This is a genomic window from Paractinoplanes toevensis (assembly GCF_018332695.1).
GTDB lineage: Bacteria > Actinomycetota > Actinomycetes > Mycobacteriales > Micromonosporaceae > Actinoplanes > Actinoplanes toevensis.
Map to the genome: position 1 here is coordinate 1 of NZ_BOQN01000145.1, position 57,544 is coordinate 57,544.

48 protein-coding genes and 1 pseudogene (1 of these 49 cut by a window edge) are annotated in these 57,544 nt (G+C 71.4%); 23 read left to right on the forward strand and 26 right to left on the reverse strand.

The genetic code is table 11. The features are described 5' to 3' along the window. A pseudogene (locus Ato02nite_RS46020) lies at positions 1–531 on the reverse strand (hypothetical protein); the annotation flags it as partial. Between the two features lies 1 nt (position 532). Between Ato02nite_RS46020 and Ato02nite_RS46025 the strand changes: the two are divergent. Continuing rightward, on the forward strand, positions 533–1,225 hold the full coding sequence (locus Ato02nite_RS46025; protein WP_213013060.1) for a histone: 693 nt from the start codon (positions 533–535) through the stop codon (positions 1,223–1,225). A 121-nt stretch (positions 1,226–1,346) separates the two neighbouring features. After that, complete coding sequence (locus tag Ato02nite_RS46030; protein WP_213013061.1) at positions 1,347–2,768, forward strand: RNB domain-containing ribonuclease; 1,422 nt, start codon at positions 1,347–1,349, stop codon at positions 2,766–2,768. Positions 2,769–2,959: 191 nt separating this feature from the next. On the opposite strand, the gene Ato02nite_RS46035 is transcribed toward Ato02nite_RS46030, so the two are convergent. Then, a complete protein-coding gene (locus Ato02nite_RS46035; protein WP_203807211.1) occupies positions 2,960–3,385 on the reverse strand; it encodes a DUF350 domain-containing protein in 426 nt (141 codons plus the stop codon). A 53-nt stretch (positions 3,386–3,438) separates the two neighbouring features. Next, complete coding sequence (locus Ato02nite_RS46040; RefSeq protein WP_203807213.1) at positions 3,439–4,791, reverse strand: glutamine synthetase family protein; 1,353 nt, start codon at positions 4,789–4,791, stop codon at positions 3,439–3,441. Between the two features lie 121 nt (positions 4,792–4,912). Between Ato02nite_RS46040 and Ato02nite_RS46045 the strand changes: the two genes are divergently transcribed. Both Ato02nite_RS46045 and panB read left to right on the forward strand, forming a co-directional pair. Beyond that, positions 4,913–6,697 carry an NAD+ synthase gene (locus Ato02nite_RS46045; RefSeq protein WP_213013062.1) on the forward strand — a complete coding sequence of 595 codons (1,785 nt, stop codon included), beginning with the start codon at positions 4,913–4,915 and terminating at the stop codon, positions 6,695–6,697. A gap of 138 nt (positions 6,698–6,835) precedes the next feature. Then, positions 6,836–7,666, forward strand: a complete 831-nt coding sequence (gene panB / locus Ato02nite_RS46050) for a 3-methyl-2-oxobutanoate hydroxymethyltransferase (RefSeq protein WP_213013063.1) — start codon at positions 6,836–6,838, stop codon at positions 7,664–7,666. Positions 7,667–8,271: 605 nt separating this feature from the next. Here the strand turns inward: panB and Ato02nite_RS46055 are convergent. Beyond that, positions 8,272–9,423, reverse strand: a complete 1,152-nt coding sequence (locus Ato02nite_RS46055; protein WP_213013064.1) for a low temperature requirement protein A — start codon at positions 9,421–9,423, stop codon at positions 8,272–8,274. Between the two features lie 38 nt (positions 9,424–9,461). Here Ato02nite_RS46055 and Ato02nite_RS46060 point away from each other — a divergent pair, with 38 nt between their 5' ends. Next, a complete protein-coding gene (locus Ato02nite_RS46060; protein WP_213013065.1) occupies positions 9,462–10,157 on the forward strand; it encodes a helix-turn-helix transcriptional regulator in 696 nt (231 codons plus the stop codon). On the opposite strand, the gene Ato02nite_RS46065 is transcribed toward Ato02nite_RS46060, so the two are convergent. After that, positions 10,154–10,525 carry a VOC family protein gene (locus Ato02nite_RS46065; protein WP_213013066.1) on the reverse strand — a complete coding sequence of 124 codons (372 nt, stop codon included), beginning with the start codon at positions 10,523–10,525 and terminating at the stop codon, positions 10,154–10,156. The genes Ato02nite_RS46060 and Ato02nite_RS46065 overlap by 4 nt on opposite strands. A 104-nt stretch (positions 10,526–10,629) precedes the next feature. Between Ato02nite_RS46065 and Ato02nite_RS46070 the strand changes: the two genes are divergently transcribed. Together Ato02nite_RS46070 and Ato02nite_RS46075 are read left to right on the forward strand one after the other, a co-directional pair. Continuing rightward, on the forward strand, positions 10,630–11,415 hold the full coding sequence (locus Ato02nite_RS46070) for a type 1 glutamine amidotransferase (protein ID WP_213013067.1): 786 nt from the start codon (positions 10,630–10,632) through the stop codon (positions 11,413–11,415). A 1-nt stretch (position 11,416) separates the two neighbouring features. Beyond that, the gene (locus Ato02nite_RS46075) at positions 11,417–14,422 is read left to right on the forward strand and encodes a bifunctional [glutamine synthetase] adenylyltransferase/[glutamine synthetase]-adenylyl-L-tyrosine phosphorylase (protein WP_213013068.1); all 3,006 of its coding nucleotides are present in this window, start codon (positions 11,417–11,419) and stop codon (positions 14,420–14,422) included. Here the strand turns inward: Ato02nite_RS46075 and Ato02nite_RS46080 are convergent. Beyond that, positions 14,365–16,419 (reverse strand): HEAT repeat domain-containing protein, encoded by a 2,055-nt coding sequence (locus tag Ato02nite_RS46080; RefSeq protein ID WP_213013069.1) that lies wholly within the window; start codon positions 16,417–16,419, stop codon positions 14,365–14,367. The two genes, Ato02nite_RS46075 and Ato02nite_RS46080, sit on opposite strands and share 58 nt — an antisense overlap. A gap of 86 nt (positions 16,420–16,505) precedes the next feature. Next, positions 16,506–17,597, reverse strand: coding sequence for a Glu/Leu/Phe/Val dehydrogenase dimerization domain-containing protein (locus tag Ato02nite_RS46085; protein ID WP_213013070.1), 1,092 nt, complete (start codon positions 17,595–17,597; stop codon positions 16,506–16,508). 109 nt (positions 17,598–17,706) lie between these two features. Here Ato02nite_RS46085 and Ato02nite_RS46090 point away from each other — a divergent pair, with 109 nt between their 5' ends. Next, entirely contained in the window at positions 17,707–18,162 is a 456-nt protein-coding gene (locus Ato02nite_RS46090) for an Lrp/AsnC family transcriptional regulator (protein ID WP_213013071.1), read from the forward strand. Here Ato02nite_RS46090 and Ato02nite_RS46095 read toward each other — a convergent pair. Beyond that, positions 18,159–19,724 (reverse strand): hypothetical protein, encoded by a 1,566-nt coding sequence (locus Ato02nite_RS46095; RefSeq protein WP_213013072.1) that lies wholly within the window; start codon positions 19,722–19,724, stop codon positions 18,159–18,161. The genes Ato02nite_RS46090 and Ato02nite_RS46095 overlap by 4 nt on opposite strands. 58 nt (positions 19,725–19,782) lie before the next feature. Here Ato02nite_RS46095 and mptB point away from each other — a divergent pair, with 58 nt between their 5' ends. The 5 genes from mptB to Ato02nite_RS46120 all read left to right on the forward strand — a co-directional run bounded on the left by mptB (position 19,783) and on the right by Ato02nite_RS46120 (position 26,191). Continuing rightward, positions 19,783–21,183 carry a polyprenol phosphomannose-dependent alpha 1,6 mannosyltransferase MptB gene (gene mptB / locus Ato02nite_RS46100; RefSeq protein ID WP_213013073.1) on the forward strand — a complete coding sequence of 467 codons (1,401 nt, stop codon included), beginning with the start codon at positions 19,783–19,785 and terminating at the stop codon, positions 21,181–21,183. Continuing rightward, complete coding sequence (locus Ato02nite_RS46105; RefSeq protein WP_213013074.1) at positions 21,107–22,276, forward strand: glycosyltransferase 87 family protein; 1,170 nt, start codon at positions 21,107–21,109, stop codon at positions 22,274–22,276. Before mptB ends, Ato02nite_RS46105 begins: the two co-directional genes overlap by 77 nt. Before the next feature lie 9 nt (positions 22,277–22,285). Beyond that, complete coding sequence (locus Ato02nite_RS46110; RefSeq protein WP_213013075.1) at positions 22,286–24,400, forward strand: esterase-like activity of phytase family protein; 2,115 nt, start codon at positions 22,286–22,288, stop codon at positions 24,398–24,400. Positions 24,401–24,467: 67 nt separating this feature from the next. Next, positions 24,468–25,406 (forward strand): ATP-binding cassette domain-containing protein, encoded by a 939-nt coding sequence (locus tag Ato02nite_RS46115; protein WP_213013076.1) that lies wholly within the window; start codon positions 24,468–24,470, stop codon positions 25,404–25,406. Then, a complete protein-coding gene (locus Ato02nite_RS46120; protein ID WP_213013077.1) occupies positions 25,403–26,191 on the forward strand; it encodes an ABC transporter permease in 789 nt (262 codons plus the stop codon). The genes Ato02nite_RS46115 and Ato02nite_RS46120 overlap by 4 nt, the downstream gene beginning before the upstream one ends. Here Ato02nite_RS46120 and Ato02nite_RS46125 read toward each other — a convergent pair. Genes Ato02nite_RS46125 through Ato02nite_RS46140 form a run of 4 tightly spaced genes read right to left on the reverse strand, consistent with a single transcriptional unit; the run spans position 26,117 to position 32,214 of the window. Then, positions 26,117–29,203, reverse strand: coding sequence for an AfsR/SARP family transcriptional regulator (locus tag Ato02nite_RS46125; protein ID WP_213013078.1), 3,087 nt, complete (start codon positions 29,201–29,203; stop codon positions 26,117–26,119). The genes Ato02nite_RS46120 and Ato02nite_RS46125 overlap by 75 nt on opposite strands. Positions 29,204–29,254: 51 nt before the next feature. Next, positions 29,255–30,052: a hypothetical protein gene (locus Ato02nite_RS46130; RefSeq protein ID WP_213013079.1), complete on the reverse strand. Its 798-nt coding sequence runs from the start codon at positions 30,050–30,052 to the stop codon at positions 29,255–29,257. 3 nt (positions 30,053–30,055) lie between these two features. After that, positions 30,056–31,369 (reverse strand): hypothetical protein, encoded by a 1,314-nt coding sequence (locus Ato02nite_RS46135; protein WP_213013080.1) that lies wholly within the window; start codon positions 31,367–31,369, stop codon positions 30,056–30,058. A 23-nt stretch (positions 31,370–31,392) separates the two neighbouring features. Beyond that, positions 31,393–32,214, reverse strand: coding sequence for an SDR family NAD(P)-dependent oxidoreductase (locus Ato02nite_RS46140; protein ID WP_213013081.1), 822 nt, complete (start codon positions 32,212–32,214; stop codon positions 31,393–31,395). A gap of 144 nt (positions 32,215–32,358) precedes the next feature. Between Ato02nite_RS46140 and Ato02nite_RS46145 the strand changes: the two genes are divergently transcribed. Then, complete coding sequence (locus Ato02nite_RS46145) at positions 32,359–33,240, forward strand: helix-turn-helix transcriptional regulator (RefSeq protein WP_213013082.1); 882 nt, start codon at positions 32,359–32,361, stop codon at positions 33,238–33,240. Here Ato02nite_RS46145 and Ato02nite_RS46150 read toward each other — a convergent pair. Next, positions 33,170–34,330: an MFS transporter gene (locus Ato02nite_RS46150; protein WP_213013083.1), complete on the reverse strand. Its 1,161-nt coding sequence runs from the start codon at positions 34,328–34,330 to the stop codon at positions 33,170–33,172. The two genes, Ato02nite_RS46145 and Ato02nite_RS46150, sit on opposite strands and share 71 nt — an antisense overlap. 69 nt (positions 34,331–34,399) lie before the next feature. Here Ato02nite_RS46150 and Ato02nite_RS46155 point away from each other — a divergent pair, with 69 nt between their 5' ends. Beyond that, positions 34,400–34,603, forward strand: coding sequence for a hypothetical protein (locus Ato02nite_RS46155; protein ID WP_213013084.1), 204 nt, complete (start codon positions 34,400–34,402; stop codon positions 34,601–34,603). 73 nt (positions 34,604–34,676) lie between these two features. Here Ato02nite_RS46155 and Ato02nite_RS46160 read toward each other — a convergent pair whose 3' ends face one another. Further along, positions 34,677–34,862, reverse strand: coding sequence for a hypothetical protein (locus Ato02nite_RS46160; protein ID WP_213013085.1), 186 nt, complete (start codon positions 34,860–34,862; stop codon positions 34,677–34,679). Positions 34,863–35,366: 504 nt separating this feature from the next. Further along, positions 35,367–36,791 (reverse strand): type I glutamate--ammonia ligase, encoded by a 1,425-nt coding sequence (gene glnA / locus Ato02nite_RS46165; protein ID WP_213013126.1) that lies wholly within the window; start codon positions 36,789–36,791, stop codon positions 35,367–35,369. Positions 36,792–37,009: 218 nt separating this feature from the next. Here glnA and Ato02nite_RS46170 point away from each other — a divergent pair, with 218 nt between their 5' ends. Beyond that, complete coding sequence (locus tag Ato02nite_RS46170) at positions 37,010–37,411, forward strand: RDD family protein (RefSeq protein ID WP_213013086.1); 402 nt, start codon at positions 37,010–37,012, stop codon at positions 37,409–37,411. A 78-nt stretch (positions 37,412–37,489) separates the two neighbouring features. Here Ato02nite_RS46170 and Ato02nite_RS46175 read toward each other — a convergent pair whose 3' ends face one another. Further along, positions 37,490–38,182 carry a DUF4191 domain-containing protein gene (locus Ato02nite_RS46175; protein ID WP_213013087.1) on the reverse strand — a complete coding sequence of 231 codons (693 nt, stop codon included), beginning with the start codon at positions 38,180–38,182 and terminating at the stop codon, positions 37,490–37,492. Positions 38,183–38,334: 152 nt separating this feature from the next. Here Ato02nite_RS46175 and Ato02nite_RS46180 point away from each other — a divergent pair, with 152 nt between their 5' ends. Next, positions 38,335–38,490 (forward strand): hypothetical protein, encoded by a 156-nt coding sequence (locus Ato02nite_RS46180; protein WP_213013088.1) that lies wholly within the window; start codon positions 38,335–38,337, stop codon positions 38,488–38,490. A gap of 44 nt (positions 38,491–38,534) precedes the next feature. Then, the gene (locus Ato02nite_RS46185) at positions 38,535–41,378 is read left to right on the forward strand and encodes a helix-turn-helix transcriptional regulator (RefSeq protein WP_246608144.1); all 2,844 of its coding nucleotides are present in this window, start codon (positions 38,535–38,537) and stop codon (positions 41,376–41,378) included. 201 nt (positions 41,379–41,579) lie between these two features. Here Ato02nite_RS46185 and Ato02nite_RS52765 read toward each other — a convergent pair whose 3' ends face one another. Together Ato02nite_RS52765 and lipA are read right to left on the reverse strand one after the other, a co-directional pair. Further along, the gene (locus Ato02nite_RS52765) at positions 41,580–42,710 is read right to left on the reverse strand and encodes a hypothetical protein (protein WP_281419902.1); all 1,131 of its coding nucleotides are present in this window, start codon (positions 42,708–42,710) and stop codon (positions 41,580–41,582) included. Between the two features lie 397 nt (positions 42,711–43,107). Beyond that, positions 43,108–44,004: a lipoyl synthase gene (gene lipA / locus Ato02nite_RS46195; RefSeq protein ID WP_213013127.1), complete on the reverse strand. Its 897-nt coding sequence runs from the start codon at positions 44,002–44,004 to the stop codon at positions 43,108–43,110. A 380-nt stretch (positions 44,005–44,384) separates the two neighbouring features. On the opposite strand from lipA, the gene aspS reads away from it, so the two are divergent. Further along, the gene (gene aspS, locus Ato02nite_RS46200) at positions 44,385–45,641 is read left to right on the forward strand and encodes an aspartate--tRNA(Asn) ligase (RefSeq protein WP_213013090.1); all 1,257 of its coding nucleotides are present in this window, start codon (positions 44,385–44,387) and stop codon (positions 45,639–45,641) included. 35 nt (positions 45,642–45,676) lie between these two features. Beyond that, complete coding sequence (locus Ato02nite_RS46205) at positions 45,677–46,897, forward strand: outer membrane protein assembly factor BamB family protein (protein ID WP_213013091.1); 1,221 nt, start codon at positions 45,677–45,679, stop codon at positions 46,895–46,897. Here the strand turns inward: Ato02nite_RS46205 and Ato02nite_RS46210 are convergent. The 6 genes from Ato02nite_RS46210 to lpdA form a co-directional block, all read right to left on the reverse strand. Continuing rightward, positions 46,887–47,051: a peptide ABC transporter substrate-binding protein gene (locus Ato02nite_RS46210; RefSeq protein WP_213013092.1), complete on the reverse strand. Its 165-nt coding sequence runs from the start codon at positions 47,049–47,051 to the stop codon at positions 46,887–46,889. The genes Ato02nite_RS46205 and Ato02nite_RS46210 overlap by 11 nt on opposite strands. Continuing rightward, a complete protein-coding gene (lipB, locus tag Ato02nite_RS46215) occupies positions 47,051–47,686 on the reverse strand; it encodes a lipoyl(octanoyl) transferase LipB (protein ID WP_213013093.1) in 636 nt (211 codons plus the stop codon). Before lipB ends, Ato02nite_RS46210 begins: the two co-directional genes overlap by 1 nt. A 22-nt stretch (positions 47,687–47,708) precedes the next feature. Beyond that, positions 47,709–49,577, reverse strand: a complete 1,869-nt coding sequence (locus Ato02nite_RS46220) for a DUF6311 domain-containing protein (RefSeq protein WP_213013094.1) — start codon at positions 49,575–49,577, stop codon at positions 47,709–47,711. A 19-nt stretch (positions 49,578–49,596) separates the two neighbouring features. Next, positions 49,597–50,514, reverse strand: a complete 918-nt coding sequence (locus Ato02nite_RS46225) for a TIGR01777 family oxidoreductase (RefSeq protein WP_213013095.1) — start codon at positions 50,512–50,514, stop codon at positions 49,597–49,599. A 78-nt stretch (positions 50,515–50,592) separates the two neighbouring features. After that, entirely contained in the window at positions 50,593–52,416 is a 1,824-nt protein-coding gene (gene sucB, locus Ato02nite_RS46230) for a 2-oxoglutarate dehydrogenase, E2 component, dihydrolipoamide succinyltransferase (RefSeq protein ID WP_213013096.1), read from the reverse strand. A gap of 36 nt (positions 52,417–52,452) precedes the next feature. After that, on the reverse strand, positions 52,453–53,844 hold the full coding sequence (gene lpdA / locus Ato02nite_RS46235; RefSeq protein ID WP_213013097.1) for a dihydrolipoyl dehydrogenase: 1,392 nt from the start codon (positions 53,842–53,844) through the stop codon (positions 52,453–52,455). 164 nt (positions 53,845–54,008) lie between these two features. On the opposite strand from lpdA, the gene Ato02nite_RS46240 reads away from it, so the two are divergent. Next, the gene (locus Ato02nite_RS46240) at positions 54,009–54,329 is read left to right on the forward strand and encodes a hypothetical protein (RefSeq protein ID WP_213013098.1); all 321 of its coding nucleotides are present in this window, start codon (positions 54,009–54,011) and stop codon (positions 54,327–54,329) included. Between the two features lie 10 nt (positions 54,330–54,339). On the opposite strand, the gene Ato02nite_RS46245 is transcribed toward Ato02nite_RS46240, so the two are convergent. Next, positions 54,340–55,875 (reverse strand): leucyl aminopeptidase, encoded by a 1,536-nt coding sequence (locus tag Ato02nite_RS46245; protein ID WP_213013099.1) that lies wholly within the window; start codon positions 55,873–55,875, stop codon positions 54,340–54,342. A 137-nt stretch (positions 55,876–56,012) separates the two neighbouring features. Between Ato02nite_RS46245 and gcvT the strand changes: the two genes are divergently transcribed. Then, complete coding sequence (gene gcvT / locus Ato02nite_RS46250) at positions 56,013–57,116, forward strand: glycine cleavage system aminomethyltransferase GcvT (RefSeq protein ID WP_213013100.1); 1,104 nt, start codon at positions 56,013–56,015, stop codon at positions 57,114–57,116. 5 nt (positions 57,117–57,121) lie between these two features. Next, positions 57,122–57,490 carry an MmcQ/YjbR family DNA-binding protein gene (locus Ato02nite_RS46255; RefSeq protein WP_213013101.1) on the forward strand — a complete coding sequence of 123 codons (369 nt, stop codon included), beginning with the start codon at positions 57,122–57,124 and terminating at the stop codon, positions 57,488–57,490. Here Ato02nite_RS46255 and cobS read toward each other — a convergent pair. Beyond that, positions 57,461–57,544: the 3' portion of an adenosylcobinamide-GDP ribazoletransferase gene (gene cobS / locus Ato02nite_RS46260; protein ID WP_213013102.1), read on the reverse strand. 657 nt of this gene lie beyond the right edge of the window; the window shows 84 of its 741 coding nt (coding positions 658–741); its start codon lies off the right edge, out of view; the stop codon is at positions 57,461–57,463. The genes Ato02nite_RS46255 and cobS overlap by 30 nt on opposite strands.

Consider the following 57,544-nt stretch of genomic DNA (forward strand, 5'->3'; position numbering starts at 1 on the left):
GGCAGCGAAGAGCGCGACGAAAGCCACCGCAGCGAAGAGCGCGGCCAGGACGGCGGCGGTGAAGAGCGCGGCGACGAAGTCGACGGCGACACGGGCGGCGGCGGCGAAGACGGCGGCCAAGAAGGCGCCGGCCACCAAGGCCGTTGCGAAGAAGGCGCCGGCCACGAAGTCGGCTGCCAAGAAAGCTCCGGCGACGGCCGCCACCGCCCGGTCCGCGGCGGCGAAGACGGCCGGCCGGGCCGCGAAGGCGAGCGCCGGCGCGGCCACCTCGGCGACCGCGGCCCGCTCGGCGGCGAACCGGGCCGAGGCCAAGACGGCGACGGCCAACCGGGGCGCCGCGAAGGCGGCCGGCGGCCGGTCCGCGACGGCTTCGGCGAACCGCGGCGCGGCCCGCTCGGCCGGCGCGGCATCCTCGAAGACGGCGTCCGCGAACCGGGCGGCGGCTCGCGCGGCGGCCGGTTCGAACTCGTCCAAGACGGCGTCGGCCAACCGGGCGGCGGCTCGCGCGGCCTCCGGTACGAACTCGTCCAAGATGGCGTCCGCGAACCGGGCCGCCGCGAAGTCGGCGAACTCGTCCGCCTCCAAGCTGGCCGCGGCCAACCGGGGCGCGGCCAAGTCGGCGAACTCGTCCGCCTCGAAGATGGCGGCCGCCAACCGCAGCGCCGCGAAGTCGGCCGCCAACCGGGCCGCCACCGAGGCGGCCACGAAGGTCGCCACGCCGAAGGCGGCCCGGACGGCCGCGTCGCGGACCACCAAGGCCACCGCGGCCAAGACCGCGACCAAGGCCGCGACCACCGCGGCGAAGGCGGCCAAGACCGCAGCCAAGGCCGCGGCGACCAAGTCGGCGGCGACGAAGGCCGCGGCGACGACGACGGCGGCCACCAAGGCGGCGGCCGCGAAGAAGGCGGTGGCCAAGAAGGCTCCGGCCGCGAAGACGGCCGGCACCAGGGCGTCGGCGGTCAAGTCGGCGTCGGCGAAGGCCGCGGCGGCCGGTTCGATGGCGGCCAAGGCGGCCAACACGGCAACCCGGGCGGCCAAGACGACCGCCCGCGCCAAGGCGACCAACGCCGGCCGGGCGGCGGCAACGCCCAAGAACTCGGCCACCAACGCCGCCAAGGTCGCGAAGGCCACCACGGCGGCCGCGGCCCGCACGGCCGCAGCCGGGAACACTCCGGCCGCAGCCCGCAAGACCGCGTCCCGCAAGGTGGCAGCAAAGCGAGCCTGACCCGCAGCTCCTCTCCGATGGCCACGCCGACCGGCGTGGCCATCGGCGTTTGAGTCACCCGTTGATCGGCCCGGCTGTGTGGATGGCGGGCGGTCGGGGTGGGAGCTGGTAGGAATGGGGCGTGCCGATCAAACGGGTTTGGGCTCCGCAGATTGACTTCTCGGTTTTGCGGCGGGAGCTGCGACTGCCGGGGGATTTCTCGGCGGAGGTGGTTGCCGAGGCGGACGCCGCGGCTCGGGAGGTCCGGGTGGCGGCGGTCGATCGGACCGACGTGCCGTTCGTGACGGTGGATCCGGCCTCCTCGCGGGACCTTGACCAGGCCATGTGCCTCGAGCGGCGCGGTGGTGGTGGCTACCGGGTTCGGTATGCCATTGCCGATGTCGCCGCGTTCGTCCGGGCCGACGGTGTGCTGGCCGCGGAGACCTGGGTTCGGGGGCAGACCGTCTATCTGCCGGACGGGCGGATTCCCCTGCATCCCGCGGTGCTCAGCGAAGGGGCGGCCAGTCTGCTGCCGGACGTGGAGCGGCCCGCCGTCCTCTGGACGATCGACCTCGACTCGGACGGCGCGATCGTGGCCGTCGAGTTGGAGCGGGCGCGGGTTCGCAGCCGGGCCAAGCTGGACTACGTGGGGGTGCAGCAGCAGGTCGACGCCGGGAACGCGCCGGAGTCGCTCGCGCTGCTGCCGGAACTCGGGGCGCTGCTGGCGGCGCGGGCCGCGGCCCGCGGCGCGGTCAACCTTCCGCTGCCGGAGCAGGAGGTCGAGCGGGACGGTGCCGGTTGGCGACTGGTGCTGCGGGCGCCACTTCCGGTCGAGGAGCACAACGCGCAGATCTCGCTGCTCACCGGGATGGCCGCGGCCGAGCTGATGCTGCGGGGCGGTGTCGGGCTGCTGCGCACCATGCCGTCGCCCAAGCCGGAGGCGGTGGACAAGCTACGGGCCGCGGCCGGGTCGCTCGGAGTGGCCTGGCCGGGCGGCGCCTCGGTGGGGGCCGTGGTCGCGGCCGTGGACCCGGGTTCGCCGCGCGGGGCGGCCTTCCTCGACCAGGCCGCCGAGCTGTTACGGGGTGCGGCCTACACGCCGTTCGACGGAGCGGCGCCGGCCGAGACCGGGCACGGCGGGGTGGGAGCGCCGTACGCGCACGTCACGGCGCCGCTGCGGCGACTGGCCGACCGTTTCGCCACCGAGGTGTGCCTGGCGCTCACGGCCGGCACGGCGGTGCCGGAGTGGGCTCGGGAGGCACTGCCGAAACTGCCCAAGGCGATGGCGGACACCGACCGGCTGGCGGGGGCGGCGAACCGCGGGGCCATCGACCTGGCCGAGGCGGTGCTGCTGCACGGGCGGGTCGGCGAGACCTTCGAGGCAGGCGTGGTCGACTGCGACGGTCCGGGACGCAACCGGCCGGCGGGCGGCACGGTGGCCCTCGACGATCCGGCGGTGCGGGCCCGCTGCCTGGGCGACCTGCCGCTGGGCGAGCGCATCCAGGTGCGCCTCACGATCGCCGACCCCGCAACCCGCAAGGTCGAGTTCGAGCACGCCGGCTGAGGTCACCCCCGCTCACCGCGCCGCCGACGCTGAGCGCGGTGCCGCGCACCGTCTGCCGGCACTGCCCGGCCGGCGGGCTGGGGCAGGTTGGGTGGGCCGCCGGGACGGCCCGGATGGGGCGGCACGGAGGGTGAGTGGGCACTGCCCGGCCCGTGGACCACGGGACCGGGCATCGCCGTATTTATATGATTTTAGGAAATGCAGGCGCAGATGATCAGCGCGGCGCCGAAATGGGACGCGGCTGACACCATGGCGCCGCCGTGGCGGTCGGGGGTGCAGATGACTTCGCCCAGTTTTCCGGGGGTCATCCAATCGAGCACCAGGAACGCCAGGCCCATTACCACGATGCCGACCAGGCCGAAGATTACCGTTGAGGCCAGGCCTCGGCCGAATGAGTCGTAGCTGGTGAAGATCGCGGTGAAGACGATCAGGGCGATTCCCAGCTGGTTGGCGGCCAGCAGCAGGGAAGCGTTGGGGTTGCGATCGGTCCAGATCAGGTCCCGGAGTTTGCCGGGCGTGAGCAGGTCGATCAGGACATATCCGACGGCCATCAGGCCGATGCCTACGAGTCCGAAAACGATGCTGCGGCCAGCACCCTCGAGCAGATCTTGCAGCACGGTCTCTCCTTAACAGAGGTCAGGAGAGACCGTACAAGAACAACTCGACCCGTTTACAGAGCGCCCAGATAACGCTGCCGCTCGTATGGCGTTACCTCGCGCCGGTATTGCTCCCATTCGGCCTGCTTGTTACGCAGGAAGAAGTCGAAGACGTGCTCGCCGAGGACCTCGGCGACCAGCTCGGACTTGCTCATCACGTCGATCGCCTCGGAGAGGTTTTCCGGGAGCGCCTCGTAGCCCATCGCCTTGCGCTCGGCCGGGGACATCGACCAGACGTCGTCCTCGGCGCCGGGCGGCAGCTCGTAGCCCTCCTCGATGCCCTTCAGGCCGGCCCCGAGCATGACCGCGAAGGCCAGGTAGGGGTTGGTCGCGGAGTCGATCGAGCGGACCTCGACGCGGGCCGAGTTGGGCTTGCCGAACGCGGGGACCCGGACCAGGGCGCTGCGGTTGAGGTGGCCCCAGCTGACGAACGCGGGGGACTCGGTGATCGCGTTGGGCAGCTGGAGCGGGAAGAGGCGCTTGTAGGAGTTGACCCACTGGTTGGTGACCGCGGTGTATTCCCGCGCGTGCACCAGCAGGCCGGCGATGAACGCGCGGGCCGTCTTGGACAGTTTCTGCGGGTCGTCGTTGTCGTAGAACGCGTTGCGCTCGCCCTCGAACAGCGACAGGTGGGTGTGCATGCCGCTGCCGGGCTGGTCGGTGTAGGGCTTCGGCATGAAGGTGGCCCGCACCCCCTGGGAGAGCGCCACCTCCTTGACCACGTGCCGGAACGTCATGATGTTGTCGGCGGTGCTCAGCGCGTCGGCGTAGCGCAGGTCGATCTCCTGCTGGCCGGGGGCGACCTCGTGGTGACTGAACTCGACCGAGATGCCGATCCGCTCCAGCGCGAGCACGGCTTGCCGGCGGAAGTCGCGGGCCACCGAGTGGGTGGTGTGGTCGAAGTAGCCGCCGGTGTCGACCGGGACCGGCAGGCTGCCGTCCAGCGGGCCGTCCTGGATCAGGAAGAACTCGACCTCGGGGTGGGTGTAGAAGGTGAAGCCCTTCTCGGCCGCCTTGGCCAGCGCGCGGCGCAGCACGTGCCGCGGGTCGGCCCAGGCGGCGCTGCCGTCGGGCAGCAGGATGTCGCAGAACATCCGGGCGCTCTCGCCGGAGACGCCGCCCTCGAACGGGAAGACCTGGAACGTGGTGGGGTCGGGCATGGCGACCATGTCCGACTCGTAGACCCGGGCGAAGCCCTCGATCGCCGAGCCGTCGATGCCCATGCCCTCCTCGAAGGCGGACTCGAGCTCGGCCGGCGCCACCGAGACGCTCTTCAGGGTGCCCAGCACATCGGTGAACCAGAGCCGGACAAAACGGATATCGCGCTCCTCGAGAGTGCGAAGCACGAACTCCTGCTGTCGGTCCACGTTCACTCCTGGTAGTGGGGCCTTGACAAGCCAGTCTTCCCCGGCGTCATTACGCCGAGATTACGCTGCGCGGGGGCTGCCGCGGGGTGCCGGGGTCGCTCTCTGGGGAAGAATAAGCGGCATGCCCACGCTTCGGATCGCCCTGGCTCAGGTGAACTCGACGGTCGGCGACATCGCCGGCAACTCGGCTGCGGTGCGCCGCTGGTCGCGGGAGGCCGCTGAGGCGGGGGCGCAGCTCGTTGCCTTTCCCGAGATGATGCTGACCGGTTATCCGATCGAGGATCTGGTGTTCCGGGACTCGTTCGTGGCCGCTTCCCGGGCCGGCGTCGATCAGCTCGCCGCCGACCTCGCCGCCGACGGTCTGGGTGATCTGGCGGTCGTGGTCGGTTATGTGGATGCCGACGGGCCGGCGGCCACCAGCGCCGAGGCCACCCCCGGGCGCGGGCGGCGGGACGCGTCGGCGCTGCTCTTCGGGGGCAAGGTGGCGGCTCGCTACTTCAAGCACCACCTGCCCAACTACGGAGTCTTCGACGAGGATCGGTACTTCGAGCCGGGCGACTCACTGACCGTGGTGCGGTTCGGCGGAGTCGATGTCGCCCTCACCGTATGCGAGGACATCTGGCAGGCCGGTGGGCCGTTCACGGCGGCCCGGCGGGCCGGGGCGGGGCTGGTGCTCAACATCAACGCCTCGCCGTACGAGCTGAACAAGGACGACGTCCGGCTGCCGCTGGTGATGCGGCGGGCCGCCGAGGCCGGGGCGACCGTGGCCTACGTCAACGCCGTCGGCGCCCAGGACGAGTTGGTCTTCGACGGCGACTCGATGATCGTGACGGCGCACGGTGAGCTGCTCACCCGGGCCGGGCAGTTCACCGAGGAACTGCTGATCCACGACCTGCCGCTGCCGGCCGCCGATGCTCAGCCCAACAAAGCGGAAAAAACCGACGCGGCGCCGTTGCCGATCGTGGAGCAGTGGATCTCGCATGACATGGAGATCGAACGGGTTTCGCTGGCCGCCGAGCCGCATCCGAGTCGCCGGGACAAAAGGGACGGAGGTGTCGCCGATCGGATCGCCGACGAAGCCGAGGTCTGGTCGGCGCTGGTGCTCGGCCTGCGTGACTATGTCAACAAAAATGGATTCAGATCGGTAATTTTCGGGCTATCGGGCGGCATCGACTCGGCGGTAGTCGCGGCGATCGCGGTGGACGCGCTGGGCCCCTCCCGAGTGTTCGCCGTCTCGATGCCCAGTGGCTACTCCTCTGCACACTCCCGCGACGACGCAGCCGAGCTCGCGAAACGGACCGGCATCGACTACCGGACCGAACCGATCCAGCCGATGGTCGACGGCTTCCTCGCCAACATGGCCCTCTCCGGGCTCGCGGTGGAGAACCTCCAGGCCCGGGTCCGCGGCGTCATCCTGATGGCGCTGTCGAACCAGGAGGGCCACCTCGTGCTCACCACCGGTAACAAGAGTGAGCTCGCGGTGGGTTACTCCACGCTGTACGGCGACTCGGTGGGCGGCTTCAACCCGCTCAAGGACGTGCCCAAGACGATGGTGTGGCAGCTGGCCCGCTGGCGGAACACCCAGGGCGACCCGCCGATCCCGGAGAACTCGATCACCAAGGCGCCGAGCGCCGAGCTGCGGCCCGACCAGAAGGACTCCGACTCGCTGCCCGACTACGCGGTGCTTGATCCGATCATCAAAGGGTATGTGGATGACGATCTGGGCCGGGACGCGCTGATCGAGGCGGGCAACGATCCGGCCCTGGTAGACCGCGTGCTGAGGCTGGTTGACCTGGCCGAATACAAGCGCCGCCAGTCCGCCCCCGGGCCCAAGATCTCCGGCAAGGCGTTCGGGCGGGACCGCCGCCTGCCCATTACGAACAGGTTTCGGGAAGGTGGCCTTTAGGCGCGTTTTGGGCGGTGGGTGGGGCGGCGGACGTGTGTGAAAACCTCCACACACCCCTGACTTTCGGCCCTTTCCCGGTGCGACCATTGGCCACACCCGGGGACCGCAGCCGAGCGGCCTCGAGGGAAGGAGAAGGCAATGCAGGAGATTCCCACCCTGTATGGCGGGCCGGCCACGCGACGCGTGCGCACCCGTGATCTCATCGCCGCCAAGTCCCGCGGCGACCGCTGGCCGATGCTGACCGCCTACGACCAGTACACCGCGTCGATCTTCGACCAGAACGGCGTACCGGTCCTGCTGGTCGGTGACTCCGCCGCCAACAACGTGTTCGGCCACGAGACCACCCTGCCGATCACCGTCGACGAGCTGCTTCCGCTGGTCCGGGCGGTGGTGCGGGCCACCAAGACCGCGCTGGTCGTCGCCGATCTGCCGTTCGGCAGCTACGAGGAGGGCCCCACCCAGGCCCTGCGCACCGCCGTCCGGTTCATGAAGGAGGGCGGCGCGCACGCGGTCAAGCTCGAGGGCGGCCGCCGGGTGGCCCCGCAGATCGAGGCGCTCACCGGCGCCGGCATCCCGGTCATGGCGCACATCGGCTTCACCCCGCAGAGCGAGCACACGCTGGGCGGATACCGCGTGCAGGGCCGCGAGAACGACGGCGCCGAGATCCTCGCCGACGCCCACGCGGTGACCGAGGCGGGCGCGTTCGCGGTGGTCCTCGAGATGGTCCCCGGCGAGGTAGCCAAGACCGTCACCAAGGAACTGCCGATCCCCACCGTGGGCATCGGCGCCGGCCCCGACACCGACGCCCAGGTGCTGGTCTGGCAGGACATGGCCGGCCTGCGCACCGGCCGCATGCCCCGCTTCGTGAAGCAGTACGCCGACTTGGCCGGCGCACTGGGCGAGGCGACGCGCCAATTCGCCGCCGAGGTCCGCGGCGGCGAGTTCCCCACCGCGGAACACACTTTCTGAGCAAGGTCACGCTGGGTGGTTTGGTCGCGCTGGGCGGTCGGGTCGCGCTGGGAGGTTTGGTCGCGCTGGGCCGCCCGGTCACGCTCAGCGATCGGGACACGCTGAGCGGTTCGGTCGGGCTGGGCTTTAGGTTGGGCTGAGCGGTTCGGTCGCGCTGGCGGCCAAATCCTTGTAAGTACGGCATTGCCCGGTCCCGTGGTCGACGGGCCGGGCGGTGCCCGCGGCTCGCGATGTATGGGTCCGCAGCCCTCGGCCAGATCTTGTGGATCTGCTGCGCGGCCCGAACAGGAAGTCTCCAAGGTCGAACCGAGCCGCGTTCCCGGCGCCCGACATATACATCATGTCAGTTCATTCTGTCAGGCGGCGACTCAGAATGCGGAAGCGCTGCCCACGAGACGGACAAGCGCCACCATGCGGGACGTGGGCTCAGGATCCGAGACCGGCGATCACTATCTGGGAGCCTTGCCCGGGAGATCGCCGCCGCCCGCGAGGCCCTCGCCCACGAGCATCCGGTGCCGGTGCCGGTGCCGGTGCCGGTGCCGGTGCGAGGCGTGCAGGCGGGGCGTGTGGGGGCGCCGGGCGTGCGGGGCGCCGGGCGTGTGGGGTTACTCCTGGGTGGTGGTGCGGCCGAAATCGCTGATTGCGGTGCGGCCGGTTCGGCGTACCTCTGGGAGGTCCTCGATTATTGCGGCGCCTACCAGGATGGCTAGGACCGTGGCCAGTTGGGCTATTGCCAGCATGTGGCCGATCGGGATGGCGGCCAGGATCACCGCGGCCGCGGCCAGTCGGTGGTAGACGCCGCGCAGGCGCAGTAGCGCCAGGAAACCGGCGTGCCCGAGCAAGTAGATCGCCACCCCGCCGCTGAGCGCGATGGCCTGCTCCCAGTGCAGGGCCTCGAACGCGTGCCCGACGGTCTTCTTGATGCCGACCGCGGTGATCAGGATGCCCAGCAGGATCGGGTAGTGGGCGTAACCCCACGCGTTCAGGGCCAGCCGGGCGCGGCGGGCCGGCTCGGTCACGGCGGCCAGCGCGTGGGCGGCTCGGGCGTCGTCCCCGGCGAAGTAGAACCACCACAGGTAGTAGGCCACGCAGAGGGCCAGCACCGCGGTGAGGGCCGCGCCGCCGTCCAGGTGGACGCCGTGGAAGCCGGCGCCGATGGAGAGGATCGACTCGCCGATCGCGATGATCACGACCAGGCCGTGCCGCTCGGCGAAGTGGCCGGCCGCGATCGTGTGCATCTCGGCTCGGTGCAGGTAGCCGCCGGCGATCTGCAGGATCGGGGCGAGCAGCCAGAGCAGGTGCCGCCACGGCTCGTCGACCAGGCTGCCGGCCAGCACGAGCAGGGCGGCCACGATGTTCAGCGGGGTGAGCACCTTCATCGCGTCGCGCGCGCCCGGGCCGGCGGTGCGGAACAGCGCCGAGTGCACCACGTTGACCACGAGATAGCTGACGCCGAACAGCCAGCCGTACTCGCCGAAGGCCTCCGGGGCGGCCAGCGCCATGACCAGGAACCCGGCCATGCCGGTGAGCAGCAGGGTGCGCCGGGTCGTCGAGTTGGGCGCGACGGCGTTGGTCAGCCAGGCGTAGCCCGAGTACATCCACCAGACCAGGGCCAGGATCAGCAGCACGTTGCCGAGCGTGCCGAGGTTCATCTCCTCGCCGAGCGTCTCGGACAGCTGGGTGATGGTGAACACGAAGACGAGGTCGAAGAACAATTCCAACGTCGACACCCGTACGGCGGCCGTGGGCTCGGACATGGCGGCATTTTGTCGTACGGCCGCCGTACGGTGCCAGCGTGAATCGGACCGATCGTCTCTACGCCCTCGTCGAGGAGCTTCGTGCGGTCGCGCCGCGGCCGCGCAGCGCGCGCTGGCTGGCCGCGCGGTTCGAGGTGAGCGTGCGCACCGTCGAGCGGGACATCTCGGCGTTGCAGCAGTCCGGCACGCCGGTCTACGCCGAGCCGGGCCGCACCGGCGGTTACTGCCTCGACAAGCAGCACACCCTGCCGCCGGTCAACTTCACCCCGAGCGAGGCGGTGGCGATGGCGGTGGGGCTGCACGGGCTGGCCGGTTCGCCGTTCCACGGGGCCGCGGCGGCCGCGCTGCGCAAGCTCGTCGCCGCGATGCACGCCGATGACGTGGCCCGGGCCCGGCAGATCGCCGACCGGGTGCGCCTGGTCGACGGCCCGGTCACGGCCGAGATGCCGCGCCTGGTGGCCGACGCGCTCTCGGTGCGGCGGGTGCTGCGCATCCGCTACGCCGACAAGACCGGCGCGGGCTCGGTGCGCGAGATCGAGCCGCTCGCGTTCGTCGGCATGCCCACGTATTGGTACCTGGTGGCCTACTGCCGCCTGCGCCGGTCGATGCGGGTCTTCCGCACCGACCGGATCACCTCGGTCGCGGTGACCGCCGAGGTCCCGCCCCCGCGCGAGCTCCGGCCCGGCGATCTGGACGTGCCGGGCGACAAGATGAGCGCGCTCAGCCTCGTCTAGTCGTGCTGGGGGGTGTAGACGCCGATGTGGTTGCCGCTCGGGTCGAGCAGGTGGGCGAAGACCAGGCCGCCGCCACCGTCGCGCGGCGCGACCAGGATCTTGCCGCCGGCCGCCTCGGCCTTCCGGCAGGTCTCGGCGGTGTCGGCCACGTTGACGAAGAAGATGGCGTGGCTTCCCGGCCCGTCGCCCGACGTGTCGGCGAGGCCGCCGCCCGGGCGGTCCGCTCCCGGCGTGCTGATCAGGCGGTAACCGGGTGTGTCGTCGTCGTTGCCGAAGCTCCAGCCGAAGACGTCGCCGTAGAAACGCTCGGCCGCGGCGGGCTGGTCGGTGCCGATCTGGAACCAGTCGACCTGGTTGGTTGCGGGCATCGTGGTGCTCCTTCTCGGTGGAAAGCTGATGGGTCCACCCTCGGGGGCGGTAGCGACAGCCTCCTGTCGGTGTTTCCGGGCGAACGTGGGACTAGCCTCGGGGCGTGGGAACCGCACTTGTCATCGAGAACGACCCGTCCGACGACGCGCGCCGGCTGGGGGACTGGCTGACCGAGGCCGGCCTCGAGCTGACCGTGTTGCGACCGCACGCCGGGGACGCCCTGCCCGAGACGCTCGACGACTACCTGGCCCTGGTGGTGCTGGGTGGCGATCAGAACGCCTACGCGGCGCCGGACGGCACCCCGGGAGCGCCGTGGTTCGCCGAGCTGGAGGGTCTGCTGCGCAAGGCGGTCCGCAACCGGGTGCCCACCCTCGCGATCTGCCTCGGCGCCCACCTGCTGGCCCAGGCGCACGGCGGCCTCGTCGAGCGCAGCACGTCCGGCCCCGAGATCGGGCCCGGCCTGGTCGGCAAGCGCGACGCCACCGACAACGACCCGCTGTTCAAGTGGGTGCCGCTGATCCCCGACGTGATCCAGTGGCACCGTGACGAGATCACCGAGCTGCCGCTGCGGGCGGTGCTGCTCGCCGCGTCGAGCCGCTACCCCAACCAGGCGTTCCGGATCGGCGACCGGGCCTGGGCGGTGCAGTTCCACATCGAGTGCGACATCCCGATGATCGAGGCGTGGGCGGCGAGCGACGCGGCCACCCTCGACGAGCTCGGCTACGACGCCGAGGCGGTGATCTACGCGGTGGCCGAGATCCTGCCCGACGTCGAGGAGGTGTGGCAGCCGTTCGCGGCCCGGTTCGCCGCGCTCGCGCTGGGCACGCTGCCCGACGCCGACATACCCAACCCCGGCAACACCCGCACCTTGCCGCTGCTGGGGCAGTGAGGTGACCCGGCCCAGTCGGCTCGCCCGGTACGGCTTCGCCGACAACGGTGCCCGCGCCGCCGACCTGCTCGGGCCGACCGGCCTGCGACTGTGGGACGCCGAGGCGCAGAACCCGACCGGCACCGACGCGGCCGAGTTGATCCACTCGCTGTCCCGGGCCGCCGACCCCAATCTCGCGCTGCGCCAGCTGCACCGGCTCGTCGACGCGGCCGGCCGGGCCGCCGACCGGGCCAACGGCGGGCCGGCCACCGGCCCGGGCGGCGAGATCAGCACCAACACGGCGACCGACGCGCTGTTCGAGGCGGTCTACCGCGACCACGGCCTGCGGCGGCGGCTCGTGGCCGTGCTCGGCGCGTCCTCGGCGCTGGGCGATCACCTGGTCGCCAACCCGGACGACTGGCAGGTCCTCGCGACCGGCAAGACCGGGCTGCCACCCAGTGCCGAGGGGCACCTGGAACTCGAGAGCGACGCGACCGTGCCGGCCCTGCGGCGGGCGTACCGGATCTCGCTGTTGCGCATCGCCGCGGCCGACCTGACCGGCGGTCGGGGACTCGAGCCGACCATGGCGGCGCTGTCCCGGCTGGCCGACGAGACGCTTTCCACGGCGTACGAAATCGCGGTGGCCGGCCTCCCGGAAAGCGCGACCGAACCGCGTCTGGCCGTTGTCGCGATGGGCAAATGCGGCGGCAACGAACTCAACTACGTCTCCGACGTGGATGTCATCTTCGTCGCCGCCGGCGACGAAGATCTGAGCGCCGGCACCACCGTGGCGGCCCGGCTCATCGAGATCTGCGGGCAGGTGGCCTGGCCGGTCGACGCGGCGCTGCGCCCCGAGGGCAGCCGCGGCCCGCTGGTCCGCACGCTCGCCAGCCACCAGGCCTACTACCGGCGGTGGGCCCGCACCTGGGAGTTCCAGGCGCTGCTCAAGGCCCGGCCGGCGGCCGGCGACCTGGCCCTCGCGCAGGAGTGGATCGACGATCTCGCGCCGCTGGTGTGGCACGCGGCCGAGCGGCCCGAGGCGGTCGCCGACGTCCGCGACATGCGTCGCAAGATCATCGACAACCTGCCGCCCGGGCAGCAGGACCGGGAGATCAAGCGCGGGCCGGGTGGTCTGCGCGACATCGAGTTCGCGGTGCAGCTGCTTCAGCTCGTGCACGGCCGGATCGACGAGACGCTGCGCAGCGGCGGCACCCTGCCCGCGCTGCGCGCCCTGGTCGCCGGCGGCTACGTGGGCCGGGAGGACGGCGAGACGCTGCTGCGCGGCTACCGCTTCCTGCGCGGCGTCGAACACCGGCTGCAACTTCAGCAGCTGCGGCGGACCCACACCGTGCCGGACGATCCGGCCGGGCTGCGCTGGCTCGCCGCCTCGCTCGGCTACACCGCACTGCCCGGCCGGGACGCGGTCGAGGCGTTCCGCTCCGACTGGGTCGGGCACGCCGCGCAGGTCCGCCGGCTGCACGTGAAGCTGCTCTACCGGCCGCTGCTGGAAGCGGTGGCCCGGGTGCCGGCCGAGGCGCTGCGGATGACCTCCGAGTCGGCCGCCAAGCGGCTGACCATCCTCGGGTTCGCCGACCCGGCCGCCGCCATCCGCCACCTGCAGGCCCTCACCGGCGGGGTGACCCGCACCGCGGCGATCCAGCGGACCCTGCTGCCGATGCTGCTGCAGGAATTCGCCGACGCCCCCGAACCCGACCGTGGCCTGCTCAACTATCGGCACGTGTCCGACAAACTGGGCAGCACGCCGTGGTACCTGCGGCTGCTGCGCGACGGCGGCCCGGTCGCCCGGCGGCTGGCCCGGGTGCTCAGCCTCTCCCGGTACGCGACCGACCTGCTCACCCGCGACCCGGAGGCGTTGCGGCTGCTTGCCGACGACGCCGAACTACTGCCCCGCAGCCGCGAGTCGCTCATCGTCGGCTTCGCGTCGGCCGCCGAACGGCACTACGACGACCCGGTCAAGGCCACCGTGGCGGTGCGGGCGCTGCGCCGGCGCGAACTGTTCCGGCTGGCCTGCGCCGACATCCTCAGCAAGGCCGGCGAGCTGGCTCCGGCCCAGCCGATCGACGTCGGCAAGCTCGGCATCGCCCTCTCCGACGTCACCGACGCCACCCTCGGTGCCGCGCTGAAGGTGGCCCGGCAGGCCAAGCCCGGCCCGTACGGCATGCGTTTCGCGGTCATCGGGATGGGCCGGCTCGGCGGGTACGAGATGAGCTACCCCTCCGACGCCGACGTGCTATTCGTCTACGACTGTGTGAACTGCCCGGACAGCGAGGCCAGCTCGGCCGCGCACGCCGTCGCCGAGGAACTGCGCCGGATGCTCGCCGCCCCGGCCCCCGACCCGCCGCTCGGCATCGACGCCGACCTGCGCCCTGAGGGCCGGCAGGGGCCGCTGGTCCGCAGCCTCAACGCCTACCAGCAGTACTACGCTCGCTGGTCGAAGGTGTGGGAGGCGCAGGCCCTGATCCGGGCCCGGTTCGTCTGCGGCGACGAAACGCTGGGCCGCGAGTTCGAGCAGCTCGCCGACACCATGCGTTACCCGGCCGGTGGGCTGAGCCGGGAGCAGGTCACCGAGATCCGGCGGATCAAGGCCCGGGTCGAGACCGAGCGGATGCCGCGTGGCGCCGACCCGAACACGCACACCAAGCTGGGCCGGGGCGGGCTGTCCGACGTGGAGTGGGCGGTGCAGCTGCTGCAGTTGCGGCACGCGTACGCGCTGCCCGGCCTGCGCAAGACACAGACCCTCGACGCGCTCGACGCCGCCGTGAAGGCGAAGCTGGTCGACAAGGTGGACGCGGCCGCGATGACGGCCGGCTGGACCCTGGCCGCCCAGGTGCGCAACGCGCTGACCCTGGTGCGCGGCCGTCCCACCGACCAGCTGCCCCGGCACGGCGTCGAACTGGCCGGCACCGTGCAGCTGCTCGGCGGTGGCGATCCGGGCGAGTTCGTCGACCGCTATCTGCGGCTGACCCGCCGCTCCCGGGCCGCGATGGAACGCGTGATGGAGTCCTGAAGTTTCTCGTCGTCGGCCACCTGCGACGACGAGAAGCTGTACTCGTCGGTGCCGGCCCGCCGGACCTCGGCCAGCTCGGCCTCGAACAGCGGGAGAAGGGCGGGGACGCCGCCCGCCTGCTCGGCGATCCGCCGGCGGGCATGCTCGTTGCCGTTCCAGCCCGCCACCAGCGCCGGGGTGGCCGCCTCGGCGTCGCCGGCGATCCGCCAGACGGCGAGCGCCGCGTTGGTCGAGACCCAGCCGGCCTTGCCGGAGGACTCGAGCAACGGCCGGATCTTCTTCAGCAGGCCCCCCGCCGCCGGGCCGATCGCCGCGATCTTCGGCAGGGCGCCCGGTTCCGTCAGGTGGGCACCCAGCACCTCGATCGCCTCCGAACTGGACTCCAGTCGCCACAGCGCCTCGGCCGCGGCCAGCGCGACCGACACGTCATTGCCACGCAGGGCCGCCCGGAGCGCGTCGATCGCCTGATCGCCGCCGATCCGGCCGAGGGCGTCCGCCGTCCAGCTCTTCACCGGCACCGAAAGAATGCGCGGCACCGCCGGCCGGGCCGCGGCACCGCAGAGGGCCAGGGCGGTCGCCAGATCGTCCGGTTCGGCGTCCGACGCGAGGAGCAGGTCCAGGATGCGGTCGGCGTGCTGGGGGAACCCCCGCAACCGCTGGACCGCGTCGCGGGGGTGCTCGGGCCGTTCGACGATCGCGACCAGCGGCTCGAACGCCCGCTCGTCGCCCAGGTCGATCAGCGCGGACAGGGCCGGCGACAGGCTGGGCAGTCCGATCTCGTGATGGACCAGACCATCGCCGCGCGCCACCTGGGCGGCCAGCGCGTCGGCCGCCGGTGCGGAGAGCGGAACCCAGTGGTTGAGTCCTCGCTCCGCCCCCGGGTTCGGCAGCTGGGCAGCGACCAGGTCGACCAGTTCCCGGTAGTCACCCCGCCACCGCTCGATCAGGTGGCCGGCGCCGAAGAGTGCGTCCTGCACGATGTCCGGGTGCGGATCGCGCAGCAACTCGGTGAGGATCGCGGTCCGCTCGGCCACCCGCGGCCCGAGCAGCCGGGCGAAACTGTCGATCGAGCGCGCCACCGCCGGGTTCCGCCGGCCCTGATCGGCCCGCTCCCGGTGGACGCGGATCGCGCCGATCAGGGTGTCGGTCTCGAAGCCGGCCGGCTCGGCGGGTTCGGCCTCCTCCGCGTAGGCGCGCTGCAACAGCTCGGTGATGCCGTCGGTGGGGACCCGCTCCGGCGTGATGTGAGCGGCCGCGATCAGGGCAGCCACCGATGCCGACGCCCGCGGGGCCTCGGCCGCCACACTGATCAGGTGCTCGGCCACGGCCGGGTCGGCGCTGCGCCCGAGCCCCTCGATCATGCCGGTGCGGGCCTCCGGGTCGGATTCGGCGGCGGCCCGGGTGATCAGTACGGCGACACCGTCGCGGTGCAGCGCCAGCAGCTGGGACACGGCCGCCCGCACCTTCGGATCGGGGTCGTCGGCCAGCCCGATGAGCCCCGGCACCGCTTCTTCGATCAGCCGCAGCGAGGCCCGCGCCATCCCGGCCGCGGCGGCTTCGTGCGCTTCGGCTATGCCGGAAATTTCGGCCCTTGTCGGACCGGGCTCGCCGGCCTTGGCCGGGTTGGGGTTGTCCGCCTCGGACTGGCTGGGGTTGTCCGCTTTGGCCGGGCCGAAGTTGTCCGCCCCGGCCGGGGTGGGGTTGCTCACTACCACCGCGCTGCAGTTTTCCGCCACGCTGGCCAGGAATTCCGCGATGCCGGCCCGGCCCGGCAGGGCCGGCGTCCGCAGCGCTTCCAGCAGGAACGGCACCGCGGCCACCGTGGAGTCGTAGACGGAGCCTTGGTGGTGCACGGCGCCGTACATCGCGTCGAGCGCTACCTCCCGCGTGGCCGGATCCGGATCGAGCAGACCGCGCAGCAGCTCGGGCACCCCCTCGGCGGTGCCGTAGGCATGCCGCAGCGCGGCCCAGTCGAGATCGTCCAGCCCCGTGAACACGGGCGCACTCTAGACCGCGTCCGGCCGATCGCGTGGCCCGCAGCGATCTAGAGAGTTGCGGTCAGGAACTCCACAAGATCGCGGGTCTAGGGCAATCTCGCGGCGATCTCGGCTGGGGGGCGGCCCTCGGCGGTGGCCGTGCGCAGCAGTGTGGCGAGGGTGTCGCCGATGGACTCCACCCGGGCGAGGGCCTCCGCCTCGGACTCGTGTCGTAGCTCGACACCGGTGGCGTGGATGATCCCGCCCGCGCTGACCACCTGGTCGGGGGCCCAGAGGATGCCGCGGTCGTGCAGGAGCGTGGCGGTGGGCGGGGCGTCGAGCTGGTTGTTGGCCGGGCCGGCGATCGCCCGGCAGTGCAGGGTGGGCACGCTCGCCGGGGTGAGCAGGCCGCCCATGGCCGCCGGGACCAGCACATCGACGTCGGCGCGAAGGCATTCCCCGGGGCTCGTCCAGGCGGCGTCGAGGTCGGTGGCGACGGACCGCCTGGCCGGGTCGATGTCGCTCACGACCAGCCGGGCACCGGCCGCCGCCAGCAGGCGCGCCACGTGGCCGCCGACCCGGCCCAGGCCGAGGACCGCGAAGCTGTGTCCCGATAGATCGGGCGAGCCGAACAGCTCGGTGCAGATGGCCCGCAGAGCGGCGATCGTGCCGATCGCCGTGGCCGGGGAGGAGTCGCCGCTGCCGCCGCGCTCCACCGGACGGCAGAAGACGTGCTCGGTGCGCTCGCCGATGGTGACCATGTCGTCCGGGCCGGTTCCCACGTCGGGGCCGGTCGCGTAGGCACCGCCCAGCTCGGCGATGACGACACCGACGTCGTGCAGCGCAGCGCGGCGCAACTCGGGGCCGACCGAGCCGGGCACGCCGACCGGGCCGACCGAGCCGACCGAGCCGTCCGCGCCGACCGAGCCGTCCGGGCCGACCGGGTCGACCGCGGCGGGAGCGGGCGGGAGGGCGATCACTGTTTTGCCGCCGCCGTTGGGGAGCCCGGCCAGGGCGCACTTGGTGGTCATCGCGGCCGACAAGCGCAGGGCGTCGGCCAGGCCGTCCCGCCAGTCGGGGTAGGTGGCCATCCGGCAACCGCCGATTGCCTGGCCCCGGGCGGTGGAGTGGATCGCCACGATGATGGGCAGGCCGGATTCCGGGCCCCGGCGCACGACCACCCGCTCATGCGAGAACATTGCTTTCCTCCGTACAGTTGCTTGATGCAGTGAGCGAAAGCTAAGCGCCTGGCTGGAGCTGTCGGGGCTCGGCCGAACGAAGTTCGGTCAGCGGAGGAAAGAAGCGGCCGTGGACGACGTTGATTCGGCGATCGTGCGGGAATTGCAGCGCAACGCCCGGCAGACCAACCGCGACCTGGCCCGGGCGGTGGGCATCGCGCCGTCCACCTGTCTCGAGCGGGTGCGGCTGCTGCGCGACCGGGGTGTACTCACCGGCTATCACGCCGAGATCAGCCTGGCCGCGCTCAACCGGCACGTGCAGGCGTTCCTGCATGTGCAGCTCAGGCCGATGAGCCGGGACGTGATCGAGGGTTTCAAGGCGTACGCGACGGGCCTGCCCGAAGTCCTGTCGGTGTTCGTGGTGGCGGGCGGCGACGACTTCCTGGTGCACGTGGCGGTGCCGAGCGTGGACGCGCTGCACTCGTTCCTGATGGACAAGTTCACCGGCCGCCGGGAGATCGTCGGCTTCCGCAGCTCGGTGATCTACCAGCACCACCGCAAGCCGGTCATCGAGCCGCTCGCCTAGCTGGTCAGGGTGTAACGGCCGGCCTCGGGGACGCGGACCAGCGTCCACGCGCCGCTCTTCTCGACGACGGCGCCGCCGGACGCCTTCAGCCAGCGGTAGTGCCGCACCCGGACCACCACCGAGCCGGGGCGCTCGGCCCGGAACGTCACCGTGGTGGCGGTCTGGCTGACCAGGGTGGCCGGGGGCGCGACGATCGGCTGTGGATCGCCGACCCGGTAGAGGTGCCAGTGCTCGTTCTGCCAGATCTGGGTGAGATAGGGCAGGCCGCCGGTGACCAGAGCAGCCTCGGGGCGGCCCGACCAGGTCAGCTCCGCGTCGGGGACGGCCACGAACTGGACGGCCGTGTCGGCCAGCCAGGTGCGGTAGCTGTCGGCGGTCAGGGCCACGCCGGTGCCGGTGGTGCCGGGGATTTCCGTGAAGAACAGCGGGTTGCGGTCGATGTCGGCCTGGCGCAGCCAGCCCCGGGCCAGCGGCACGTCGCCGAGGTGCGCCGCCTCCCAGTAGTCGCGGGTCGGCGGGATCTCCACCCGGCCGGTCAGGGTTTCCTGGCCCAGGCGGGAGAGCAGGGGAGTGAAGTAGCCGCGGTCGGCCGTGGGGTTGCCGATGTCGCGCACGTCGCCGGTCACCACCGGCGGCTGCCACCAGCAGGCCAGTGCCAGCAGCGGGAGCACCGCCCAGAGCGGCGCGGGCGGCCGGCCGGCGTCCTCGTGCACGCCGGCCGGTCCGCGGCGCAGCGGCAGGGCGGCATAGGCGGCCAGCAGCGGCAGGGTGAACATCACCGCCAGGCGGGTCGCGTTCAGGCCGACGGGGGTGTGGATCAGGGCGGCGGCCAGCACCCCCAGCGCCGACAGCACCCCGCCGATCCGGACCGCGCGGTGCGGCACGAGCAGGGCCACGGCCAGGCTCGCCACGACGGCCTTCAGCGTGTCGGTGTGGCTGATGTTCATCCAGCCGCCGTCGCCGAACCACACCGCGCTCAGCGCCAGCGGCACCGCGGCCGGCACGGCCACCAGCAGGCCGTCGATCACCCGGCCGGACAGCAGCAGGGCGGCGCCGGCCAGGCCGAGGAACAGGCCGGCCACCGGACTGGTCGCGGCGGCCAGGACCGCCGCCACGGCGGCGAGAAAACGCAGCCTGGGCGCGGTGAGCAGGGTCAGTGCGGCGAGACCCAGGGTCAGACCGAGGGCGTACGTGACCCGGCCGCTCACCAGGTTTCCGGCGACGCAGACCGTGCCCGCCAGCGCGCCCAGCCACGGCCGAGGGGCGCCGGTGCGCCGGAACAGCACGGCGATCAGGGTCGCGGCGGCGATCAACGAGACAACACCGTTTACGCGTACGCCGAGCAGAGCCATCACGGGCTGTGAGACCAGGCTGTAGCCGAGCTGGTCCACACCGGCGTACCACCGGAGGTCGATCGGGGTGTAACCGTGGGCGGCGAAGAACTCGGCCCGGGCCACCTGGGCGGACAGGTCCGAGCCCATCGGCGGCAGCAGCAGGTACACGACGCCGAGCACCGCCGCAATCCCGGCGGTGCCCCACTCGAGCCGATGCCGGGTCAACACCCGCCCGACCCTACCGGGCTGCCCAAAGGTTGCAGCGCGTCACGGTAGGGTGCACGCCATGCCCCGCCCCGCCCTGGTCCGATACGCCGGGCTGGCAGGCAGTCTGTTGCTCGCGGTGTCCGCCTATCTCGGCGGCGCGCACAGTCCGTGGTCGCCGAACATCACACCGGGCACGATCTTCGCGGGTGCGAACGGTGTGCTGCTGCCGCTGTCGTGGCTGGCCGGGACGGTTCTGCTCGTCGGCGCCTGGTGGGTGGGGCGGCGCGACGTGCCGTCGGCCCGCTGGGCCTACGTGACGGCGGGGCTGTGGATGGTTCCGCTGCTGCCGTTCCTTCCGCTGGGCAGCTACGACGTCTACTCGTACGCCTGCCAGGGGTGGCAGCAGGCGGCCGGGCTCGACCCGTACGCCGGTGGGGTCGATCTTCTGGGTTGTCCCTGGGCCGACGCCGTCTCACCGACCTGGACCGACAGCCCGGCGCCGTACGGCCCGGTGTTCCTGCTGCTGGCCGCCCTGGCGGCCAAGATCGGTGGCGGATCGCTGACCGTGACCGTCGCGGTGTTGCGGATCGTGGCGCTGCTGGGCGTGGTGCTGATCGCGGTGTCACTGCCGGCCCTCACCCGGCGCACCGGCGTGCCGCTGAAGCGCGCCGTCTGGCTGGCGCTGGCCTGTCCGCTGGTGCCGATCCACCTGGTCTCCGGCGCCCACAACGACGCGGTGATGGTCGGCCTGATCCTGGCCGGCCTGGCGTTGGCCGCCGCTCGACGCCCGCTGCCGGCCGGTGCCCTGTTCGGTCTGGCGATCGGCGTCAAGGCGACGGCCGTGGTGGTGGTTCCGTTCGCGTTGCTGCTCGTGTTCTCGTCCCGGAAGTGGCGGCCCGCGGCGGAGCTGCTCGGCGGGGTGGTCGCGGCGCTGGCGGTGGTGTCGCTGGTGTCCGGGCGGGGGTTCGGGTGGATCACCGGGCTCACCGGGAGCGGGGCGTCGGTGCAGTGGACCTCGCCGCCTACCGCGGTCGGCCTGACCATCGGGCTGTTCGGGGTGGACGCGGTGCCGGTCACCCGGGTGATCGGGATCGTGCTGCTGGCGTTCGTGCTGGTCGGGCTGTGGTGGCGGGCGCTGCGCGGCGGTGACGTCTGGCGCAACACCGGATTGGCGATGGCGGCCACCGTCGTGCTCTCGCCGGTTTTTCATCCCTGGTATGCGACCTGGGCCCTCGCCCTGCTCGCGGTGACGCTGCGGGAGGAGAGCCGGTGGGTGGCCGCGCCGGCGGCGGTGGCGTCGGTGTTGTGCCTGCCGGACGGGTACAACCTTGCTCTCGCGGTCAAGACTCAGGGGGCCGTCGCGATGACGGTACTGATCGGCTATCTCGGCTTTAAGGCTATCGATGCGGTTAAAAGTTCTCGCTCTCTCCCTGCTGGGCCTGATCACGCTGGTGATCAACTATCTCGCCGAGACCCGTAACGGGTACTTCGACTCGAAGGTCTACTACGGCGCGATCCAGTACTGGTTCAACGGCGACGGCGGCATGGTCTACGACTGGCTGCGGCCGGACACGCCGTACGGCTTCACCTATCCGCCGTTCGCCGGGCTGGTCATGTCGCCGATGTCGGTCCTGCCGTTCGGGGTCGTCGTGGTGATCGCGGTGATCGGCACCGTGCTGACCACCTCGCTGCTGATCTACTGGTTCGCCGGGCCGCTGATCGCGCGGATGGGCTGGCCCCGCTGGTTCGCCCTGGGCGTGGCGATCTGCCTGGCGATCTCGTTCGAGCCGGTCCGCGAGACGATCACCTTCGGCCAGGTCAACACGCTGCTGCTCACATTGGTCGCGGGCGACATGCTGTTCGGGGTCGCGAAGGGCCGCCGCTGGGCCGGCGTCGGGATCGGGCTGGCCACGGCGATCAAGCTGACGCCGGGCATCTTCATCGTCTACCTGCTGATCACCCGGCGGTGGCGGGACGCGGCCACCGCGGCCGGCACCGCGGCGGGGGCGACGCTGCTGGCCGGGGCGGTCTTCCCGGACGAGACCCGGGAGTTCTGGACGTCGGCGCTGTGGGACACCAACCGGGTCGGCGTGCTGTCGTTCCTGTCCAACCAGTCCGAGCGGGGCTTCCTGGCCCGGCTGCCGATCGACCGGGTCGAGTCCACGGTGTGGCTGGTGTGCGTACTGGTCACGCTCGGATTCTGGGCCTGGCGCATCGTCCAGGCGCGCGCGGATGTGATCGGCGGGCTGGCGCTCACCGGTGTCGTAGGTTGCCTGATCAGCCCGGTGACCTGGATCCACCACTGTGTCTGGTTGATCCCGGCGCTGGTCCGCTGCGTCGACGCCGGACTGGGCGCGACGGGCCGGGACCGGCGCCCGCTCTATCTGGCCGGTGCCGCCTATCTGATCATGACGTCCCGGCTCACCTGGCTGTGGGAGAAACGGCCGCGGCCGCCGCTGGAGATCATCGGCGGCAATCTGTGTGTCTATTTCAGCCTGGCCCTGCTGATCTGGACACCCATCGGCACCAGGCGTTCGTCCGTCGTCAAGGAACCGGACAAGATCGTCGCATAGGCAGAGGGCATGCGTTTACGCCCGACTATCTCCGCTCTCTCCCTGATCGGCATCGTGGTCGCGGTTCCGTCCGCGGCGACCGCGCACGGCCGCACCGAATTTCAGCGTCTCGCCACGTTTCCCGCATACCTGAACTCGTCGATCGACGACGCGGCCGCCGCGGAGATCTCCACGGTGACCCAGGACGGCCGCACGGTCGTCTACACCGACAGCCCGGGCAAGCGTCTCGGCTTCGTCGACATCACCGACCCGGCCCGGCCGAAGCCGGGCGGCACGCTCGCGGTGGGCGGCGAGCCGACCTCGGTCGCGCACCTCGGTCACCTGCTGCTGGCCGGCGTGAACACCCGGGCGAGCTTCGTCTCCCCGTCCGGCAAGCTGGTGGTGATCGACGACCGCAGCCGCAAGGTGGTTCGCGAGATCGACCTGGGCGGGCAGCCGGACTCGGTGGCGGTGGCGCCGAGCGGCCGGTACATCGCCGTGGCGATCGAGAACGAGCGGGACGAGGATGTCGACGACGGCGCTCTTCCGCAGGCGCCGGCCGGGTATCTGTCGGTGGTCGACACCCGCACCTGGGTCGTGACGAAGGTGACGCTGACCGGCCTGGCCAAGGTTGCCCCGACCGATCCTGAGCCGGAGTACGTGAGCATCAACTCGCGTGACGAGGCGGTGGTCTCGCTGCAGGAGAACAACCACTTCGCGGTCGTTTCCCTGTCCGGCAAATCGGTCATCAAGCACTTCGATGCCGGCACGGTGACGGTATCCGGCGTGGACACTCTCGATGATTCGCAAATCACCCTGAACGGGACCATCACCGCGAAGCGCGAACCCGACGGCGTCGCCTGGATCACCGACGACCTGTTCGCCAGCGCCAACGAGGGTGACTACGAGGGCGGCTCGCGCGGCTGGACCATCTTCGATCGGAGCGGCAAGGTCGTCTGGGACGCCGGCAACTCGCTCGAGCACATCGCCGTGCAGTACGGCCTGTACCCGGACGGCCGCTCCGACGCCAAGGGCATCGAGCCGGAAAACGTCGCGTACGCCCGGATCGGCGGCGTCCCGTACGTCTTCGTCAACGCCGAGCGGGGCAACTTCACCGCCGTCTACGACGTGTCCGACCCGCGCCGGCCGCGCTTCACCCAGATCCTGCCGACCGCGGCCGGGCCCGAGGGCGTCGTCGCCGTGCCGTCGCGCGGCCTGGTCATCGTGTCCAGCGAGACCGAGGACCCGTCCGTCAACCTGCGCGGCGCGGTCAACATCTACCGCCTCGGGCACGACCGGTTCCCGTCGATCGTGTCCAAGGACCTGATCCCGTGGGGCACGCTCTCCTCGCTGTCCGCGGTGCCGGGTAAGCCGTCGCAGCTGGTGGCGTCGACCGACGCCGCGTACGTGCCGACCCGGATCCTGTCGATCGAGACCGCCTCGTCGCCGGCGAAGATCTTCAAGCAGCTGACCGTGACCAAGGACGGCAAGCCGATCGGGTACGACGCCGAGGGTCTCGTGGCCCGCCGGGCCGGCGGCTACTGGATCGCCTCCGAAGGCTCGGCCACCACGCCCAACCTGCTGGTCCGGCTGAACGCGGCCGGGGCCGTGCAGCAGGAGATCCCGCTGCCCGCCGACATCGCGGCCGCCGTCACCACGAACGGCTTCGAGGGCGTCGCCGAGGCCGGCGACTACGTGTGGGTCGCCGTCCAGCGCTCCCTCCGGACCGACCCGCAGACCATCAACCGGATCGGCCGCTACGACACGAGAACCGGGGAGTGGGCGTGGCTCGGCTACCCGGTCGACGCGGTGCCGCTCGGCTGGTCGGGACTGTCGGAGATCGTCGCGGTGGACGGCAACACGTTCGCGGTGATCGAGCGGGACAACCAGCGCGGCCCGCAGGCGTCGCTCAAGAAGATCTACGAGTTCGACGTGCCGGCCACCTGGACCGGCTTCCCGACCGTCAAGAAGCGGCTGGTCAAGGACATGCTGCCGGTGCTGCGGTCGGACCACGGCTGGGTGCCGGACAAGCTCGAGGGCCTCGCGATCGCCGGCAACCACCAGACGTACGCGGTGACCGACAACGACGCCGTCGACGACGCCACCGGCGAGACGCAGTTCTTCCGCCTCGGCCGGCTTCTCTAGCCGGCCGCTGACATGGCGCTGTCGTAAATGTCAGCGCCATGTCAGTGAGCTGGGGCACGCTGCCCCCATGACTAATGCCATTGTCGCCGAGGGGCTGGTCAAACGCTTCGGCGAGACGACCGCCCTCGGCGGCGTCGATCTTGCCGTACGCGAGGGAACCGTCCTCGGCCTGCTGGGCCCGAACGGTGCCGGCAAGACCACGGCGGTCCGGGTGCTGGCCACCCTGATCCGGCCCGACGCCGGCCACGCCACGGTCGGCGGGTACGACGTGGTCCGCCAAGCACACCAGGTGCGCACCCTGATCGGCCTCACCGGACAGTACGCCTCGGTCGACGAAACCCTGACCGGCGTGGAAAATCTGCTGCTCATCGGCCGGCTGCTCGGCCTGTCCCGGCGCGACGCCCGGGCCCGCGCCCACCAACTGCTCGCCCAGTTCCACCTCGACGACGCCGCCGACCGCGCGGCCGGCAAATACTCCGGCGGCATGCGGCGCCGCCTCGACCTGGCCGCCAGCCTGGTCGGCAACCCACGAATGCTCTTCCTGGACGAGCCCACCACCGGCCTCGACCCGCGCAGTCGCAACGAGATGTGGGACATCATCCGTGAGCTCGTCCGCGACGGCGTCACCGTGCTGCTCACCACGCAGTATCTGGACGAGGCCGATCAACTGGCCGACGAGATCGTGGTGATCGACCACGGCAAGGTGATCGCCACCGGCACGTCCGACGAACTGAAGGCGCGCACCGGCGCGCAGACCGTCACCGTACGGCCGGCCTCCGAATCCGATCTGGACACCGTCGCCGCCCTGGTCGGTGGCATCGCCGCCGGCCCGGTCGACATCCGCGGCCCGATCATCACCGCCCCGGTCACCGATCCGACCTCGCTGGCCAAGCTGGTGCGGCGGCTCGACGAGAGCGGCCTCGCGGTCAGCGAGCTCGCGCTGCGCAGCCCCAGCCTGGACGAGGTGTTCCTGACCCTGACCGGCCACACCACGGAGGAATCATGACCGCCGCGATCGAAACCCGGGTCAGCCCGATCGTGGCCGTGCGCAACACCGGCACGCTCGCCTGGCGCACCCTGGTGCAGATCAAGCACAACCCGTTCGAGCTGCTCGATTTCAGCGTCCAGCCGATCATGTTCCTGGTGCTGTTCACGTACGTCTTCGGCGGCGCCATCTCCGGCTCCACCGGCGACTACCTGAAGTTCGGCCTGCCCGGCATCATCGTGCAGAACCTGCTGTTCGCCACCCTGAACACCGGCGTCGGACTGAACACCGACATCAACAAGGGTGTCTTCGACCGGCTCCGGTCGCTGCCGATCTCCCGCTGGTCACCGCTGGCCGGCCGGATCGTGGCCGACGTGATCAAGCAGGCCTGGGCGGTCACGCTGCTGCTCGTGGTCGGCACCCTCCTCGGTTTCCGGATCGCCACCGGACCGGTCGAGGTGATCGGCATGTACGCGCTGCTGCTGATCTTCGCGTTCGCCACGTCCTGGATGTCGGTGCTGGTGGCCATGCTGGTCAGCGAGCCGGAGAAGGTGCAGATCTTCGGGTTCGTGCTGCTGTTCCCGCTCACCTTCGCCAGCAACGCGTTCGCGCCGACCGCCACCATGCCCGGCTGGCTGCAGGCCTGGGTCAAGGTCAACCCGGTGTCGATCCTCGCCGACGCGGTGCGCGGGCTGCTCAACGGCGGCCCGGTCGCCACCCCGGTCACCCAGTCACTGATCTGGGCGGCGATCCTGCTGGTCGCCTTCGGACCGCTCTCCGTCTGGGCCTTCCGCCGCCGGGTCTGACAGGTCCTTCACCTCGGCCACGGTGATCCCGGCCGCCCGCCGGTAGGCCGCCTCGTAGCCCGCGTCGCCCAGTGCGGCGCGGGCTTCGAACATGACCCGCTCGGTGTCCGGCACCGTCCGGTCCCGCCCGCCCCGCACCGCGTCGGCCGCCCCCAGCAGGAACGCGGCCCGTTCCGGAGCACCCTCGCGGACGGCGAGATCGGCCAGCCCGATCACGGCCATCGCGATCACCGGGGCGTCGCGCGTATCGACCGCGATCCGCACCGCCTCCGCGTGGTGCCGGCCGGCCAGCTCCAGGTTGCCGGCCGCGGCCTCGATCAGGCCCTGGGTGCTGCGCGTCATCGAACCGAACTGCGGGGCGAACGACGGGTTCGACATCATCTCCGCCGAGCGGCCGATCATGTCCCGAGCCACCTCGAGGTCGCCCTCCAGCCGGGCGATCGTGGCGTAGCCGTACTGCACCGAGGCCATCACCTCGGGCAGGCCGATCTCCTCGGCCTCCTCCCACGACTGCTTCAGCACCCGCCGCGCCTCGTCGTGCTCGCCCGCCAGGTACAGCTGGTGGGCCATCTTCACCTCCAGCTGCGGCAGGTCCTCCCGGATGCCGACCTCGCGGACCAGCGCCATCGCCTCCCGCTGCAACCGCACCCCCTGCGCGAAGTCGCCGTCCGCGGCGACCAGGTCGCCGAGCGCGCTCAGCGTGAAACCGATGCCCCAGCGCTCGCCGACCGACCGGAACCCGGCCAGCGCCTCCCGCATGTCGGCGATCACCGACTCGCCGCTGTACCCGAAGTTCAGCCGCAGATGGCCGACGATCATCTTGGCGGAGGCCCGCAGCCACGGATCCGGGTCCTCGAACAGCGGCTCGACCGCGCGGAATCCGACGTCCGGGTCGAAGTTGTCGAAGATGGCGGCGAGCGGTTGCAGCAGCCGCAGCGCCGGATGGGCCGCGTCCGGCCCGGCGCCGTTCGCCTCGGCCAGCCGGAAATGCTCCTGCACCGCGTCGATCGACAGTGCACCCTCGAGCCCGTTGATCGACGCGAACGTGTGGGTGAGCGCCACGTCCTCCCGGTCGGCCTCGCCCGGCATCGCCGCCACCTCGGCGGCCAGGCCCGCGCCCTCCATCCGGTGCCCGCGCAGCCACCAGTACCAGCCCAGCCGGGCCACGAACGCGGCCGCCGTGGCCTTGTCGCCGGCGTCGATCGCCGCCCTGGTCGAGGCGTGGAAGTTGTCGTGCTCGTCGCTGACCCGGCGCAGCCACACCAGCTGGTCGGCGGACCGCAACCGGGGCTCGGCCGCGGTGGCCAGCGCCAGCAGCCAGCCGGCCAGGGCCATCCGCTGCGACTCGCTCTCGCCCGCCTCGGCCAGCCGTTCCAGCCCGTACTCCCGGATCGTCTCCAGCATCCGGTAGCGACCGTCCGGGCCCAGCACCAGCAGGGATTTGTCGACCAGCGCGCCCAGCACGTCGGGGTCGGCGTCACAGACCTGCTCGGCCGCGGCCACGTCGGCGCCACCGTGGAACATCGCGAAACGGCGCCACAGCCGCCGCTCGGCTTCGCCGAGCAGATCCCAGCTCCAGTCGACCACCGCCCGCAGCGTCTGATGCCGGGGGAGCGCGGTCCGGCTGCCGCCGGTGAGCAGGCGGAACCGGTCGGCCAGGCGGTCGGCCAGCACGGCGACGGGGAGCGTACGCAAGCGGGCCGCGGCCAGCTCGATCGCCAGCGGCATGCCGTCCAGCGCCCGGCAGATCCGGATCACCGGCTCGACGTTGTCACCGGTGAGCACGACGGCCGGGGCACGATCGAGCAGAAGGCGTACGGCCGGAAAAGCGGAAGCGGTCCCGGCATCCGCACCCACCGGGGGGAGAGCCAGCGGCTCGACCGCATGAAGCCGTTCCCCCGGAATCCCCAGCGGCTCCCGGCTGGTGGTCAGCAGCCGCAGACCCGGCGCGGCCCGCAGCAGGGTGTCGGCCAGCTCGGCCGCCGCCCCGATCAGATGCTCGCAGTTGTCCAGGATCAGCAACATCTCCCGGCCGGCCAGCGCCTCGGCCAGCCGGGCCAACGGCTCGCTGGTCGACATGACCGGCGTCGCCCGCCCGATCAGCACCTGCCCCCGCAGCCGCAACGCGGTCTGCACGGCCTGCGGCACCTCGGCCGGATCGGTCACCGGCGCCAGCTCGACCCGCCACACCTCACCCGGCACCTTCAGGCCGACCTCGACCGACAGCCGGGTCTTGCCGTTGCCGCCCGGCCCCAGCAGGGTGACCAGCCGGTGGCTGGCGAGCAGCGCACAGACGGCCTTCACGTCGTTCTCCCGGCCGACAAAACTGCTCACCTCGGCCGGCAGATTGCCCCGCGGCGCCGCGCGCAACAGATCGAGGTGGAGTTCCGCCAGCTCCGGCGAGGGATCGGTGCCGAGCTGGTCGGCCAGGCGCTTTCTTACGGTTTCGAAGACCTCCAGCGCCCGGCCGGGATTGCCCTGGTCGCGCAGGGCCCGCATCAGCAGCGCCGCGAGCGGCTCGTCCAGCGGGTGCTGCGCGACCAGGCCCTCCAGCTCGGGGACAGCGTCCGGCTGAGCGGCCAGCTTGCGGCGCAGTGCGGCCAGCCGCAACTCCTCCAGCCGCCGGGCATCACCGCGTGCCACCTCGGGAAAGTCCAGGTCACCGCGCCACAACCGCAACGCCGTCACCGGATCTTCCTCGGCCAGCCGGGTGAAGCGGTTGGCGTCGATCCGGTCGGGGTCGATGACCAGGCGGTAGCCGTTCGCGGCGGCCTCGACGGTCAGCTCCGGGGCGGCCCGGCGCAGGCGGGAGACCAGCGCTTGCAGCGCATTGCCGGCCGCCTGCGGCGGCTCGTCACCCCAGACCCCGTCGATGAGCCGGCCCGCGGTGACGACACGGTTGGCGTCGAGGGCAAGAAGGAGCAGGAGGGTACGCAGGCGGGCGCCCGCCACCGGAACCGCGTCCCCGGTGCGGGAGCGCAGCTCGACGGGCCCGAGCACCGCGATGTCCACCCGTACGATTCTGCCCGCCCTGTCGACCAGGATTCGACCCGCCGCCACCGTTCAGGCTTGCGGTAACCGATGTTCCAGCTGCACGGCGCGCAGGTCGAGGGCCGCGACCAGGGCGGCCAGGCGGGAAAGGTCCGCCGGATCGGCCGGGTCCGGCGGGTTTTCGGACGCGGCCAGCGCCATTCCGCCCGCCGGAAGTTCGACGATGTGCCGCCACGGGGCACGGCGGATACGAGCGGCGCCGACCGTCGCCACCTGAACAGCGTCCCAGCAGTTGACCCACCAGACCGCGTCGGGCACCCGGCGGCGATCGAACTCCTGCGGCACCAGCAGGCTCGGCAGGCCACCGTCGGCCGCGGGCGGGTCCGGCACATACCGGCGCAGCTCCGGCGGGAGTTGTGCGCGAGCGCGTTCAGCAGCACGGGCGCCGCGATACCGCGTCAATAGATCGTCGTCCTCGACCACCGCGCGGTGTGCGCCGAACCGGTGGGCCACGGCGGACACGAGGTCGAGCATCGCCGTCACCGGGTCCGGATGTGGGAGCCCGCACCACACCCATTCCACCGCGTTGACGGTCCACGGTTCTTCCTCGTAGGTAAGGATTGCCCCGGCCGAAAGCGACGGATCGGTGCCGAGGGTGAACAGTGCCGCCTCGCCGCGACGGCGGTCGGACCGGACCTGGCCGAGCCAGGTGTCGACTTCCGCCGGCCGCATGAAGATCCGGCGCGCCGGATGGCCCGCATACTCGAACCGGCCGACCCCGAGCCTCGACTCGAGCTCGCGGGCGACCCCGACCAGTGCCTCGGCCGGCGGTGGACCGGCACCCTTGCTCCGTTCGGCGTAGATCCGCATCAGTTATTCCGGGATGCTCAGCACGGGCGGGGTCCCGCCCCACCGCGCGTTCAGCGTTCCGGCCACCCATCGGTCCGGGATGGTCCACAGGTGCAGATAACCGCAGGTGGCCGCGACCGCCATGCCGCGGGCCATCTGTGCGTCGAACCGGGCCAGCGTCAGGTCTCGCAACCCGGCACTGTCCGGGTTGAAGAACCAGCCGAACCCCACCTTGACCTCCCACATGTCGATCAGCCCGTGCCCTTGACCGTCGTAGGCGATCTCCAGCCCGTACGGCGTGCGCGCGTAGTAGTCCTGCGTCGTGCCGGTGACCTTGGTGGCGTAGGCATCGTGGCGGCGATGCCCGCCTCGCCGCGGGATCGGCTGTCCGACGCAGCCCGGCGTGCTGTCCTCCTCCTCGGGGCGCGCCTCGACCCGCGGCACCTCCCACGGCGCCGGATCGGTCTCGAGCGCGGGGTCGGGCACCTCCCGGCGCGCCCGCGCCAGGCGGGTCAGGTAGTCCCGCTGGCCCGGGGTGAGCCGATTGACCCATTGGTACTCCTGCTCGCTTCCGTACGGCTCTCCGGTGACCTGGTTCATTCCGTCCATCCAGGCCGGCGCGGTCTCCGACGGCCACAGCAGCACGATCAGGAAGATCGCGATCGGTGGCACCGCCGGTATGCGAGTCGGGTCGACCACCGGCTCCGGGATCGGCTCCAGCACCGGCGGACGGATCGGCACCGGCTCGGTCGGCACCGGCTCGATCGGGAACTGAATGGGTGGAAGCGGCCGGTATCCGCCGCCCAGCCCGGGCCCCAGCCCCAGGCCGGCGCCGGCGAGCGGCAGGCCCGGCCCGATCTGGGCGGATTGCGCCGCCGTCACCGGGAACGACGGGAACCCCGGCACCTCCGACGGCCGGAACGGCGGGTCCAGCAACCCGGCCGACTGCCACTCCAGGAAGAGCGGGAGCATCCCCGGCCGGCCGGACAACCGGGCTGCCGCGCCACCCGCCTGCGGGCGGTGCTGCAACTCGCGCAGCAGCAACGCCAGATTCTGGTAGTACGACGGGTAGCCGGGATCGTCCTGAGCGGTCGCCGCGAGCTGACCCATGGCGGCCCGCCCCTGCCGGATCAGTTCCTCGTCGGACAGACCCTGCGCGAACTCCGCGGTGATCGACATCTGGGTGACGTCGGCAGCCGGCTGCCGCTGCACCGCCGGCGTGGCCCGAGCGAACCGGTCGGCGAACTGCCCCGGCCGGCCGCAGCTCTCGCCGTCGTCTCGGCAGCGCTGCACGGCCGGCGCGGCGGCACTCGGCCGGCGAGCGTAGGTGAAGCCCACCAGCCGACGGTGCTCCTACTCCGTCACTCCACCGTCACCGGGATGTCCGTCGTGAGGGTCAGGTTGCGACCGGCCTCGATGTCGCCGGCCAAGGAGTCGAGCCGGGCCTTCGCCAGGCCGTAGGAGTCGGAGCCGAGCAGCTGGTGCAGGGGTGCCGTGCCGTCCACCGCGACCTGGATGATCGCGGCCGCCACCTTCACCGGGTCGCCCAGCTGGGTGCCCGGCATCGCCAGGTGCGCCTCGGTCATCTCCCGGATCGCGCCGTACCCGTCGATGGTTTTCGCCGGCAGGCCCAGCGAGTGGGCGCGCAGGAAATCGGTGCGGGTATAGCCCGGCTCCACCAGGTTGACCTTGATGTCGTCCAGCTCGGCGGCCAGGGACTCGGTCAGGCCTTCCAGGGCGTACTTGGCGGCGCAGTACAGGCCCCAGCCCGGGAAGGCGGTCAGGCCGAGGATCGACGAGACGTTGATGATGTGCCCGCTGCGGCGTTTCCGGAACGACGGCAGGACGGCGCGCAGGACGTTCCAGACGCCGAAGATCTGCACGTCGAACATCTGCCGGGCCTCAGCGTCGCTCACCTCCTCGACCGCGCCGAGGAAGCCGTAGCCGGCGTTGTTCACGACCACGTCGATCGGGCCGAACCGGTCCTCGGTCTCGCGGACCGCTTCGATGACGGCCTGCTCATCCGTGAGATCGACCTGGAGCGTGCCGGGCCGGTCCGCGGTGCGGCTGGTCGCCGCTACGTTGTCGCCCCGTTCCCGGAGCTGGTCGACCAGCTCGCGGCCGAGGCCGCGGGAAGTGCCGGTGACGAACCAGGTGGCCGAGCGGTCAGTGGGGTATGGCATGAGATGTCTCCGTTCGCTGTCTGCGATCCCATGCTGCTTCCGGTCGGCTGTCGCCGACACGGCCGAGCGGGCCCAGCCGTACCTGGGAACGGCATGCCCACCCAGCGCCTACGCGCGGCGCTGTGATTGGCGGACCATGTAGGTGTGAACCTCGGCGACTTCCTGCGCAAATGCCGGGCCGACCTGAGCCCGTCGGCGGCCGGCATCGACGATTACCAGCCCGGCCGGCGGGTCCGCGGGCTGCGCCGTGAGGAGGTGGCCCAGCTCGCCGGGGTGAGCGTCGACTACTACACCCGGCTGGAGCAGGGCCGGCACACCAGCCCGTCGGACGCCGTCGTCGACGCCCTGGCGAGGGTCTTCCAGCTCGACGCGGCCGGCCGTACCCATCTGGCGGATCTGGCCCGGCCCGCCCGGCGCCGGAAGTCCGCGGTGGCGGCCCAGCGGGTCCGCCCGGCGATGCGGCAGCTGATCGCCTCGATGACCGACCATCCGGCCCTGATCCTCGGCCGCCGCACCGACATCCTCGCGTCGAACGCCCTGGCCCGGGCCCTGATGACCGACTGGACGCGGCTGCCGCCCCGGAACCGCAACTACACCCGCTGGATCTTCCTCGACCCGGCCGCCCGGGAGACCTTCCTGGACTGGCGCACGGTGGCCGGGGAGGTGGTCGGCACGCTCCGCCTCTACGCGGGCCGCAACCCCGACGACGCCCAGCTCAACGAGCTGGTCGGCGAGCTGACCATCAAAAGCCCAGATTTCCGTACGTGGTGGAACGGTCACCAGGTGCACGAACGCACGAACGGCACCAAGCGCATGACGCACCCCGCCGTAGGCCCGATCACCGTGCGATACGAGGCCCTGTCCCTGCCCGGCGACGACGAGCAGGTGTTGTTCCTCTACCACGCCGACCCGGGCAGCCGCTCCGACGACAACCTGCGCCTGCTGTCGCTCCTGACTACCCAGCCTTTCGGCGCGGCTCGCTCAGCAGAATCAACAGAGCCACGGCGGTCAGCAGAGCGGCCGTGAGGAACGTGCTGCGCACGCCCGTGTGGTCCAGCAGCACGCTGCCGATCAGGGCGCCGGAGGCGATGCCGACGTTGAACATGGCCGAGAAGACCGCCGAGGCCATGTCGGTGCTGCCCGGGGCGACCTGCAGCACCCGGCTCTGAAAGGTCGCCGGGATCTGCGGCATCGCGAAACCCCACACGGCGACGCAGACCACCGTCGCGGCCTGGCCGGTGCCGAACAGGTAGAGAGCCAGCAAGGTCGCCGACAGGATCACCAGCGGGGCCAGCATGGCGGCGCGAGGCGCGCGGTCGGCGAGGGCACCGCCGGCGGCCACCCCACCCAGCCCGGCCAGACCGTAGACCAGCAACAGCGCGCTGACGGTAGCCGGCGCGAAGCCGCTGACCTCGGTGAGGAACGGCGAGATGTACGTGTACGCGGCGAACACGCCGGTGATCGCCACCGCCGTGGCCGCGACGATCGTCCAGTAGCGACGGGTGTCCGGGGCCGAGCCGGTGGCCGCGTGACCACCCTCCGGAGAGGACGTCGGCATCAGGAACGCGACCCCCGCCAGCGCCAGCAGGCCGAGCCCGGCGACGGCCAGGAACGCGGTACGCCAGCCGGCCTGCTGACCGAGCCAGGTCGCGGACGGTACGCCGAGGACCGAGGCCAGCGACCCACCACCGACAAGGGCGGCGGTCACCCGCCCACGAACCTGCGGCGAGAACAACGCGGCCGCGGCCGGCGGGGCGACCGCCCAGAACACGGCCTGCGCCAGCGCGGTGACCACCCGCCCGCCCAGCAGCACCCAGTAACCGCCGGCCACCGACACGCAGGTGGCCACGACGAAGACGGCGAGGAGACCGGAGACCAGCCGGCGGCGCGGAATCCGGCGGACCAGATGGGTGAGTGGCAGCGAGGCGACAGCCACGGTGAGCCCGTAGCCGGTGACGAGCAGCCCGGCCGTCGACTCGGAGACCCCGACGTCATCGGCGATCACCGAAAGCAGCCCGACCGGCAACATCTCCACCGTGAAGAACGAGAACCCGGCCAGCATCAGCGACCCCAGCGCGACCACGCTCCGCCGTCCCGCGGCCGTCTGGTTGATCACCCAGCCAGCCTAGGTCCCCGGCCTAGCCGTTTTCCGGTGCGCGCTACGCCCAGCTGCGAGGATGCGGACATGCGCGCACGAATCGACCATCGAGGTCTCTACGTCGACCTGATCCCGGACGACGACCAGCTACTCGGCCTGGTCCGGGCCGTCCGCGCAGCCGGCCTGGCCACCATGCAGATTGGGCAGACCACCGACGACAACGGCCTGGCGGTAAGCGTCCCGCTGCCCGAGGGAGCCTTCGCCGCGGCCACTTTCGCCGCGATGCTCTGACCGCCGGAGACGGTTGCCGCGCCCAGATGACCCGGTCCCCTCATCGTGTCTCCCTCATGCGGCCGGGCCGGCGCTACTGCTCGCGCTCGATCTCGTCCAAGACCCTCGCTACGAGCCGAGTCAACACGAGCGGGGTGGCGAGTACGAGGAGGGCGAGGCGTATCGGGTGCGACGGCGCTGCCAGGAACACGCCGAGCCCGATCGCAACGCCGACAACGGCGCTGGCCAGCTCTATTCGCTTCCGTCTCCGGACGATCATGGGGGAACCGTACGTGCGGGAGTCGAGCAGAGGAATCGGTTGTTCGCGTGGCAGCAGCGGACGTCCGGCCCTGCGCACGCCGTTGTCGAGTCGGGTGGGGTCAGCCGCAGTCCGTCGTGGATGCGGATAGCTACTTCGGTGGTGTCCAAGGCGTCGAGGACTCGGATGGCGAAGGTTTCGCTCATTCGTACGGTTGTTCACCCGGCGACCGGCCCGAACGCGGCGGTCGGAGCCGCACCACCTCTCGCGCACCCACCCAACCTGGCGCCGTTGCAGGTCTTGTGGACTTGAGGCTCTGTTCACACGGTGAGTCCACAAGATCGGGGGCGGGCCCGCCCGCAGCGGGCGCGCGGAGGGTAAGGCGCACCTACCGGGACCGCGTGCCACGGGACTGAGCCGGCCCGTACGGAAAAGGTGTGATCGAAAGCGCACCGAAGCTGGGAGACGCGAAACGGCGGCCACCTCGGCTGAGTGCCGAGGGTGACCGCCGTTTGCTACGTCAGGTCAGACGTTGTAGTACATCTCGAACTCGTGGGGGGTGGGGCGCAGGCGGACCGGGTCGATCTCGTTTACGCGCTTCCACTCGATCCACGTCTCGATCAGGTCGGGGGTGAAGACACCGCCGGCCGTCAGGAACTCGTGGTCGGCTTCCAGGGAGTTGAGCACGGCGTCGAGGGAGCCCGGGACCTGCTTTACGCTGCCCCACTCCTCCGGCGGCAGGTCGTACAGGTCCTTGTCGATCGGGGCCGGGGGCTCGATCTTGTTCTTGATGCCGTCGAGGCCGGCCATCAGCTGGGCGGCGAACGACAGGTACGGGTTGGACGACGGGTCCGGGACGCGGAACTCGACGCGCTTGGCCTTCGGGTTGCTTCCCGTCACCGGGATGCGGGTGCAGGCCGAGCGGTTGCGCTGGCTGTAGACCAGGTTGACCGGGGCCTCGTAGCCGGGGACCAGGCGGCGGTAGCTGTTGACCGTCGGGTTGGTGAAGGCCAGCAGGCTCGGGGCGTGGTGCAGCAGTCCACCGATGTACCAGCGCGCGGTGTCCGAAAGGCCGGCGTAGCCGGTCTCGTCGTAGAACAGCGGCTCGCCGTTCATCCACAAGCTCTGGTGGGTGTGCATGCCCGAGCCGTTGTCGCCGAAGAGCGGCTTCGGCATGAACGTCGCGGTCTTGCCGTGCTCCCAGGCAGTGTTCTTGATGATGTACTTGAACATCTGCATCTGGTCGCCGGCGTGCAGCAGGGTCGAGAACTTGTAGTTGATCTCGGCCTGGCCCGCGGTGCCGACCTCGTGGTGCGAGCGCTCGACGGTGAAGCCGGCGTCCAGCAGGCGGCGCACCATGGAGTCGCGCAGGTCGCTGTAGTGGTCCAGCGGCGCGACCGGGAAGTAGCCGCCCTTGTACGCGGTCTTGTAGCCGCGGTTGCCGCCCTCCTCCTCCTTGCCGGAGTTCCAGGCGCCCTCGATCGAGTCGATGTGGTAGAACGCCTCGTTCGCGGCGGTGGAGTGGCGGATCGAGTCGAAGATGTAGAACTCGGCCTCGGCACCGAAGTACGCGGTGTCGGCGATGCCGGAGGAGGCCAGGTAGGTCTCCGCCTTCTTCGCGACGTTGCGCGGGTCACGCGAGTAGGCCTCGCGCGTGAACGGGTCGTGGATGAAGAAGTTCAACGCCAGCGTCTTCTGCCCGCGGAACGGGTCGATGAAGGCGGTGTTGACGTCCGGCAGGAGCATCATGTCGGACTCGTGGATGGCCTGGAACCCGCGGATCGAGGATCCGTCGAAGGCGAGACCGTCGGTGACGACGCTGTCGTCGAACGACTCGACCGGCATGTTGAAGTGCTGCATGACGCCGGGCAGGTCACAGAACCGTACGTCGACGAATTTGACGTCCTCGTCCTTGAGGTATCGCAGGAGTTCCTCGGGATTGGCGAACAACACGTCCTCCTGGCACATGATTTCGATACCGGGGCGGCGTGGATCCGCCGCGTGGCTAGGCTGGTCGCGACGCTATGGGTACCGAGTTGCCCGGGCGTATCCCTATTGTTTCCGTCGTGTTACGGCGGCTGTGAGTAGGCCGCGACCACCGCGAGGCTATCGCGGCGGCGAGTGCCCGCGCGCCCCGTCGCCGAAACCGCCCCGGTTACGCTGACAGCATGGCAACGACCAGCGACAAGCCACCGGCCTCCGATCTGGCGCGGCCCGAGGTGGCCTCGTTCGGGCGGCGGTTCATCGGGCTGCTGATCGACTGGGCGGCCTGCTCGCTGGTCGCCAGCTTCCTGGTCGACGACCTGCGCACCAACCCATGGCCTCAGCTCGGGGTCTTCGTGCTGGCGCACGCCTTCTTCGTTGGCCTCTTCGGACAGACGCTGGGCATGGCGGTGGCCCGGATCCGGTGCGTCTCCATCGCGGACGGTGGCGCGATCGGGATCCCCCGGGCGCTGCTGCGCGGCGTGCTGCTGGCGCTGGTGATCCCCGCGGTGATCTCCGATGGGGACGGTCGTGGAGTGCACGACCGGGTAGCCGGGTCGGTCATGGTAGATCTCGGGCGCGGGTGATCCGGTCTTCTACCCAGCGGTGATTGTTGCGGTTGGGAGCGGCGCTGCCTCGTACGGAATCGGGGGGTTTTCCGTTTTTCAGCGTTGACGCTGTTGGCGGAAGGCGCCCTTCGAAGGCCGCATGTTCTTCGGGATCGCGCCCTTGGGCATCTGCGGACGGGCCATCAGGGCGCCGAGGCGCTTGTCGAGGGCGTTGACGTCCTTGCCGGTCATGTTGCGCGGCAGGCGCATCAACGTGGACCGCAGCTTGCGGATGGAGAGCTCTTTTTCGTCGGTGCCGATCACGAAGTCGTAGAGCGGGGCGTTGCCGATCACCTTCGACAGCCGCTTCTTCTCCTGGCCGAGCAGGCCGCGCACGCGCTGCGGGTTGCCCTCGCCGAGCAGGATGACGCCGGGGCGGCCGATCACCACGTGCACCATGTCGAACTGGGTGGTCGAGCTGGCGGCCGGGCGGACCCGCCAGTCACCGCGCATGTTCTCGATCAGGCTGGCGGCGGCGCCGGGCTGGCCCTCGGCCGCGTTCATCATCGCGGTGTTGGAGCGCAGGTTGAGCACGATCACGGCGGCGAGCAGCGTGACCATGACGCCGATCGGGATCCAGATGTAGCCACCGATCAGGAGAACGACGAGCACGGTGAGCGCGACCGGGATCAGAACCGCCGCGACCAGCAGCGGAATGAACCACTTGTCCTGCTTCGCCGTGAACGAGAACACCTGGCCGATCTGCTTCAGGCGCTCGCCGAACGACACCTTCTCCTGGGGTTTTGCCATAACCCGGAAGTGTAGTGGTGCGGCGGTACCTTACGCGGGCCGGGCGGTCCTTGTAAGGCGGGCCGGGGGCCAAGATGAGGAGGGTTCCCCATGTGGCCGGGGTGCCTTCGGGCGAAGAGTCGTCGTCAATGGCTCTTCGAAAGGTGCCCGCGATGTTTCCACTGTCCGACCCCTCCCTCCAGCTCGACCTCCACCGCCAGCGGGTGGCGGAGTTGATTCGTGAGGCCGGTGAGCACTCGCTCGCCCGCAACGCCGCGTCGGCCGGCCGGCATCGCCGCTTCCGCCGGCGACCGATTGCCACTCCATGAACGGGGGCCGATTCCTGTCGTACCCCCGTGACATGCTCGAACCCATGACAGCGCACGTGCACAGCGAGGTTCTGGTGGGCCGGGAGGCCGATCTCGCCGTGCTGCGCGATGCGCTGAAACGGGCACGCGGCGCTGAGCCGTCCACCCTGCTGGTGGGCGGCGAGGCGGGGGTCGGCAAGACCCGGCTGGTCGAGGAGTTCTGCCGCACCCTGACCGGCGATCAGGTCCGGGTGCTCACCGGGCAGTGCCTCGAGCTCGGCGAGGAGGGCCTGCCGTTCGCGCCGTTCTCGGCCGCGGTCCGGGCGCTGGTGCGCAGCGAGGGGCCGGCGGTTCTCGACGGCCGGGAGCGGGAGTTCGCCCGGTTGCTGCCCGAGCTGGGCCCGCCCGGCGACACCCGCCGTGGGCTGCTCTTCGAGTCGGTCGGCGCACTGTTCGAGCGGGTCGCCGCCGACCAGCCGATCGTCCTGGTCATCGAGGATCTGCACTGGGCCGACCGGGCCACCCGCGACCTCATCGGCTATCTGGCCCGGTCCGCCCGCGTGCCGCAGCTGCTGCTGATCGGCACCTACCGCACGGATGAATTGCAACGGGGGCATCCGCTGCGGCCGTTCCTGGCCGAGCTCGATCGGGTTCGTGGCGTGCAGCGGCACGAGCTCGACCGGCTCGACCGGGAGGGCACCGCCGAGCTGCTCACCCAGCTGCTCGGCGCCGAGCCCGGCCCGGGCACCGTCGACGCGGTCAACGAACGCGCCCAGGGCAACCCGTTCTTCATCGAGCAGTTCGCGGCGGCCGCCGACCCGGCCTGCGGCGACATCCCTACCAGCCTGCGTGACCTGCTGCTGTCCCGGGTCGACCTGCTGCCCGAGCCCGCCCAGCGGGTGCTGCGGGTCGCCGCGGTCGGCGGCACCCGGTTCGGCCACGAACTCCTCGCCCGGGTCGCCGGCGTCGACGAGGGCGCACTCGAGTCGGCGCTGCGCACGATCGTCGCGGCGCAGCTGATCGTGTTCGATCCCGACGGCGGCTACGAGTTCCGGCACGCGCTGGTCCGCGAGGCCGTGCACGACGACCTGCTGCCCGGCGAGCACGCCCGGTTGCACGGGCGCTACGCGGCGGCGATCGAGGCCGAGCCGCAGCTGGTGCCGGCCGGCCGGGCGCCCGCCGAGCTGGCCCACCACTGGCTCGCCGCCCGCGATCACCCAAGGGCACTGACGACGGCCAAGCTGGCTGCCGACGCCGCCGGCCGCTCTTTCGCGTACGGGGAACAGGCGCGCCTGCTCGAGCGGGTCCTCGAGTTGTGGGAGGACGTGCCGGAGGCCGAGTCCCTGCTCGGCATCGAGCACCTCGACCTGCTCGAGGAGGCGGCGGTGGTCGCGATCGACTCCGGCGACCACCATCGGGCGCTGTCGCTGACCCGGGCGGCGCTCGGCGACCTGGACGCCGCGGCATCGCCGTTGCGGGCGGCCCGGTTGCTGCTGCGTCGGGCCAAGCTGCTGCGTAACGCGGGCAAGAGCGACGGCGCCGCGGAGTGCGCGGAGGCCCACCGGCTGCTCGGCCTGGCGGCGCACGGTCCCGATCGGGTGCGGCTGCTGGCCGACCTGGCGTATGTCTACGCGAGCACCGACCCGGAGCGGGCCGGCGCGGTCGCGCGCGAGGCGCAGGCGGCCGCGGCCTCGGAGGCGTCGGCCGAGCTGCTGTCCGCGGTGGTGGCGGTCGCGGTGGCGCACGGCGACGTGTGTTCCGGGCGGCTGTCGCCGGCCGAGACGATACCGACCCTGATGGCGGCCGCCGACCGTGCCCGCGACGCCGGTGACGTCTCCGGTCTCACCCATGCGCTGGTCACGATCTCCGACGCGCTCTACGCCCTGGGCCGCTACGAGGAGTCCGCGTCGGCCGCCGCCGAGGGGGTGCCGCACGCCGACCGGGTCGGGGTCAGCCGCACCACCGGCGTGTTCCTGCGGGCCAACCACGCCGAGGCGCTGATCGCGCTGGGCCGGTGGGACGAGGCCGACGCCCGCCTCGCCGAGGCGGCCCGGCACGACCCGCCCGGGCGGCTCGCGCTGCCCTGGTTGCGGCAGCGGGCCTGGCTGCGGTTGGCCCGGGGGCAGGACGGCGCCGAGCCGCTGGTGCGGCAGGCGGCCATGTGGCTGGGCAAGGCCTATCTGCAGCCGGAGAACCGGCTCTACCTGCTCGATCTGTGCATCCTACAGGCGCTCGCGGTGGGTGACCTGGACACGGCGGTGTCGGTGGCCGCGGTGTCGGTGGCCGAGCCGTCCGTGTTCGAGCAGCCGCGATATTCGTGGCCGCTGCTGGCTTCGGTGGCCCGGGCCGCGGTGCGGTCCGGCGACTCGGCGCTGGCGGCGACGGTCGCGTCGGTGGCGTCGCGGTTGCGCTGCCGGCATCCGGCCGAACTGGCCTTCGCGGCTCTCGTGCGGGCGGTGCTCGACGGCGGGGAGGAGCGCTGGCGGGCTGCGGTGGACGCTTGGCGGGCTGATGGGCATCAGTATGAGCTGGCCCTCGCGCTGCTCGGTCTGGCCGAGGCCCAGGCCGCCGACCGTCCGGCCGCGGCGGAGACGCTCGGCGAGGTCAGCACCCTGGCCGACGCGCTCGGTGCCGGGCCGTTGCTGGAGGCCGCGGAGACCTTGGGGCGGCGGCTGGGGGTTCGGGCCGCGGTCGCGGCGGTGTCCGGCACGGAGGTGCTCACCGCGCGGGAGCGGGAAGTGCTGCGGCTGGTGGCGGAGGGGCAGAGCAACGGCCGGATCGCGGCGAGCCTGTACATCTCGCCCAAGACCGCGAGCGTCCATGTCTCACGGATCATCGCGAAGCTGTCGGTCGGCAACCGAACGGAAGCGGCGGCGGTCGCCCACCGGCTCGGCCTGCTCTCGGACTGAGCGGTTTCGGCGCTCCGGCTGCCGGGCTGTGCGGCGGGCCTGGGCTGCGCGGCGGGCCTGGGCTGCGCGGCGGGCCTGGGCTGCGCGGCGGGGCTGTGCTGCGGGCCTGAGCTGCGCGGCGGGGCTGAACCTGTGCGGCCGGCTGGGCTACGCGGCGGGCGGGATGTGCGGCTGGTCGGATCGGTTGGGCGTGTGCGTTGGTCAGGCGGGCTGGCGGTTCATGCGGACCAGCCAGGTGATGGCTGCGGCGCCTGTCGCGATCATCAGGAGGCCCATGATGATCGCGATGATGCTGGTCGTGCTCATGCCCCCGTCGGAAATGTCGGAAGAGTTGGCTGGAGTCAGGGCGGCGGGGTTGGTGGAGAAGGCCGGGTTGGGGGACTCGTAGGGGCTGGCCGAGGTCGACGCCGACGCCGAGGGAGAAGCCGGGGTTGTTGTTGCGGTGGCTGAGGGTGCCGGCTGGGTCGGGAGTGGGGCCGCGGTCGTGGGGGAGAGCGTCGGGGCGATGGCGGTGCAGTCGGCGGGGGCGCGCCAGGTTGCGATGTGGGTCGTGAAGCTGCTGTCTCGGATGGTCAGGGTGCTGCCCTTGGCCGGCTTCAGGGTGGTGGTTCCGCCGGGGGACAGGCGGATCCGGCGCGAACCGGTCAGGAAGACGGCCGTGGTCGTGCCGGTGTTGGACAGCCTTGCCGTGAAGGTGCCGTCGCAGGCGTTGGTGATGGCGACGGCCGGGCGGGCGGCGCAGGTGGTGGAGCCGCCGGTGTACCAGGCCAGCGGGCCCGCGGACCGGGACGACGCGCCCAGCTTGGCACTGCCGTAGAGGGCCTTCGGGCTGGTGGCCTCGGTCTGGACGGTGCCTCCGAAGAACGCCTCGACCTGGTTGTAGCAGGCGGGGACGCTGACCTTGAGGGTCACGCTGCGGTTCGTCGCGGTGATCGTGTCGCTGTCGCTGTCGTAGATGAACTGGCCGGATGCTGAGTTCGGGGCACCGGTCGTGTAGGAGGCCAGGGTGAACGTCTGGGTCTGGCCGGCGCAGAGCGGGCGGGTCGCGGTAATCGTCGTGGTGCCGGCCGCGCCGTTGAAACTGTGCCGGTAGGTGGCGGCGGCAACCGAGACACACGAGGTGGCGGCGGACACGGCGACCAGGCCGGCGACGGGGGCAGCGGCGGGAGCGCCCAAAACCGTGGCGGGTGCGGGGGCGGCCAGGATCGCGGCGGCGACGGCGGCCCGGACTGTGGCGGTGGCGGGGGCGGCGGCCAGACTCGCGGTGGGTGCGGCGACCAGGCCCAGTGTTGCGGTGGCCAGGCCGGACAGGACGAGCAGGAACCGACGCACGGTTGCGCCCCCAAAGTTGGTCGCCTGGGGGCGGTCTCACCACTGACTCACCGGGCCGTGTAACGGTGACCGAATGGAGCTCGGCCCGGGTCTGCATCTCCCCGTCGGGGCGATTTGCCCTGACTGATCAAGGTTAAGGCGGACAAATGGTCATCGCCAATGGCCGAAACGGCCAGGTCATGGTGGCTCCGGACACGCGATCTCCGCCGCTGGCCCCGGACACGGCGATCTCCCGGGCCGCTGGCCCTCAGCGCGAACGGATGCAGGAGAACCGGAACCGGCGGTGATGCCCGGGCGCGGCGATGCCCCCGGGCGCGGCGATGCCCCGGACACGGCGATGCCCCGGACACGGCGATGCCCCGGCCGGTGGGCCGGGGCATCGTGTAGGTAAGGGTGCTCAGCCGCGGGCTTCCAGCGCCTGGCGGTAGAGGCGCCCGGCGCGGTACGAGGAGCGGACCAGGGGGCCGCTCATCACGCCGGCGAAGCCGATCTGCTCGGCCTCCTCGCGGAGCTCGACGAACTCCTCCGGCTTCACCCAGCGCTCAACCGGGTGGTGGCGCGGGGTCGGGCGGAGGTACTGCGTGATGGTGATCAGCTCGCAGCCGGCGCCGTGCAGGTCGCGCAGGGCCTGGGAGATCTCCGCGCGCTCCTCGCCCATGCCGAGGATCAGGTTGCTCTTGGTGACCAGGCCGGCCGCTCGGGCCTGGGTGATCACGTCGAGGGAGCGCTCGTAGCGGAAGCCGGGGCGGATGCGCTTGAAGATGCGCGGGACGGTCTCGACGTTGTGGGCGAGCACCTCGGGTGCGGCGCCGAAGACCTCGGCCAGCTGGGTCGGGTCGGCGTTGAAGTCGGGGATCAGCAGTTCGACGCCGCAGCCGGGCTGGAGCTTGTGGATCTGGCGGACCGTCTCCGCGTAGAGCCAGGCGCCGCCGTCGGGCAGGTCGTCGCGGGCCACGCCGGTGACCGTCGCGTAGCGCAGGCCCATCGTGGCGACCGACTCGCCGACCCGGCGGGGCTCGTCGGCGTCGAACTCGGCCGGCTTACCGGTGTCGATCTGGCAGAAGTCGCAGCGGCGGGTGCACTGGTCGCCGCCGATCAGGAAGGTGGCCTCGCGGTCTTCCCAACACTCGTAGATGTTGGGGCAGCCTGCCTCCTGGCAGACCGTGTGCAGGCCTTCCTTCTGCACCAGGCCCCGCATCTGCGTGTATTCCGGGCCCATCTTGGCTTTGACCTTGATCCACGGAGGTTTCCGCTCGATGGGAGTTTCGGCGTTGCGCGCTTCGATGCGCAGCATGCGGCGGCCCTCGGGAGCAATAGTCACAGCCCCGAGATTACGCCTGAATAGGCCTCCGCCTAGACAGGGGCGACGAGGCTCACGTGGCAGTTGGTGTGACCGCGGTCACGAGTCCCGGGTTAATTAGCTTTCTCCCAGGAGACACGTGCTGTTAACGTCCGGCGACGGCAGTGACGGAACCGAGTAACGCCCCGAACCGCCGGCCGAGAGAGCCACCGCCCGCTGTGAAGGTGGCCCGTGCGCCGGGGCGTGAAGACACTCCCGAGCCGAGCACGACAAGAGGTGCTTCCCGCGAAGCACGAAGGTGTGGTGGCACCGCGAGGATCCCGCTCGCCCACACCTCCCTGGGGCCGCGTTGCAGACCCAGAGGAGGAAAAGCCATGCAACGCATCCTCTCCACCCAACTGGCCCAGCACGTCGGAAAGACCGTGACGGTCGCCGGCTGGGTCCATCGCCTCCGGCTGCTCAAGTCGGTGGCCTTCCTGATCGTCCGCGACGCCGAGGGATTGAGCCAGGTCGTCGTCAAGGAAGCGAAAATGCTGGGGACGCTCACCGAGGAGAGCGTCGTCGAGGTGAGCGCCACGGTCACCCGCAACGAGCAGGCACCGGGCGGGGTCGAGCTGACCGGACCGAGCATCCGGGTGCTCTCCGCGGTGGACGTACCGCTGCCGTTCGAACTGCATCGGCCCGCGCTGAGCGCGAGCCTGCCCACCCAGCTGGACCACGCGGCCTTGGCGTTGCGTCACCCGGTGCGACGCGCCGCACTCAAGGTCGCGGCCGCGGCAACAGCAGGCTTCCGTACGGCGTTGAGCGGGCAACGCTTCGTCGAGATCCAGACGCCGAAGATCGTCGGATCGTCCACCGAATCGGGCGCCGACGTTTTCGGTATCGACTACTTCGGACGCCCCGCCTACCTGGCGCAGTCGCCGCAGTTCTACAAGCAGTTGATGGTCGGGGTGTTCGAGCGGGTCTTCGAAGTGGGCCCGGTGTTCCGCGCCGAGCCCAGCGACACCGCCCGCCACCTGGCCCAGTACACGTCGCTGGACGCCGAGATGGGTTTCGTCGCCGACCACCGCGACGTGATGGCCGCCCTGACCCGCACGCTGAGCGTGATGATGGCGACCGTCGCGGCCCGCACCAGGGTGACCACCCCGAAGGTGCTGCCGGAGATCCCGGCGGTGTCGTTCACCGAGGCGCTGCGGATCGCCGGGGCGGCCGAGGGCGAGGAGGACCTGGCCCCGGCGCACGAGCGGGCGCTGGGCGAGTGGGCGCTGCGCGAGCACGACTCCGAATTTCTGTACGTGACCGGCTACCCGATGCGCAAGCGTCCGTTCTACACGCACCCGGACCCGGCTTCCCCGGCGTACTCAAACGGCTTTGACCTGCTTTTCCGGGGTTTGGAGATCGTGACCGGTGGTCAGCGGCTGCACCGGTACGACGACTACGTCGCGGCCCTGGCCGCGGCCGGCGAACCACTGGAGCCCTACCGCGGTTATCTGGACGGGTTCCGGTACGGGATGCCGCCGCACGGTGGGTGGGCGATCGGGCTGGAACGGTTCGTGGCCCGTCTGCTCGGCATCGCCAACGTGCGGGAGGCGACCGCGTTCCCGCGCGACCTGCACCGCGTCACGCCTTAACCGCAGTTTGACGCGGGATGGGATCGACTGACGGCGTGCTCATCGATCTCGATGCGATGCCGGCCCCGGCCCGTCCGCGACCGTGGCCGGTCCGACGGCTGCTGAAGCCCGCGGCGCTGGCGGCGCTGCTCCTGCTGGTCATCGGCGGAGCGGCGTCGCCGGCTCAGGCCCGGGTGATCGACAAGGTCGCCGACACCGGCGGCACGTCCGTCTCGACCCAGTTGCTCACGCCGGCCGCCCTCTACACGGCTCATCTGCGGGGCGGGGTGGACAGGAGTGTCGTCGAGGCCGTCCCGCTGGTCCCGGGCGGTCCCCGGTGGCAGGTGGCGATCACCGCGGACCAGCCCGGCCTGTCGATGAACGACGACGGGACGACGCTGATGGTGCGGCCGGGGCAGCAGGGGCCGATCACGTTCCTGGACGCGCGGACCGGGAAGGTGCGCTGGCGGATCGGGGACTTCGCGGCGGCGCATCTGCTCGGCGACCGGGTCGTCTACTGGGAGCCGGCCATCTCCGACGGGCCCGCCGCGGCCCTGGAACGGGTGCGGATGGCCGACGTCACCACCGGCCGGACGATCTGGGAGCGGTCCGGGCAGCCGATGGCTCTGGACGTGGACCGGCAGCGGCGGACGGTGCTGGCCGTCGACCAGGACGGGATCGCGGCGGTCTACGCCGCGGCCGACGGTCACGTCCTGGCGTCCGGCCGGGACCTGGGAGTCGATCCCTTCGAGTGGATGGTCCTGGAGGACCAGGGCATCAGCACCACCGAGATCATCGGGGACAACGTCTATGTGCACTCGGAGACGTTCGTGGCGGCGTTCCGGCTGCGGGACCTGAAGCCGCTGTGGCGCACTCCGGTCGCCGATCCCCAGGTGCTGGGTGGCTGCGGCGCTCTGGCCTGCGTCATCGGGCCGCGCGGGCTGACCGTGCTCGACCCGGCGACCGGCCGGATCCGCTGGAGCAGCCCGCGCTGGCGGTCGATCACATCGGAGGGTCTCGCGGTGGCGGGTGACTTCACCGCCGTACGGCTCGATCCGGCGACCGGGCAGGTCGTCACGGTGCTCGGCCGCGGCGAGGTGATCGGTGACCTGCTGATGCGGTACGACCGGGACCGCACCTGGGTGACCCGCCTGGCCGACGGGGAGATCATCGGCGTGCTGCCGCTGATCGGCCCGGCGGCGTGCGAGAGAGCCGGTCCCTACCTGGCCTGCGCGACGGCCGGCCAGACGGTGACGGTGTGGAACGTCAGACGATGACCGCGATGGTCACCGCCGCGACGATGGCCAGCGGGATGACCGTCATGCAGAGGAAGATGGTCCAGGCGATGGGATGGCCGAAGTTGAGCGCCACCCCGCCGCCCTTCTTGGGCACGAACACCCGCTTGTCGCGCGGATCGCGGTAGAGAGCCATCAGAGCAGCGTGGTCAGGTGCTTCTCGAGCACCGGCAGGACCTCGGCGACGGTGACCTCGCGACCCAGCTCGGCGCTGAGCGAGGTGACGCCCGCGTCGCGGATGCCGCAGGGGACGAACCGGTCGTACGCCGTCAGGTCGCAGTCGCAGTTCAGCGCGAAGCCGTGCTGGGTGACGCCGCGGGCGACCCGGATGCCGATCGCGGCGATCTTGCGGTCGGGACCGCGCTCGTCGGCCAGTACCCAAGCGCCGCTGCGGCCCGCGATCTCCGACCGGGCAGCGGTGACGCCGAACTCGGCGCACACGTCGATCAGCATCTGCTCGGTGCGCCGCACGTAGGCGACCACGTCGATCGGGTCGGGCAGGCGCAGGATCGGGTAACCGACCAGCTGGCCCGGCCCGTGCCAGGTGATCTTGCCGCCCCGGTCGACGTCGACGACCGGGGTGCCGTCGATCGGGCGGTCGGCCGGCTCGGTGCGCTTGCCGGCGGTGAAGACGCTGGGGTGCTCCAGCAGCAGAACGGTGTCGGGCTGGTCGCCCGCCACCACGGCGTCGTGCAGGCGGCGCTGCTCGTCCCAGGCCTCGCGGTAGTCGACCAGGCCGGGACGCAGCACGGTGAGCGTGGAGGTTGTCACGCGTCCCACCCTAACTCCGTCCTTACCGGTCGACCGGATCCGTCCCGGGCCTGATGCGCCACACCAGCACGTCGTCCACCCGCTCGGGCTCGCCGAGCAGGTCGGTCGCGACGATCTCCAGGGCCGCGCGGTACAGCGGACCGGTCGGACCGGTGACGGTCGGCGGCAGGAAGAGCGCGTCGATGCCCCAGTACTGCAGGTCGGCGCGGGCGTAGGCGCGGTCGGTGTTGGTCACCTGGGTGACGTGGCCGTAGAGGGCGGCCCGCAGGAACAGCCAGTCGGTGCGGCGCGGCACGGCACTGATCCGGCCCTTGCCCTCGGCCCCGTCGATGTCCGGGCCGAGGAAATAGCCGTCCGGGATCAGGAACTGCCGGCCACCCCGGGCCATCGTGTACGCCTGCCAGCGCTGCCCGTCGGCGGCCACGTTGATCGCGAACGGCAGGGCCGACAGAGTGCCGCCCTCGGGCACGTAGGTCTTCCAGGTGCCGTTCGCGATGAACGCCGGCTCGGGCGCCCGCGGGCCGTAGAGCAGGGGCAGCGGGAAGATCGGGACCAGCGCGAAGGCGAATGCCGCCGCGAACGCGGTCTGCGCCGGATGCGGCACCGAGGTGCGGTCCAGCAGGGTGTCGGCGGTCAGCGCCAGCACGATCCCGATCACCCCGACCAGCACCAGCGCGAACCGCAACGGCAGGGCCGAGTCGAACAACGGCAAGGACTGGATCAACGCGTACGGCAGGGGGATGTCGGTCTCGTTGCCGAGGAAGTTCAGGCGCGGGCCGAGCGACAGCAGCAGGAAGACCACGCCGACCACGGTCACCGCGCCCACGGTGACCCGGCGGCCGCCCTCGGCCCGCCGCCACAGCATGATCAGCGACGCGATGACCAGGATCATCAGCGGCAGACCGAAGAACGACGTCGCCTCGGTCGGGTTGGGTGCGAGGTCGCTGCCGAGGCCCGCCTTGGCCGCCAGGCTGCGCTCCGAGAACGAGAAGTACGACCCCAGGTCCTCGGCGTAGTGGCGCTGGTTGAAGCCGGTGCCCTTGAACGTCTGCGGGCCGGCGAAGTGCATGTGCAGCGGGTACGCCAGGATCGCGCCGGCCACCACCGCGGTCACCCCGAGCGCGGCCAGCACGGTGGGCAGCGCGGCCCGCGCCTCCGGCCAGGTGGTGCGGGACAGCGACCAGGTGATCAGGAAGACGCCGCCGGCCAGCGCGGTGAAGAACAGGCCCTCAGCGGCGAGCGTGAAGAAGGCGCCCAGCAGCACGCCCAGGACCAGGCCGTTGCGCAGCCAGCGGCCCTTCTCGCGCAGTTTCAGCAGCCACCACAGCACCACCGGGGCGATCCAGCCGGACGTCCAGTTCAGGTGGCCGTTGGCGTGCGAGACGAAACCGGGGGCGAAGCCGCAGAACAGCCCGGCGACCGCGGCCGACACCCGGCTGCGGACCAGCCAGCGGTTGAGGAACAGGTACCACACGAAGGCGGACCCGGCCAGGTTGAGCGTCAGGATCGTCACGAACGTGACCTGCGGGCCGGCCAGCACGGTCAGCGGAGCGAACAGGATCGCGTACACCGTGATCGAGGTGTTCGCCGCCAGGTTGACCCCGAGCGGCGTGTTCATCAGCGTGGTGAAGAACGGGTCGCCGCCGTCCCGCAGCAGGTGCACGCCGTAGGACAGCACCCACTCGAAGAACGCCTGGTCGCCCACGTTGACGGCGATCACGTTGTCGTACGGCTGCTGCCACAGGCCGTGGGTCACGTAGACCGCCATCGCCAGCGCGGCCACCGCGACGAACACGTGGAAACGCAACCGCCGCACCACCGTCCGCGCGGCAAACGGCGGCGGGGTGGGCTGTTCTTCTTCGGACGCGGAGGTGGGAGCTGCGACGGACATCACGCGCAGGTTAGCAAGCTCAGTTAGGAGCGACAGCCTCTCGCCCGACCGCGGCCCGCAGGGCACCCTCGATCTCGGGGTACGCCCACTGGAATCCGGCCCGCCGCAGCACGGCCGGGACCGCGCGCTGGCTCACCTGCAACTCCTCGGCGAGGCCGCCCAGCGCCAGGTCGAGCGCGAAACCGGGCACCGCGAGCAGGGCCGGGCGGTGCAGGGCCCGGGCGAACGCGCGGGTGAACTCGGCGTTGGTGCACTGCTCGGCGCTGACCATGTTGACCGGGCCGGCGATGTCGTCCCGGCCGAGGAGGAACTCGGCGGCGCCGAGCCAGTCGGTCAGGGCGATCCACGCCATCCACTGCTTGCCGCCGCCGAGCTTGGCCCCCGCGCCCAGCTTGAACGGGATCAGCAGCTGCTTGATCAGCTCACTCTCGCGGTCGACGACCGGGGCGGTGCGCAGCAGCACGACCCGGGTGCCGGCGTCCTCGGCCGGGCGGGCCGCGGCCTCCCAGACCCGGCACAGGTCGGCCAGGAAGGTCTTGCCGGCCGGGGCTTCCTCGCTGGTCGGGGTGTCGCCGGTGTCGCCGTACCAGCCGGCGCCGGAGGCCTGCAGCATGGTGCGCGGCCGGTCGGCCTCGGGCAGGTTGCTGATCGCGCGAGCCAGCGTGCCGGTCGAGTCGACCCGGCTCGACCGCAGCACGCTGCGGTAGTGGCCGGTCCAGCGCTTGTCGCCGATGTTCGCCCCGGCCAGGTTGATCACCACGTCGGTGCCGGCCACCACGGCTGGGTCGAGCTGGCCCTGGGACGGCTGCCAGGCGGCCTCGCCCGGGCCGGGATCGCGTTGCCGGACCAGCCGGGTGATCTCGTGGCCGGCGGCCACGAGCCGGTCGGCCAGGCGCGTGCCGAGGAAGCCGGAAGCGCCGGCCATGAGAATCCGCATGCTCACCATGATGCCCGGATTCGAACTCGTTCAAAACGAAGAAGGGGCGCCGAAGCGCCCCTTCTCACCGCTAAAAGATCACAGACCGAGTTCGTACTCGAACTGTCCGCCCTGCAGGCGCTCCTTCAGAGTCACCAGGAAGCGGGCGGCGTCGGCGCCGTCCACGATCCGGTGGTCGTAGCTGAGCGCCAGGTAGACCATCGAGCGCGGCACGATCAGCTCACCCAGGTTGGGGTCCTCGACGACCACGGCCCGCTTGACCACCGCGCCGGTGCCGAGGATGCCGACCTGCGGCTGGTTGATGATCGGCGTGTCGAACAGCGCGCCCCGGCTGCCGGTGTTGGTCAGGGTGAACGTGCCGCCCGAGATCTCGTCCGGGCCGATCCGGTTGTTCCGGGTGCGGTCCGCGACGTCGGCGATCCGCTTGGCCAGGCCGGCCAGGTTGAGGTCGCCGGCGTCCCGGATCACCGGGACGATCAGGCCCTTCGGGGTGTCCACCGCGACGCCCAGGTGCTCGGCGTCGTGGTAGGTGACCGTGCCGGCCTCCAGGTCGATCGACGAGTTGACCACCGGGTGCTGCTGCAGCGCCTCGACCGCGGCCAGGGCGAAGAACGGGTTGAAGGTGAGCTTCACCCCGTGCTTGGCCTGGAAGTCGGCCTTGGCCTTGTTGCGCAGCTGGGCGACCTTGGTGACGTCGACCTCGACGACCGTGGTGAGCTGCGCCGAGACCTGCAGCGACTCGACCATGCGGCGGGCGATGGTGGCCCGGGTGCGGGTCAGCTTCTCGGTGCGGCCACGCAGCGGGCTCGGCGACGGCTTGGCGGCCGCGGCCTTCGGGGCGGTGGCTGCGGCGGCCGGTGCGGCCGCGGCGGCCGGAGCCGGCTTGGCCTTGGCCGCCTCGGCGGCCTCGGCCGCGTCGAGCACGTCCTGCTTGCGGATGCGGCCACCCACGCCGGTGCCGGTCAGGGTGGACAGGTCCACGCCCTTGTCGGCGGCGAGCTTGCGCACCAGCGGGGTCAGGTAACCGGCGTCGCCGGCACCGTTGGCCTTGACCGACTCGGCGGCCGGCGCGGCCGGCTGAGCGGGGGTCGAAGGAGCCGACGGCGCGATATCCGGCGCCGGAGCCGACTCGATCTTCGGAGCTTCCGCCTGCGGAGCCGGCTTCGGGGCCTCGGCCTTGGGCTCCTCGGCCTTGGGCTCCTCGGCCTTGGGGGCCTCAGCCTGCGGCTTCGGGGCCGGCTCGGGGGCCGCGGCCGGGGCCGCGTCGGCGGAACCGATCACCGCGAGTACGGCGCCGACGTCGGCCGTCTCGTCCTCGGGCACCTTGATCTCGAGCAGCGTGCCGGCGACCGGCGACGGGATCTCGGTGTCGACCTTGTCGGTGGACACCTCGAGCAGCGGCTCGTCGGCCTCGACGGTCTCGCCGACCTGCTTGAGCCAGCGGGTGACGGTGCCCTCGGTGACGCTCTCGCCGAGCGCGGGCATCTTGACGTCGGTGCCCTCGCCGGAGGACGCCGAAGCGGTCTGCGGGGCCGGAGCCTCGGCCTCGACCGGCTTCTCCGTCGACGGGGTGGTCGGAGCGGGGGGCTCGGGCTCGGCCTCGGCCTCCGGCTCCGCCTGGGCCTGCGCGGCCGGAGCCGGCTCGGACGAACCCGCGTCCTCGCCGTCGCCGGAGATCACGGCGAGCTCGCTGCCGACGTCGGCCGTCTCGTCCTCACCGACGACGATGCGGGTGAGCACGCCCGCGGCCGGCGACGGGATCTCCGTGTCGACCTTGTCGGTGGAGACCTCGAGCAGCGGCTCGTCGGCCTCGACGCGCTCGCCCTCCTGCTTGAGCCAGCGAGTGACGGTGCCCTCGGTGACGCTCTCACCCAGCCGCGGCATGGTGACCGATACCGGCATGTCTTCGAACTCCTTCTACCGCGTCGTCTCTAAAGGTCAGCTGTGTGCGTGCAGGGGCTTGCCGGAGAGCGCGAGGAACGCCTCGCCGAGCGCCTCGTTCTGCGTCGGGTGGGCGTGCACCAGCTGGGCGACCTCTTCCGGGAAGGCCTCCCAGTTGTAGATGAGCTGGGCCTCGCCGACCTGCTCGCTCATCCGGGCGCCGATCATGTGCACGCCGAGGACCGGACCGTCCTTCTGACGCACCAGCTTGACGAAGCCCTGCGTCTTGAGGATCTGGCTCTTGCCGTTGCCGCCGAGGTTGTAGTTGTAGGTCTCGACGCTGTCGGCGCCGAACTTCTCCTTGGCCTTGGCCTCGGTCAGGCCCATCGAGGCGATCTCCGGGTCGCAGTAGGTGACCCGGGGGATGCCGGCCTCGTCGATGACCGGCGGGGTCAGCCCCGCGATCTCCTCGGCGACGAAGATGCCCTGCGCGAAGCCGCGGTGCGCGAGCTGGAGGCCGGGGACGATGTCGCCGACCGCGTAGATGTTGCCCACGCCGGTGTGCAGCCGCTCGTTGGTGATCACGAAGCCGCGCTCGAGCTTGACGCCCTGCTGCTCGTAGCCCAGGTTGGCGGTCGTCGGGCCACGGCCGACGGCGACCAGCATGACCTCGGCCTCGACCGTCTCGCCGCCCTGGATGGTGGCGCGCACGCCGTTCTCGGTCTTCTCGACCTTCTCGAACGGCTTGCCGACCTTGAAGTTGATCTTCCGCTTGCGGAACGAGCGCTCGAGCTGCTTCGAGATGTCCTCGTCCTCCAGGGCGACCAGCCGGGGGAGGGCCTCCAGGACGGTGACCTCGGCGCCCAGCGACTTCCACACGCTGGCGAACTCGACGCCGATCACGCCGCCGCCGAGCACGATCGCGGAGGACGGCACCCGGTCGAGCTTGAGGGCGTGCTCGCTGGTGATGACCCGCTTGCCGTCGACCTCGAGGCCGGGCAGCGAGCGCGAGTAGGAGCCGCTGGCCAGGATGATGTTGCGGCCGGTGTAGCGCTGACCGGCGACCTCGACCGTGTCCTTGGCGACGAGCTTGCCCTCGCCGGCCACCACGGTGATGTTCTTGTTGTGCGTGAGCAGGCCCTGCAGGCCCTTGTACAGGCGGGCGACGACACCGTCCTTGTACGAGTTCACCGCGGCCATGTCGATGCCCAGCAGCTCGGCCTTGATGCCGAACTGCTCGCTCTCGCGGGTCTGGTCGGCGATCTCGGCGGCGTGCAGCAGCGCCTTGGTCGGGATGCAGCCGCGGTGCAGGCAGGTGCCACCCAGCTCGGCCTTGTCGATCAGCGCTACGGAGAGGTCGAGCTCGGCGGCGCGCAGGGCGGCCGCGTAACCACCGCTGCCGGCGCCGAGGATGACGATGTCGAAGGTTCCGCCGTTCGGCTGGCTCACGTTGACTCCAGTGGTCGCATCGTCGCCATGTGGGTCACACAATGGAAACGGTCACAGTATGTCCAAGCCATCTTGTCACTTATGGAACCGATCGATGCAGTCAGGTGCCCACCGGCGTGCCCGCGCGTCGTACCCTTGCCGCAATTGACTGTGAGGAGCGGGCGGTGGCGTGGTTCCGGCGCGGCAGCAAGCCCGGTCGGGCGGCGGGGCGGCCGGTCGATCGTGCCGATCTTGAGTATTTGGCGGAGTTCGTCCGCACCCGGCGTGGCGTCGAGGCGTTCATCGAGCCGCGCACGACCGTGACCGAGACCACGGTGTTGCTCGTGGCACACGACGGCGAGTGGACCCGCCGGCGCACCGAGTCCCCGGAGATCGCCCGCCGGTGGGCGCACGGGCTGTCGGTGCCGATCTACGACGTACGCCTGCTGGGTTACCCGCAGCGCATGCGCGACTACAACGAGCGGCAGAAACACCGCCCGTTGTAGGTCGGGCAGCCTAGGCCAGATCGTCGATCGCCTGCAGGAACGTACGGATCGGCACGCCGGTGCCGCCCTTGGTCCAGTAACCGGTGGCCTCACCGGCGTGGTAACCCGGCCCGGCGATGTCGACGTGCGCCCACTCAACGCCCTCGGCCACGAACTCGCGCAGGAACACGCCGCCCTGCAGCATGTGCCCGGCCCGGTCGAGGTTCGAGTTGGTCTGGCAGATGTCGGCGATGTCGGACTCCATGCCCTTGCGCACCTCTTCCGGCAACGGCATCGGCCAGGCCGGCTCGCCGACCTTGTCACCGGCCGCCCGGACCAGCTCGGTGGCCGGGCCGGAACCCATCAGGCCGGCGATCCGCTTGCCCAGCGCGATCACCTGCCCGCCGGTGAGCGTGGACGCCTCGAGCACGTAGTCGGTGCCGTCCGCGCAGGCCCGGGCGATCGCGTCGCCGAGCACCATGCGCCCCTCGGCGTCGGTGTTGAACACCTCGACCCGCTTGCCGTTGAACATGGTGATCACGTCACCCGGCCGGTACGCCGAGCCGGACGGCATGTTCTCCGCCATCGCGAGGTAGCCGCTGACCGCCACGCCCGGCTTGAGCGCGGCGACCGCCAGCATCGCCGCACCGATCGCAGCCGCGCCGGCCATGTCCGACTTCATCTCCCACATGCCGGCGCTCGGCTTGATGCTGATGCCGCCGGTGTCGAACGTGATGCCCTTGCCGACCAGCGCGACCCGCTTCGGCGACTCGACCCCCTCGGGCGTGTAGCTGAGCTTCACCAGCCGCGGCGGCGCCTCCGAGCCCTGGCCGACCGCGACGATCCCGCCGTACCCCCCGGCCTTCAGCTCGTCGAAGTCGAGCACCTCGACCTCGAGGCCGGAACCCTGCGCGGCGGCCACCACGGCGTCGGCGAACGACGGCGGGCGCAGCTCGTTGGGCGGCATGTTGACCCAGTCGCGGGCCAGCCGCACCGAACGGGCCACCACCTCGGCCCGGGTCACCTCGGCCTGCGCCGCCTCGTCGGCCGCGTCCGGCACGTGCACCTGGAGCTGGGCGACCGGGTCGCGGCGGTTCGGCTGCGGCTTGGTCTTGTAGCCGGCGAACTTGTAGCCGCCGAGCAGCGCGCCCTCCAGGATGGCCCGCAGCACGCCGGGCGCGTCCTCGTCGTCGGGCAGCGGCAGGGCCAGCGCCACCGTCGCGCTGCCGGCCAGCGCGCGCACCGCCGCACCCGTGCCGCGGCGCAGTTTCTCCAGCTCGGGGGCGGAGCCGGACGGCTCGTCGCCGAGCCCGACCGCGACGATCAGCGGCGCCGCGATCGTGCCGAGCGTGGCCAGCTTGGTCACCTCGCCCGGTGCGCCGCTCGCGCCGAGCAGCGCCAGCGTCGAGGTCAGCTTGCCGTCGAACGCGGCGGCGATGCTCTCGGCGCCGGCCGCAGGGAGCAGGGCTCCGCCGTCGTCGGGCTGGCTGTGCAGGCCGATGACGATGGCATCGACGGCCAATTCGGCCGGGTCGGTGTCGACCAGGGCGAGGCTGGGCTGGCTCACGGGCTCTCCGGGACTTCGGGGCCGGCACCCTCTTGGGGCGCGCCGGCTGGTCGGTGGATTCCCCGGTGCGATGGCTCCGGGTGAAGGGCGTCCCCGCGACAATAACGACTCCCAAGGTCACGGGTAAGTTGACTCTCATGTCTGCCGACGCCGCCGATGCCCTTTTCCGTTCGCCGCTGCACGAGCGCCACGTCGCGCTGGGTGCGAAGCTCGCCGCCTTCGGCGGCTGGGAGATGCCCTTGGAGTACGCCGGGGGAGGCGTCCTGAAGGAGCACGCCGCCGTGCGCGGGGCGGCCGGGGTGTTCGACGTCTCGCACCTCGGAAAGTCGCGTGTGCGGGGGGCCGGCGCGGCCGCGTTCGTGAACTCCTGCCTCAGCAACGACCTCGGCCGCATCCAGCCCGGCCAGGCGCAGTACACGCTGTGCTGCGACGAGACCGGCGGCGTCGTCGACGACCTGATCGCCTACCTGTTCGCCGACGACCACGTCTTCCTGATCCCGAACGCGGCGAACACCGCCGAGGTCGTCCGCCGGCTCACCGCGGCGGCGCCGGCCGGCGTCACGGTCACCGACGAGCACCGGGACTACGCGGTGCTGGCCGTGCAGGGCCCGTCCTCGGCCGAGGTGCTCGGCAAGCTGGGCCTGCCGACCGGGCACGACTACATGTCGTTCGACCTGGCCACGCTGGGCACCGCCGAGCTGATCGTCTGCCGCACCGGCTACACCGGCGAGCACGGCTACGAACTGGTGGTGCCGTGGGACGACGCGACCGCGGTGTGGGACGCGATCGTCGGCGCCGGGGTGCAGCCGTGCGGGCTGGGCGCGCGCGACACGCTGCGCACCGAGATGGGATACCCGCTGCACGGCCAGGACCTCTCCCTCGACATCAGCCCCGTGCAGGCCCGCTCCGGCTGGGCGGTGGGCTGGTCGAAGCCCGAGTTCTGGGGCCGCGAGGCTCTCCTCGCGGAGAAAACCCAGGGTCCGCGGCGCCTTCTGCGAGGCTTGGAACTGACCGGCCGCGGGATCCCCCGCGGTCACATGCGGGTGTACGCCGGTGAGCAGCCGATCGGCGAGACGACCAGCGGCACCTTCTCGCCGACGAAGAAGGTCGGCATCGCGCTGGCCCTCATCGACACGGCGGCCGGCATCGCCGACGGTGACCTGGTCCAGATCGACATCCGCGGCCGGAAGATCGAGGCCAAGGTGGTCAAGCCGCCGTTCGTGCAGCCGTCGGTGCGGTGAGCCCGGTGGCCGTCACCTACGAGCAGCTGCGGGACTGGGTGCTGGCGCTGCCCGGCACCCGGGAGGTGTTCGTCGAGCAGTGGGGGCACCCGACGCTGCGCTACGGCGACAAGATGTTCGCCTCGGGCCGCTCCGGCTCGCCGCACGCCACGGTGAAGGCCTCCCTGGAAGATCAGGCCGAGCTGATCGCGAGCGCGCCCGAGGTGTACGAGAAGTCGCAATACACCGGCCGCTTCGGCTGGGTGCGGGTCGACCTGGCCCGGGCCGACCCCGAGGAACTGCGCCAGGTGGTGATCGAGGCCTGGCGGCGGACCGCGCCGAAGCGGGTCGTGGCCGCCTACGACTCAGCGCAGGGACAGGCCGACCAGGGCTAGCGTGGTCGCCAGCTCCACCGAGGCGCCCAGCACGTCACCGGTGATGCCGCCGAA

Bases quoted from the DNA above. Each gene is read 5' to 3' on its own strand.
- Ato02nite_RS46025 (WP_213013060.1), top strand. From the start codon at position 533: ATGGCGTCCGCGAACCGGGCCGCCGCGAAGTCGGCGAACTCGTCCGCC.
- Ato02nite_RS46045 (WP_213013062.1), top strand. From the start codon at position 4,913: ATGCCCACGCTTCGGATCGCCCTGGCTCAGGTGAACTCGACGGTCGGC.
- panB (WP_213013063.1), top strand. From the start codon at position 6,836: ATGCAGGAGATTCCCACCCTGTATGGCGGGCCGGCCACGCGACGCGTG.
- Ato02nite_RS46055 (WP_213013064.1), bottom strand. From the start codon at position 9,423: ATGTCCGAGCCCACGGCCGCCGTACGGGTGTCGACGTTGGAATTGTTC.
- Ato02nite_RS46065 (WP_213013066.1), bottom strand. From the start codon at position 10,525: ATGCCCGCAACCAACCAGGTCGACTGGTTCCAGATCGGCACCGACCAG.
- Ato02nite_RS46085 (WP_213013070.1), bottom strand. From the start codon at position 17,597: ATGTTCTCGCATGAGCGGGTGGTCGTGCGCCGGGGCCCGGAATCCGGC.
- mptB (WP_213013073.1), top strand. From the start codon at position 19,783: ATGCCCCGCCCCGCCCTGGTCCGATACGCCGGGCTGGCAGGCAGTCTG.
- Ato02nite_RS46105 (WP_213013074.1), top strand. From the start codon at position 21,107: ATGCGGTTAAAAGTTCTCGCTCTCTCCCTGCTGGGCCTGATCACGCTG.
- Ato02nite_RS46110 (WP_213013075.1), top strand. From the start codon at position 22,286: ATGCGTTTACGCCCGACTATCTCCGCTCTCTCCCTGATCGGCATCGTG.
- Ato02nite_RS46115 (WP_213013076.1), top strand. From the start codon at position 24,468: ATGACTAATGCCATTGTCGCCGAGGGGCTGGTCAAACGCTTCGGCGAG.
- Ato02nite_RS46120 (WP_213013077.1), top strand. From the start codon at position 25,403: ATGACCGCCGCGATCGAAACCCGGGTCAGCCCGATCGTGGCCGTGCGC.
- Ato02nite_RS46130 (WP_213013079.1), bottom strand. From the start codon at position 30,052: ATGCGGATCTACGCCGAACGGAGCAAGGGTGCCGGTCCACCGCCGGCC.
- Ato02nite_RS46140 (WP_213013081.1), bottom strand. From the start codon at position 32,214: ATGCCATACCCCACTGACCGCTCGGCCACCTGGTTCGTCACCGGCACT.
- Ato02nite_RS46155 (WP_213013084.1), top strand. From the start codon at position 34,400: ATGCGCGCACGAATCGACCATCGAGGTCTCTACGTCGACCTGATCCCG.
- Ato02nite_RS46160 (WP_213013085.1), bottom strand. From the start codon at position 34,862: ATGATCGTCCGGAGACGGAAGCGAATAGAGCTGGCCAGCGCCGTTGTC.
- Ato02nite_RS46170 (WP_213013086.1), top strand. From the start codon at position 37,010: ATGGCAACGACCAGCGACAAGCCACCGGCCTCCGATCTGGCGCGGCCC.
- Ato02nite_RS46175 (WP_213013087.1), bottom strand. From the start codon at position 38,182: ATGGCAAAACCCCAGGAGAAGGTGTCGTTCGGCGAGCGCCTGAAGCAG.
- Ato02nite_RS46180 (WP_213013088.1), top strand. From the start codon at position 38,335: ATGTTTCCACTGTCCGACCCCTCCCTCCAGCTCGACCTCCACCGCCAG.
- Ato02nite_RS46185 (WP_246608144.1), top strand. From the start codon at position 38,535: ATGACAGCGCACGTGCACAGCGAGGTTCTGGTGGGCCGGGAGGCCGAT.
- lipA (WP_213013127.1), bottom strand. From the start codon at position 44,004: ATGCTGCGCATCGAAGCGCGCAACGCCGAAACTCCCATCGAGCGGAAA.
- aspS (WP_213013090.1), top strand. From the start codon at position 44,385: ATGCAACGCATCCTCTCCACCCAACTGGCCCAGCACGTCGGAAAGACC.
- Ato02nite_RS46210 (WP_213013092.1), bottom strand. From the start codon at position 47,051: ATGGCTCTCTACCGCGATCCGCGCGACAAGCGGGTGTTCGTGCCCAAG.
- Ato02nite_RS46220 (WP_213013094.1), bottom strand. From the start codon at position 49,577: ATGTCCGTCGCAGCTCCCACCTCCGCGTCCGAAGAAGAACAGCCCACC.
- Ato02nite_RS46225 (WP_213013095.1), bottom strand. From the start codon at position 50,514: ATGCGGATTCTCATGGCCGGCGCTTCCGGCTTCCTCGGCACGCGCCTG.
- sucB (WP_213013096.1), bottom strand. From the start codon at position 52,416: ATGCCGGTATCGGTCACCATGCCGCGGCTGGGTGAGAGCGTCACCGAG.
- gcvT (WP_213013100.1), top strand. From the start codon at position 56,013: ATGTCTGCCGACGCCGCCGATGCCCTTTTCCGTTCGCCGCTGCACGAG.